This window comes from Siculibacillus lacustris (assembly GCF_004328075.1).
In the GTDB taxonomy this organism is placed as follows: domain Bacteria; phylum Pseudomonadota; class Alphaproteobacteria; order Rhizobiales; family Ancalomicrobiaceae; genus Siculibacillus; species Siculibacillus lacustris.
In genome coordinates this window covers 115344-172115 of record NZ_SJFN01000005.1, presented here as the reverse complement: position 1 = coordinate 172115, position 56772 = coordinate 115344, and the positions used below count along the sequence as shown (strand labels likewise).

General features: G+C 69.2%; 50 protein-coding genes, 1 tRNA gene and 1 pseudogene (2 of these 52 running past the window's edge). 19 read left to right on the top strand and 33 right to left on the bottom strand.

What is annotated here, in order from left to right; translation table 11 throughout:
- Positions 1-187 carry the 5' portion of an AprI/Inh family metalloprotease inhibitor gene (locus EYW49_RS05335; RefSeq protein WP_165498136.1) on the bottom strand. It extends 422 nt beyond the left edge of the window, so 187 of the gene's 609 nt are visible here — the first part of the coding sequence; its start codon is at positions 185-187; its stop codon lies off the left edge, out of view.
- 271 nt (positions 188-458) lie between these two features.
- On the opposite strand from EYW49_RS05335, the gene EYW49_RS05330 reads away from it, so the two are divergent.
- A complete protein-coding gene (locus EYW49_RS05330) occupies positions 459-1046 on the top strand; it encodes a GNAT family N-acetyltransferase (protein ID WP_165498135.1) in 588 nt (195 codons plus the stop codon).
- 105 nt (positions 1047-1151) lie between these two features.
- Here EYW49_RS05330 and EYW49_RS05325 read toward each other — a convergent pair whose 3' ends face one another.
- The 12 genes from EYW49_RS05325 to EYW49_RS05270 all read right to left on the bottom strand — a co-directional run bounded on the left by EYW49_RS05325 (position 1152) and on the right by EYW49_RS05270 (position 12072).
- Positions 1152-1931: a succinate dehydrogenase iron-sulfur subunit gene (locus EYW49_RS05325; RefSeq protein ID WP_131306953.1), complete on the bottom strand. Its 780-nt coding sequence runs from the start codon at positions 1929-1931 to the stop codon at positions 1152-1154.
- Positions 1932-2014: 83 nt separating this feature from the next.
- The gene (gene sdhA, locus EYW49_RS05320; protein ID WP_131306951.1) at positions 2015-3844 is read right to left on the bottom strand and encodes a succinate dehydrogenase flavoprotein subunit; all 1830 of its coding nucleotides are present in this window, start codon (positions 3842-3844) and stop codon (positions 2015-2017) included.
- A 5-nt stretch (positions 3845-3849) separates the two neighbouring features.
- Positions 3850-4230, bottom strand: a complete 381-nt coding sequence (gene sdhD, locus EYW49_RS05315) for a succinate dehydrogenase, hydrophobic membrane anchor protein (RefSeq protein WP_131306949.1) — start codon at positions 4228-4230, stop codon at positions 3850-3852.
- Positions 4231-4239: 9 nt separating this feature from the next.
- A complete protein-coding gene (gene sdhC / locus EYW49_RS05310; RefSeq protein ID WP_131306947.1) occupies positions 4240-4647 on the bottom strand; it encodes a succinate dehydrogenase, cytochrome b556 subunit in 408 nt (135 codons plus the stop codon).
- A gap of 214 nt (positions 4648-4861) precedes the next feature.
- Positions 4862-5914, bottom strand: a complete 1053-nt coding sequence (locus EYW49_RS05305) for a MaoC family dehydratase (RefSeq protein ID WP_131306945.1) — start codon at positions 5912-5914, stop codon at positions 4862-4864.
- Positions 5915-6008: 94 nt separating this feature from the next.
- Positions 6009-6779 carry a DUF429 domain-containing protein gene (locus tag EYW49_RS05300; protein ID WP_131306943.1) on the bottom strand — a complete coding sequence of 257 codons (771 nt, stop codon included), beginning with the start codon at positions 6777-6779 and terminating at the stop codon, positions 6009-6011.
- A 14-nt stretch (positions 6780-6793) separates the two neighbouring features.
- Positions 6794-7690 (bottom strand): pyridoxal kinase, encoded by an 897-nt coding sequence (pdxY, locus tag EYW49_RS05295; RefSeq protein ID WP_131306941.1) that lies wholly within the window; start codon positions 7688-7690, stop codon positions 6794-6796.
- Positions 7691-7725: 35 nt separating this feature from the next.
- Entirely contained in the window at positions 7726-8913 is a 1188-nt protein-coding gene (locus EYW49_RS05290; RefSeq protein WP_131306939.1) for an NAD(P)/FAD-dependent oxidoreductase, read from the bottom strand.
- A gap of 25 nt (positions 8914-8938) precedes the next feature.
- Positions 8939-9406, bottom strand: coding sequence for a hypothetical protein (locus EYW49_RS05285; protein ID WP_131306937.1), 468 nt, complete (start codon positions 9404-9406; stop codon positions 8939-8941).
- Positions 9403-9966: a hypothetical protein gene (locus EYW49_RS05280; protein WP_131306935.1), complete on the bottom strand. Its 564-nt coding sequence runs from the start codon at positions 9964-9966 to the stop codon at positions 9403-9405. Before EYW49_RS05280 ends, EYW49_RS05285 begins: the two co-directional genes overlap by 4 nt.
- A gap of 93 nt (positions 9967-10059) precedes the next feature.
- Entirely contained in the window at positions 10060-11310 is a 1251-nt protein-coding gene (gene rlmN, locus EYW49_RS05275; protein WP_131306933.1) for a 23S rRNA (adenine(2503)-C(2))-methyltransferase RlmN, read from the bottom strand.
- Between the two features lie 171 nt (positions 11311-11481).
- Positions 11482-12072: an invasion associated locus B family protein gene (locus tag EYW49_RS05270; RefSeq protein WP_131306931.1), complete on the bottom strand. Its 591-nt coding sequence runs from the start codon at positions 12070-12072 to the stop codon at positions 11482-11484.
- A gap of 283 nt (positions 12073-12355) precedes the next feature.
- Here EYW49_RS05270 and EYW49_RS05265 point away from each other — a divergent pair, with 283 nt between their 5' ends.
- Together EYW49_RS05265 and EYW49_RS05260 are read left to right on the top strand one after the other, a co-directional pair.
- Positions 12356-12934 (top strand): sigma-70 family RNA polymerase sigma factor, encoded by a 579-nt coding sequence (locus EYW49_RS05265; protein ID WP_131306929.1) that lies wholly within the window; start codon positions 12356-12358, stop codon positions 12932-12934.
- A gap of 83 nt (positions 12935-13017) precedes the next feature.
- Positions 13018-13971 (top strand): annotated as a pseudogene (locus EYW49_RS05260) (NADPH:quinone oxidoreductase family protein); the annotation flags it as partial.
- A gap of 36 nt (positions 13972-14007) precedes the next feature.
- Here EYW49_RS05260 and EYW49_RS05255 read toward each other — a convergent pair.
- Both EYW49_RS05255 and EYW49_RS05250 read right to left on the bottom strand, forming a co-directional pair.
- A complete protein-coding gene (locus EYW49_RS05255; RefSeq protein ID WP_131306927.1) occupies positions 14008-14697 on the bottom strand; it encodes an alternative oxidase in 690 nt (229 codons plus the stop codon).
- Positions 14698-15138: 441 nt separating this feature from the next.
- Positions 15139-15522: a YkvA family protein gene (locus EYW49_RS05250; protein WP_131306925.1), complete on the bottom strand. Its 384-nt coding sequence runs from the start codon at positions 15520-15522 to the stop codon at positions 15139-15141.
- A gap of 166 nt (positions 15523-15688) precedes the next feature.
- Here EYW49_RS05250 and EYW49_RS05245 point away from each other — a divergent pair, with 166 nt between their 5' ends.
- The 4 genes from EYW49_RS05245 (at position 15689) to EYW49_RS05230 (ending at position 23377) form a co-directional block, all read left to right on the top strand.
- Positions 15689-16201 carry a GNAT family N-acetyltransferase gene (locus EYW49_RS05245; protein ID WP_131306923.1) on the top strand — a complete coding sequence of 171 codons (513 nt, stop codon included), beginning with the start codon at positions 15689-15691 and terminating at the stop codon, positions 16199-16201.
- A 205-nt stretch (positions 16202-16406) separates the two neighbouring features.
- On the top strand, positions 16407-16946 hold the full coding sequence (gene ppa / locus EYW49_RS05240; RefSeq protein ID WP_131306921.1) for an inorganic diphosphatase: 540 nt from the start codon (positions 16407-16409) through the stop codon (positions 16944-16946).
- Positions 16947-17168: 222 nt separating this feature from the next.
- Complete coding sequence (locus EYW49_RS05235) at positions 17169-21944, top strand: NAD-glutamate dehydrogenase (RefSeq protein ID WP_131306919.1); 4776 nt, start codon at positions 17169-17171, stop codon at positions 21942-21944.
- Positions 21945-21967: 23 nt separating this feature from the next.
- The gene (locus tag EYW49_RS05230; RefSeq protein WP_131306917.1) at positions 21968-23377 is read left to right on the top strand and encodes an MFS transporter; all 1410 of its coding nucleotides are present in this window, start codon (positions 21968-21970) and stop codon (positions 23375-23377) included.
- Here the strand turns inward: EYW49_RS05230 and purH are convergent.
- The 3 genes from purH to EYW49_RS05215 form a co-directional block, all read right to left on the bottom strand.
- Positions 23349-24965, bottom strand: coding sequence for a bifunctional phosphoribosylaminoimidazolecarboxamide formyltransferase/IMP cyclohydrolase (purH, locus tag EYW49_RS05225; RefSeq protein ID WP_131306915.1), 1617 nt, complete (start codon positions 24963-24965; stop codon positions 23349-23351). The two genes, EYW49_RS05230 and purH, sit on opposite strands and share 29 nt — an antisense overlap.
- A 137-nt stretch (positions 24966-25102) precedes the next feature.
- A complete protein-coding gene (locus tag EYW49_RS05220) occupies positions 25103-26806 on the bottom strand; it encodes a heparinase II/III family protein (RefSeq protein WP_131306913.1) in 1704 nt (567 codons plus the stop codon).
- 130 nt (positions 26807-26936) lie between these two features.
- The gene (locus tag EYW49_RS05215; RefSeq protein ID WP_131306911.1) at positions 26937-28316 is read right to left on the bottom strand and encodes an RsmB/NOP family class I SAM-dependent RNA methyltransferase; all 1380 of its coding nucleotides are present in this window, start codon (positions 28314-28316) and stop codon (positions 26937-26939) included.
- 101 nt (positions 28317-28417) lie between these two features.
- Here EYW49_RS05215 and EYW49_RS05210 point away from each other — a divergent pair, with 101 nt between their 5' ends.
- The gene (locus EYW49_RS05210; RefSeq protein ID WP_131306909.1) at positions 28418-28642 is read left to right on the top strand and encodes a DUF1674 domain-containing protein; all 225 of its coding nucleotides are present in this window, start codon (positions 28418-28420) and stop codon (positions 28640-28642) included.
- 17 nt (positions 28643-28659) lie between these two features.
- Here EYW49_RS05210 and folD read toward each other — a convergent pair whose 3' ends face one another.
- The 3 genes from folD to EYW49_RS05195 form a co-directional block, all read right to left on the bottom strand.
- Positions 28660-29583, bottom strand: a complete 924-nt coding sequence (folD, locus tag EYW49_RS05205; RefSeq protein ID WP_131306907.1) for a bifunctional methylenetetrahydrofolate dehydrogenase/methenyltetrahydrofolate cyclohydrolase FolD — start codon at positions 29581-29583, stop codon at positions 28660-28662.
- Between the two features lie 80 nt (positions 29584-29663).
- Positions 29664-29945 (bottom strand): DUF167 family protein, encoded by a 282-nt coding sequence (locus tag EYW49_RS05200; protein ID WP_206365389.1) that lies wholly within the window; start codon positions 29943-29945, stop codon positions 29664-29666.
- A gap of 44 nt (positions 29946-29989) precedes the next feature.
- Positions 29990-30280, bottom strand: coding sequence for a YggT family protein (locus EYW49_RS05195; protein ID WP_131306904.1), 291 nt, complete (start codon positions 30278-30280; stop codon positions 29990-29992).
- Between the two features lie 503 nt (positions 30281-30783).
- Between EYW49_RS05195 and EYW49_RS05190 the strand changes: the two genes are divergently transcribed.
- Together EYW49_RS05190 and EYW49_RS05185 are read left to right on the top strand one after the other, a co-directional pair.
- Positions 30784-30859 (top strand) — tRNA-Ala (locus EYW49_RS05190).
- Positions 30860-31393: 534 nt separating this feature from the next.
- Positions 31394-31639, top strand: a complete 246-nt coding sequence (locus EYW49_RS05185) for a rubredoxin (RefSeq protein WP_131306902.1) — start codon at positions 31394-31396, stop codon at positions 31637-31639.
- A gap of 66 nt (positions 31640-31705) precedes the next feature.
- Here EYW49_RS05185 and EYW49_RS05180 read toward each other — a convergent pair whose 3' ends face one another.
- The 5 genes from EYW49_RS05180 to EYW49_RS05155 all read right to left on the bottom strand — a co-directional run bounded on the left by EYW49_RS05180 (position 31706) and on the right by EYW49_RS05155 (position 38057).
- Positions 31706-33244, bottom strand: coding sequence for an acid phosphatase (locus EYW49_RS05180; RefSeq protein WP_131306900.1), 1539 nt, complete (start codon positions 33242-33244; stop codon positions 31706-31708).
- Positions 33245-33499: 255 nt separating this feature from the next.
- On the bottom strand, positions 33500-33952 hold the full coding sequence (locus tag EYW49_RS23715) for a family 1 glycosylhydrolase (RefSeq protein WP_407695460.1): 453 nt from the start codon (positions 33950-33952) through the stop codon (positions 33500-33502).
- A gap of 256 nt (positions 33953-34208) precedes the next feature.
- On the bottom strand, positions 34209-34952 hold the full coding sequence (locus tag EYW49_RS05165; protein ID WP_228259498.1) for a GntR family transcriptional regulator: 744 nt from the start codon (positions 34950-34952) through the stop codon (positions 34209-34211).
- A 161-nt stretch (positions 34953-35113) separates the two neighbouring features.
- On the bottom strand, positions 35114-36970 hold the full coding sequence (locus EYW49_RS05160; RefSeq protein WP_131306896.1) for a TRAP transporter large permease: 1857 nt from the start codon (positions 36968-36970) through the stop codon (positions 35114-35116).
- 79 nt (positions 36971-37049) lie between these two features.
- Entirely contained in the window at positions 37050-38057 is a 1008-nt protein-coding gene (locus EYW49_RS05155; RefSeq protein ID WP_131306894.1) for a TRAP transporter substrate-binding protein, read from the bottom strand.
- Between the two features lie 505 nt (positions 38058-38562).
- Between EYW49_RS05155 and manD the strand changes: the two genes are divergently transcribed.
- From manD to EYW49_RS05140, 3 genes are all read left to right on the top strand, one after another.
- Entirely contained in the window at positions 38563-39771 is a 1209-nt protein-coding gene (manD, locus tag EYW49_RS05150) for a D-mannonate dehydratase ManD (protein WP_131306892.1), read from the top strand.
- Between the two features lie 14 nt (positions 39772-39785).
- Positions 39786-40808 (top strand): Zn-dependent oxidoreductase, encoded by a 1023-nt coding sequence (locus EYW49_RS05145; protein WP_131306890.1) that lies wholly within the window; start codon positions 39786-39788, stop codon positions 40806-40808.
- 133 nt (positions 40809-40941) lie between these two features.
- Positions 40942-42438 carry a mannitol dehydrogenase family protein gene (locus tag EYW49_RS05140; protein ID WP_131306888.1) on the top strand — a complete coding sequence of 499 codons (1497 nt, stop codon included), beginning with the start codon at positions 40942-40944 and terminating at the stop codon, positions 42436-42438.
- 562 nt (positions 42439-43000) lie between these two features.
- On the opposite strand, the gene EYW49_RS05135 is transcribed toward EYW49_RS05140, so the two are convergent.
- From EYW49_RS05135 to EYW49_RS05120, 4 genes are all read right to left on the bottom strand, one after another.
- Positions 43001-44335: a GntT/GntP/DsdX family permease gene (locus tag EYW49_RS05135; protein WP_131306886.1), complete on the bottom strand. Its 1335-nt coding sequence runs from the start codon at positions 44333-44335 to the stop codon at positions 43001-43003.
- A 48-nt stretch (positions 44336-44383) separates the two neighbouring features.
- Positions 44384-45985, bottom strand: coding sequence for an FGGY-family carbohydrate kinase (locus EYW49_RS05130; RefSeq protein WP_206365387.1), 1602 nt, complete (start codon positions 45983-45985; stop codon positions 44384-44386).
- Between the two features lie 90 nt (positions 45986-46075).
- Positions 46076-46912: a class II fructose-bisphosphate aldolase gene (locus tag EYW49_RS05125; protein WP_131306884.1), complete on the bottom strand. Its 837-nt coding sequence runs from the start codon at positions 46910-46912 to the stop codon at positions 46076-46078.
- Complete coding sequence (locus tag EYW49_RS05120; RefSeq protein ID WP_131306882.1) at positions 46909-48006, bottom strand: 2-hydroxyacid dehydrogenase; 1098 nt, start codon at positions 48004-48006, stop codon at positions 46909-46911. The genes EYW49_RS05125 and EYW49_RS05120 overlap by 4 nt, the downstream gene beginning before the upstream one ends.
- Before the next feature lie 129 nt (positions 48007-48135).
- On the opposite strand from EYW49_RS05120, the gene EYW49_RS05115 reads away from it, so the two are divergent.
- The gene (locus tag EYW49_RS05115) at positions 48136-48855 is read left to right on the top strand and encodes an AraC family transcriptional regulator (RefSeq protein ID WP_206365386.1); all 720 of its coding nucleotides are present in this window, start codon (positions 48136-48138) and stop codon (positions 48853-48855) included.
- Between the two features lie 507 nt (positions 48856-49362).
- Positions 49363-50364, top strand: coding sequence for a LacI family DNA-binding transcriptional regulator (locus tag EYW49_RS05110; RefSeq protein WP_131306878.1), 1002 nt, complete (start codon positions 49363-49365; stop codon positions 50362-50364).
- Positions 50365-50484: 120 nt separating this feature from the next.
- Here EYW49_RS05110 and EYW49_RS05105 read toward each other — a convergent pair whose 3' ends face one another.
- The 3 genes from EYW49_RS05105 to EYW49_RS05095 are packed head-to-tail and all read right to left on the bottom strand — an operon-like array spanning position 50485 to position 52463.
- Entirely contained in the window at positions 50485-51189 is a 705-nt protein-coding gene (locus tag EYW49_RS05105) for a tyrosine-type recombinase/integrase (RefSeq protein WP_407695462.1), read from the bottom strand.
- A gap of 57 nt (positions 51190-51246) precedes the next feature.
- On the bottom strand, positions 51247-51678 hold the full coding sequence (locus EYW49_RS23710; RefSeq protein WP_131306874.1) for an SDR family NAD(P)-dependent oxidoreductase: 432 nt from the start codon (positions 51676-51678) through the stop codon (positions 51247-51249).
- Between the two features lie 47 nt (positions 51679-51725).
- Positions 51726-52463, bottom strand: a complete 738-nt coding sequence (locus tag EYW49_RS05095; protein WP_131306872.1) for an SDR family oxidoreductase — start codon at positions 52461-52463, stop codon at positions 51726-51728.
- Between the two features lie 119 nt (positions 52464-52582).
- Here EYW49_RS05095 and EYW49_RS05090 point away from each other — a divergent pair, with 119 nt between their 5' ends.
- From EYW49_RS05090 to EYW49_RS05075, 4 genes are all read left to right on the top strand, one after another.
- On the top strand, positions 52583-53482 hold the full coding sequence (locus tag EYW49_RS05090) for a LysR family transcriptional regulator (RefSeq protein WP_131306871.1): 900 nt from the start codon (positions 52583-52585) through the stop codon (positions 53480-53482).
- A gap of 393 nt (positions 53483-53875) precedes the next feature.
- Complete coding sequence (locus EYW49_RS05085) at positions 53876-55381, top strand: pyridoxal-phosphate dependent enzyme (protein ID WP_131306868.1); 1506 nt, start codon at positions 53876-53878, stop codon at positions 55379-55381.
- 7 nt (positions 55382-55388) lie between these two features.
- Positions 55389-56669: a PLP-dependent lyase/thiolase gene (locus tag EYW49_RS05080; protein ID WP_165498133.1), complete on the top strand. Its 1281-nt coding sequence runs from the start codon at positions 55389-55391 to the stop codon at positions 56667-56669.
- A 70-nt stretch (positions 56670-56739) separates the two neighbouring features.
- Positions 56740-56772, top strand: partial view of a CDP-diacylglycerol diphosphatase gene (locus tag EYW49_RS05075; protein WP_131306864.1) — the start only. The gene runs 774 nt beyond the window's last position; only the first 33 of its 807 coding nucleotides appear in the window; its start codon is at positions 56740-56742; its stop codon lies off the right edge, out of view.

Below are 56772 nucleotides of genomic sequence, written 5' to 3'. Positions count from 1 at the left end.
CGGCGGGCGGCAGCGGCTGCAGGGTGTCCTGGGTGACGGTGGCGGTCGGAGCGGCCGGCAGCGGCTCGAAGGTCTGCTGGACCGGCTGGACGCGACGGGAACCGCTGTCGGACAGGCCGAGGCGGCCGCAGCCGGCGAGCGCCGCGGCGGTGACCACCGCGAGAACCAGGACTTTTCCGCGAATCATCTGTGTCGGCTCCTCGATCGCACAACGGCGCGGTTCTACCGCGAACCGGCATCGGAGGCGATCCCTTCCGATCTCGATGCGCGACCTTGGACCGGCTTCACGGTGATTTTCGGGCGTGTCCCGCGGCGTGCGATGATGCAACGCACCAGACCGCGCTTCGCTGCATTCGCCTTTAGGCTTAAGTAATTTTGCTCTCTGCCCCATTCTCGCCACATCGCACCGCAAAATAAAATATCAGTTGATGCTGCGGTGCGGTCGAAAGGACGAGATCATGAGCGACCCCTCCCTGTCCGGGACGATTCGCAAGCTGTGGGTCGGTGACACGGCGGCGTTCCGCGAGCATCTGATGCGCCTCGACCCCGCCACCCGGCGCAACCGCTTCGGCATGGCGGCGAGCGACGCCTTCGTGGCGCGCTATGCCGAGACCAGTTTCTCGACCGACACCGCGATCCACGGCCTGTTCGTCGGCGAGGCGATCGTCGGCTGCGGCGAACTGCGCCTCGGCGGATCGGATTCGGCGGCGGCCGAGGCGGCCTTCAGCGTCGAGAGCGACTGGCAGGGCCGCGGCTTCGGCACCCGCCTGATGGCCCGGGTGCTGCTCACCGCGCGCAACCGCCGCATCCGCCGCCTCTACATGAACTGCCTCGCCTCGAACCGTCAGATGCAGCATCTCGCCCGGCGCAACGGCGCCGAACTCGAATGGGACGGCGGCGACGTGGTCGGCTTGCTTGTCCCGGAGACGCCGTCGCCGGCCTCGGTCCTGGCCGAGGCGATGCGCGATTCCTTCGGTTGGGCGACCGCGGTGGTCGAGATGCAGAAGCGCGTCCTGCCGCGCCGGCCGTTCGGGCCCACCGCCTGACGGCGCGGGTCACGGGCCGCCCCAGACGGTCTTCTCGAGACATGAAAACGCCCCGGCGGAGGATCCGACCGGGGCGTTTCGTCGTTTCGGGAAGAGGCGGACGCGTCAGAGACGGCGCTCGATCAGCATCTTCTTGATCTCTGCGATCGCCTTGGCCGGATTGAGATTCTTCGGGCAGGTGTTGGCGCAGTTCATGATCGTGTGGCAGCGATAGAGCCGGAACGGATCCTCGAGTTCGTCGAGGCGGTCGCCGGTGGCTTCGTCGCGGCTGTCGATCAGCCAGCGATAGGCCTGGAGCAGCACGGCGGGGCCGAGATAGCGGTCGCCGTTCCACCAGTAGCTCGGGCACGAGGTCGAGCACGAGGCGCACAGGATGCACTCGTAGAGACCGTCGAGCTTGGCGCGGTCGTCGTGGCTCTGCAGCCATTCGGTCTGCGGGGTCGGCGACACGGTCTTCAGCCAGGGCTCGATCGCCCGATGCTGGGCATAGAAGCCGGTCAGGTCGGGGATCAGGTCCTTGACCACCGGCATGTGCGGCAGCGGATAGACCTTCACCTTGCCCTTGATCTCGTCGAGACCCTTGGTGCAGGCGAGGGTGTTGAGCCCGTCGATGTTCATCGCGCAGGAGCCGCAGATGCCTTCACGGCAGGAGCGGCGGAAGGTCAGCGTCGGGTCGATCTTGTTCTTGAGGTAGATCAGGCCGTCGAGGACCATCGGCCCGCAGTCGTCGAGATCGACGAAGTAGGTGTCGATCTGCGGCAGCTTGCCGTCGTCGGGATTCCACCGGTAGATCCGGAATTCCTTGAGCCGTGTGCCGCCATCGGGCTTGGGCCAGGTCTTGCCGGTCTGGATCCGGGAATTTTTAGGCAACAGGAGCTGAACCATTGTCGGTCTGCCCTTCTCTTGATCCGTCTGTCGAACCGGGCGTCGGTCGCTTCACGCGACCGACGGGACGATCTCGGGTGAAGTCAGTACACGCGGGCCTTGGGCTGGATGTACGCGATGTCGTTGGACATCGTGTAGGTGTGCACCGGGCGCGAATCGAGCGTCACCTTGTTGGTGGCGCCGTCGGCCCAGGCGAGCGTGTGCTTCATCCAGTTGGCGTCGTCGCGATCGGGGAAGTCCTCGCGCGCGTGGGCGCCCCGGCTCTCCTGACGGTTGGCGGCCCCGTTCATGGTGACCACCGCCTGGGTGATGAGGTTGTCGAACTCCAGGGTCTCGACCAGATCGCTGTTCCAAACCAGCGAACGGTCGGTGACCTTGACGGTCGGCAGGCCTTCCCAGACCTCTTGGATCAGCTTCTGGCCTTCGGCGAGGATCTCGCCGGTGCGGAACACCGCGCAGTTGTTCTGCATGGTCTTCTGCATGGCGAGGCGCAGTTCGGCGGTCGGGGTCGAGCCGCGGGCGTTGCGGAAGCCGTCGAGACGCGACACCGCGATCTCGCCGGCACCGGCCGGCAGATCCTGGTGGCGATCGCCCGCCTTGACCGTCTCGCGGCAGCGCAGGCCGGCGGCGCGGCCGAACACCACGAGGTCGGTCAGCGAGTTCGAGCCCAGGCGGTTGGCGCCGTGGACCGACACGCAGGCCGCTTCGCCGATCGCCATCAGGCCGGGAACGACGCTGTCCGGATTGCCGTCCTTCTTGGTCAGCACCTCACCGTGGAAGTTGGTGGGGATGCCGCCCATGTTGTAGTGGACGGTCGGCAGGATCGGGATCGGCTCCTTGGTCAGGTCGACGCCGGCGAAGATCTTGGCGCTCTCGGTGATGCCCGGGAGACGTTCCGCCAGAATCGCAGGGTCGAGATGGCTGAGGTTCAGGTGGATGTGGTCCTTGTTCTTGCCCACACCCCGGCCTTCGCGGATCTCGATGGTGATCGAGCGCGAGACCACGTCACGCGACGCCAGGTCCTTGGCCGACGGCGCATAACGCTCCATGAAGCGTTCGCCGGCGGAATTGGTGAGATAGCCGCCTTCGCCGCGGGCGCCTTCGGTGATCAACACGCCGGCGCCGTAGACGCCGGTCGGGTGGAACTGCACGAACTCCATGTCCTGCAGCGGCAGGCCGGCGCGCAGCACCATGCCGCCGCCGTCGCCGGTGCAGGTATGGGCCGAGGTGCAGGAGAAGAAGGCGCGGCCGTAGCCGCCGGTGGCCAGGATCGTCTTGTGGGCGCGGTAGCGATGCAGGGTGCCGGTCTCGAGGTCGAGAGCGACGACACCACGGCAGGCGCCTTCGGCGTCCATGATCAGGTCGATGGCGAAGTATTCGATGAAGAACTGCGCGCCGAAGCGCAGCGACTGGCCATAGAGCGTGTGCAGCATGGCATGGCCGGTGCGGTCGGCGGCGGCGCAGGTGCGCTGGGCGATGCCGGCGCCGTAGTCGGTGGTCATGCCGCCGAACGGACGCTGGTAGATCTTGCCCTCTTCGGTGCGCGAGAAGGGAACGCCCCAGTGCTCGAGCTCGTAGACGGCGTCCGGCGCATTGCGCACCAGATATTCGATGGCGTCCTGGTCGCCGAGCCAGTCGGAGCCCTTGACCGTGTCGTACATGTGGAAGCGCCAGTCGTCGCGTCCCATGTTGCCGAGCGAAGCGGCGACACCGCCCTGCGCCGCAACGGTGTGCGAGCGGGTGGGGAACACCTTGGTGATACAGGCGGTCTTGAGACCGGCCTCGGAGGCGCCGACGACGGCGCGCAGGCCCGCGCCGCCGGCCCCGACGACGACCACGTCGAAGGTGTGGTCGACGAAGCGATAGGCGGCGTTCGTGATGCCCGGAGCGTTGGTGGAAGAATTGACGGCCATGTTCCTCACATCCCGAACGAGAGTTTCGCGACCGCCCAGAGGATCGCCAGAGCGACCAGCGCCGAGAAGAAGTTGTTCAAGAGAACGAAAGCGATCTTGCCGAGGTCCGAGGGGGTGTAGTCCTCGATGATGACCTGGATGCCGATCCGCATGTGGACGACGGCGGCGATCACCGTGGCGCCCATCGGAATGGCGACCCACGGCGAGCCGAGGACCGCGTGGGCCTTCTCGTAGGGGGCGCCGACGAGGCAGATCAGGACCAGGACGAAGAAGATCGACAGCGGCACCAGGGCGACGGCGGAGACCCGCTGGATCCAATAATCCTCGGTGCCGAACTTCGACGACCCGCGGCCGGTGATGCGAGACAAGGGCGTGCGCATGCTCATCGCGTCACCTCACTTGACGATGTAGCCGACGATGAAGACGAGAACCGTCAACACGCCGGACAGGACATAGGTGCCGATCGCCAGCCAGCGCCGTTCCTTCTCTCCGAACCCGTAGACCAGGTCCCAGATGAGGAAGCGGATGCCGCCGAGCAGGTGACAGAGCAGCGACCAGGTGAAGCCGAGGAGCACCAGCTGACCGAGCCAGGAATTGAACATCCACTGGACGGTGTCGTAGCTGGATTTGCCGGCGCCGACGGCGATCAGCCAGGCGGCGAGAAGCAGCGTGCCGAAATAGAGCGCGGCGCCCGTGCCACGGTGGACGACGGACATGACCATCGTCCAGCTGGGCGCATAGATGAAGAGATGGGGCGAGAGGGGGCGCTCGACCCCACTGCCGGGTTTGCTCTGTGTCGACATCGGCCTGCCTTGGATCCCTCGGGGTTGGACCGGCGCAGCGATGGCACCCGAAGGTCAAGAGCCATCGACGGCGAGTGGCGCTTAGGTTGAAGCCTTCTAACCCTTTTTGCGCGGATGCGTCAAAACGTCCAAAAGCATGAGGCGCTTCGCAACCGCGCGAGGATCTGTACACCCTCGCGTGAAGCGGCGCCATTCAGTGACATTTCGGAGGGGGTCAACGCGGCATCAACACCCAGTAGTCGAGATCGAGGATCACGCCGGGATCCCAATCGCCGCCGTCGATCTTCAGCGGGAAGTCGGCGGTCGGCCGGTCCTTGGTCGCCACGGTGCGCAGACGCAGGGCGCCGACGTCGTCGCGGCCGGGCAATTCGGCGGTGTCGAGCACTTCCGACCAGGCGAAGACGGTCGAGCCGGCGAACAGCGGGGCGACGTGACGGCCGCCGTTGATCGCCGCGACGTGGAAGGCGTTGGCCAGCCCGTTGAACGACAGGGCGCGGGCGAGGCTGATGACGTGGCCGCCGTAGATCAGGCGGCGCCCGAAGCGGCCCTGGCCTTCGGTCCACTGGTTGAAGTGGACCTTGGCGGTGTTCTGATAGAGCCGGGTGGCGAGCATGTGCTCGGCCTCCTCGACGGTGACGCCGTCGACGTGGTCGATGCGCTCGCCGACCCTGTAGTCGGCGAAGCGGTGGCGGCTGCCGGACAGCTCGTCGTCCCAGGCGCTCCGATCGAGGAAGGGCACCGCCGAGCCGAGCTGGTCGGGGGCGAGCGCCGCCGGCAGTTCGGGAATCAGCTGATCGGCGACCACCGCCGCCTCGTCGCGCTTGCGGACCATCACCCAGCGCACGTAGTCGAGCACTTCGCGGCCGTCCTGATCGTAGCCGGTCGAGCGGACGTAGACGACGCCGGTCTTGCCGTTGGAATTCTCCTTGAGCCCGATCACTTCCGAAACCGTCGATAGGGTGTCGCCGGGATAGACCGGGGCGAGGAAGCGGCAGCCGGCATAGCCGAGATTGGCCACCGCATTGAGCGACACGTCGGGCACGGTCTTGCCGAAGACGACATGGAACACCAGGAGGTCGTCGACCGGCGCGCGCGGCCAGCCGACGGCCTTGGCGAAGGCGTCGGACGACTGGACCGCGCAGCGACCGCCGTAGAGGGCGCCATAGAGCGCGACCTCGCCGACCGTGACGGTGCGCGGCGTGGCATGGCGAATCACCTGGCCGATGCGGAAGTCTTCGAAGAAATTGCCGGCATTGGTCTTGGTCATGCTGTGCCTCCCTCGGCGCCGGTCCCGTAGTGCCGGAAGCGATCCGGGCGGGCAATGCCGCCTTGGTCGTAGGTAGGGCGAGGAGCGCGGGCGATCAGGCGCAGATGCGCATCGGCAGGCCGCGGGCGTCGTGCTCGGGTTCGGCGGGATGGGACACCCCGCGGCCTGCGACCCAGCGGCGGGCGACCAGCGCCAGGACGCAGGCGTCGAGGAGATCGTCGGCGGCGGCGCCGCGCGGCGGGCGGGCCTCGAGCAGGGCGCGCTCGAAGCCGTGGGCGACCAGCAGATCGCGGCGCTCGTCGAGGCCGGGCGGGTTCGGCCGGCCCTCGACCTTCTTCGGCAGGGTCATCGGGGCTCCGCCGTTCAGGTGCGCGAAGGCCAGTTCCGGGTGGCTCTCGATCACCCGTGCCGCCCGCTCGGGGGTCATCCAGCGATCGAGTTCGCGGATCTTGGGGAAGAGATGAAAGCCCTGTTTCGACACTTTGCGTGGCGGCGTCGAGGTGGCGAGCGCCGTGGCGCAGGCGCGGGCATAGGCTTCGCGCTCGTCGAGGCCTTCGCCGGCGAAGACCGCGGCGCGCGCGGGAATCGAAAACACCGACGACTGTCGGGCGCCGAGCCGGGCACGCACCAGCCGCTCCGGGCCGCGGCCACCCGGGCCGACGGCGTCGGAGAGGCCGATCGGCATGTCGATGGCGGTGAGCGCCGGCGCGTCGGGGCCGTCGAGGAGATCGGCGATCCGGGGAAAGATGCGGATCTCCGGCATCAGCGGCCCGGTCGCGGCGACCCGGCAGGCCAGCCAGCCGGCCGGGCAGCCGTCGACGCCGGCGAGGACCGGCGGCGCTTCACGGGCGTCGGGTGCGGTCACCGCGATCTCCTGCGTCAGCCGATCGGCACCGGGTGGGGCCGCAGCGGGCGCGGTCGGGCCTCGCCGATGCGGCGCACCGTCACCTGGGCCAGCGAATGGACCAGACTGTCCTGTTCGGCGGCCAGCCGCAATTCGTCCGAGCCGGCGCGCACCGAGCGGGCGACCAGATCGAACACGCTGGCCACCGCCCGGGTCACCGCCGCCTCGGCGCCGGCACCCTGGGTCAGGCGCGCGGCGACGAGCGCGGCGAGGAGATCGCCGGTGCCGTGGGGGGCGCCGTCGATCGCCGGATGTTCGATCTGCACCGCCGCATCGGCGGTCACCAGCAAGGTGGCGATCGACCGGGTCATCATCGCCGGGGCGGAGGTGACGACGACGCTCGGCAGGCCGAGCGAACGGGCGGCGGCGAGGGTCTCGGCGGTCGAGCCGACCGGCAGACCCGAAAGCCATCCGGCCTCGAACAGATTGGGGGKGGCGATGTCGGCGAGCGGCAGCAGCCGGTCGCGCACCGCCGCGGCGACCGGTTCCGGCACGTAGAGGGCGTGGCCGTCGCCGATCACCGGATCGACCACCAGCCGCAGGCCGGGGGTCACGAGGCGCAGCCGCTCGACCAGCGCGGCGGCCGCCTCGACCTGGGCAGCTTCCGCGAAATAGCCGGTCAGGACGGTGGCGACCTCGCCGGCCGCCTCGCATTCGGCGAGCTCGGCGAGGCCGGCGGCGAAGGCCTGGCTCTCGGGGACGATGCGGCCGGCGCGGCCGTGGCCGGGGTGCCAGGGCAGCCACACGGTCGGCACCAGCCAGACGGTCAGACCGAGCCGCTCGAGCGCGAACACTGCGCCGCGGGCCCCGACCGCGCCGCGCGCGACCTGGGAGGAGATCACCAGCACCGCCGGCGTCGCGGGCGCGTCCATCGCTTCCCCTCGCTGACGACGGGCCCCGCCGTCGCTCAGATGATGTTCAGTTCCTCGACCTTGCGGCCGGCGGCGAGGCGATCGTAGCCGAAGACCGTCAGGTCGATCGAGCGGAAAGCGCCGTGCACCAGGAGCTCGGCGACGGCGCGGCCGGCGGCCGGGCCCTGCTGGATGCCATGGCCGGAAAAGCCGTTGCAGAACACGAAGTTGGTGACCTGCGGATGACGGCCGATCACCGCGTTGTGGTCGAAAGTGTGGAAATCGTAGTGGCCGGCCCAGGCGCGCACCAGCTTCAGGCTCTCGAAGGCCGGGATGCGGGTGGCGAGCGCCGGCCAGATCACGTCCTCGTAGAGCCGATAGTCGACCTCGAAGTCGTCGTCGTCGGCGCGCGCGTCGTCGGCCTCGTCGGGCGAGACGCCGCAGATGTGGAAGCGGCCTTCGGGCCGGACATAGACGCCGGAGGCGACCGCGGTGCCGTCGATCAGCATCGGCAGGCCGGGCACCTCCTCGCGGCAATGGACCACGAAGACGCAGCGCTTGCGCGGTTCGACCGGCAGGTCGAGCCCGGCGAGGCGGGCGACGTCGCCGGCCGCGGGGCCTGCGGCATCGACGAAGGCGTCGCAGGCGATCCGCCGGCCGTCGGAGAGCGTGACCCCGGTGATCCGGTCACCGACGCGGTCGATCCCGGTGACCGCGGCCTGGGCATAGACCGCGCCGCCGGCCCGCGCCGCGCGCCGCACGAGATCGAGCAGCATATGGGCGTCGAACCAGCCCTCGCCGGAGCGGCCGTAGGCGGCGCGGGCGATGCCGTCGAGCGACATCCACGGCCAGCGCCGGGCGATCGCGTCGGGCTCGAGGAGCTCGATGTCGGCGCCCCCGGCCTGTTGGACGCGGTGGTTGGCCTCGAGGATCGGCACGCCGGCCGGGCTCGCCAGGGTCAGATAGCCGCGTTCGACGAAGCCGATGTCGGCCTCCGGCCCGAACAGGGTCTTCAGATCGCGAATCACCTCGATGCCGTACCGCGACAGGCGGATGTTCTCGGGCGTCGAGAACTGCTGACGGATCGAGGCGGCCGACAGTGTCGTCGCCGAGCGGGCGTAGGTCGGGTCCTTCTCGACCACCAGGACGCGGCCGGTCCAGGCGGGATCGCGGGTCAGTGCCCAGGCGACCGACGAGCCCATGATCGCCCCGCCGCAGATCACCACGTCGAAATGCTCGGCCATGGGGCGTCTCCTCTCGCGATAGGGGTCAGGGGCCGCGCGGGCCGTCCGGCGGCGGCGCGCGGCGCGTGAGGCCGGCGCTGCGACCGGCGATCGCCCAATGGACGAAACCGGCGACGAATCCCGCGGCGGCGGCGAGTTGCAGGCCGCCGGCGGCGATCCCCGGCAAGGTCGCGGCGACACCGGCGACCGCCAGGGCGGCCCCGGCGACGAGATGGACGATCAGGCCGCGCACGCCGAGAGCTTCGCCGATGAGGCCGGCGGCGAGCCAGGCCGGCCACACCGCCACCGCCAGGGCCGGAACGATCGCCGCGCCGCGCAGCAGGCGGAGGACCAGACCGACGAAGCGCGGCAGGTCGGGATCGACGGCGAGGCGTTCGCCGGCCGACACCACGTCGAGACCGGCACCGATCACCAGCAGCGAGGCGACGACGGCGGCGAGAAAGGCCAGGGCGACGATCAGCAGGCGGCCGAGCAGGTGGGGGAGATCGATCACGGGCGATTCCAGTCCGGCGGTTCGGCGGCCACGAGTTCGGGCTCCGGCGACGGTTCGCCGGTCGGTTCGTCGCGGCGCGGCGGGACCAGCGGGGCAGGCGGGGAGGCGCGTACCGCCACCAGCCAATGGACCCAGCCGCCGGCCAACCCCGCGATCGCCGCGAGCCCGGACAGCCCGGCCGAAGGCGCGGCGGTCGAGCCGTCGACGATCGCCACCAGGACCTGGGTGGCCGGGCCGACGATCGCGCCGGCGGCGAGATAGGCCGCGGCGGCGCGCCAGCGACGGCTCTCGGCGACCACCAGGGCGGCGGTGGCGAAGGGCGCGGCGGCGACGAAGATCACCACGGTCGAGGCGATCGGCACCAGGATCAGCGCGCCGACGCCGTTGGCGGCGATCACCGTGGCGAGGCCGCGCTCGAAACTCTCTTCGGCGACGAGACCGAGGGTGCGCACCACCGCCGCGGCGAGGCAGGCCAGCGCATAGCCGCCGGCGATCCGCCCGAGGCGGCCGTCGGCGACCGCGGGACGGCCCGTGGTGGGGAGAGTGTCGTGCGACGCCATGGCGGATCCGGGACGCGAGGAGGACGATTCGGGCGATTCATCTTCGCGCCGGCGGCGGGCGGCTGTCGAGACCGACGGCCGTCGAGGGCGGCGTCAGTCGTCGTCGCCGTTGGAGCCGATCATCGCCTCGAGGGCCAGACGTTCGCCGATCTTCAGCCGTTCGGAGGCCGACTTCAGCTGGCCGCAGGCGGCGAGGATGTCGCGACCGCGCGGGGTGCGGATCGGGCTGGCGTAACCGGCGCGATTGACGATCTCGGCGAAGGCCTCGATGCGATCCCAGCTCGAACATTCGTAGATCGACCCGGGCCAGGGATTGAACGGGATCAGATTGATCTTGGCGGGGATGCCGCGCAGCAGCCGCACCAGCTCGCGGGCGTCCTGGGCGGAATCGTTGACCCCCTTCAGCATCACGTATTCGAAGGTGATGCGGCGGGCGTTGGACAGGCCCGGATAGGCGCGGCAGGCCTCGAGCAACTGGGCGATCGGATATTTGCGGTTGATCGGGACCAGCACGTCGCGCAGATCGTCGCGCACCGCGTGCAGCGAGATCGCCAGCATCACCCCGGTGTCGCCACCGATCTTCGGGATCAGCGGCACCACGCCGGAGGTCGACAGGGTGATGCGGCGGCGCGACAGCGACAGGCCGTCGCCGTCGGCGAAGATCTGCATGGCGTCGCGCACCGCGTCGTAGTTCATCAACGGCTCGCCCATGCCCATCATCACCACGTTGGTGACCAGACGCCCCTCGGCGGGCAGGCGACCTTCGGCCTTCTCGCCCTGGGGGAAGTCGCCGAGGCGCTCGCGGGCCACCACCACCTGGGCGACGATCTCCTCCGCGGTGAGGTTGCGGACCATGGTCTGGGTGCCGGTGTGGCAGAACGAGCAGGTCAGCGAGCAGCCGACCTGCGAGGAGACGCAGAGCGTGCCGCGGCCTTCTTCGGGAATATAGACGGTCTCGACCTCGACCGGCCGGCCGGCGCCGCGCGAGGGGAAGCGGAACAGCCACTTGCGGGTGCCGTCGACGGAGATCTGCTCGGTCACCAGTTCGGGCCGGCCGACCACGAAGCGGCCGGCGAGATCGGCGCGCAGATCCTTGGAGATGTTGCTCATCGACGCGAAGTCGGCGGCGCCGCGATGGTAGAGCCAGTGCCACAGCTGGCCGACCCGCATGCGCAGATGGCGCTCCTCGATGCCGGCCTCGCGCAGGGTGTCGGCGAGGCGGTCGCGGGTCAGGCCGAGCAACGAGGGCACGGCGTCGCGGCCGGCCACCGCGAGGGGCGCCTTGACGATGCCGGCGAGCACGTCGGAGGTCGCGGCATTCGCCGCCGGGGCGGGCACGGTCATGGGACGATCCTCGGGTTCGGTCGGCGGCTGGCCGGCGTCCGGAGGGCCCGCGTCGGGCTCGCTCCGCAACGCGAAACGGCGGACGGGTCACCCCGTCCGCCTCGCATGGAGGGCAGAATAGCGCGGATCGGGCGGCGAGGGAAGAATGCCCCGCTCAGCCGCGGCCCGAGCTCACTTGCATTCCTTGGCGACCGCGTCGAGGGCGCCGGAGAGGCCGGCGATCGAGAAGGCGTAGTTGGTCGGATTGCCGCGACCGGAGGTGCCGGTGGCGGTGAGCTTCTTGCCCTTCTTCAGGGCATCGATCAGGCCGGCCGGCTCGACGTTGTTGTCGAGCCAGGCGCTGTCGCCGCGGGTGAACATCTGGAACTTGCGGCCGTCGACGTCGAGCACCACCTTGCTCCCCTCCTTGAGGGTATAGCCGACCTGGAGCATCGGCTCGTTGCGGACGCTCTCGGCCGGACGGGTGGTGAGGAAGAAATAGACCTTGCCGTGATTGAGGGTCGGCGGCTCCATCTTCTGCGGCTCGGTCAGGGCGAAGCAGATCTTGCCCTTCTGACCGGCGGCGGTGATCGCCTTCCAGTCCTTCGATTCGAGCAGCAGCATCGGCGAGCCGGCGGCGGGAGCGGCGGCCGCGGGCTTGGCGGGGGCGGCGGCGGCCGGCTTGGTCGGCTGGGTGGCGGGCTTGGGTTGCTGGGCCCAGGCGGTCGTGGCGAACGCGGCGGAGGCCGCGAACAGCAGGACGTGGAGAGGAGCGGTCCTCATCGTACGATCACCCCGTTTCATTGACGTCGTCTCGACGGGCGCCAGCGCCGATCGATCTCGAATGCGGTCGAACCTCAGTCCAGAAAACATGCGGATGGTTACCAAGTGGTTGCCGCCCGCCGGCGAACCGTCGTGTCGGCTGCGGCGAATGTGCACGGGGCGCGACGGCGGGAGCGCCGAGGCCATCGAAGGGCTGGACGCTGACCCGCCAACGAGGCGAAAGTCGGGCGGCGACGCACCGGACCCCCGGCGCCCCCGTCGCGCCGCCGTCGGAACCCCAACCATGCCGCAGGATTCGCCCGTCCCCCTCGCCGACCGCCATGCCGCCCTCGCGGCCCGGGTCGCCGCGTCGGCCGACCGGCAGGCCTTCGCCGAATTGTTCGATCATTTCGCGCCGCGCCTGAAGGCCCACCTGATGCGCAACGGTTGCGACGCGGCGACCGCGGAGGAACTGGCGCAGGAGGTGTTGGCGGTGTTGTGGACCAAGGCCGGGCTGTTCGACCCGGCGAAGTCGTCGCTCGCCACCTGGCTCCACCGCATCGCCCGCAACCGGCGCATCGACGCGGTGCGCCACGCCAAGGTCCGCGACTTCGACGACGAGGAGCCGATGCTGCAGCCGCAGGCGCCGGAGAGCGCCGAGGTCGGCCTCGATCGGCGGCGGCTCGAGGTGCGGGTCGGGGCGGCGCTCGACGGATTGCCCGAGGAACAGCGCCGGTTGGTGCGCCTCGCCTTCTTCGACGAATTGTCCCATTCGGAGATCGCCGGCGTCACCGGTCTGCCGCTCGGTACCGTCAAGTCGCGGCTGCGGCTGGCCTTCGGGCGGCTGCGGCAGGCGCTCGAGGCGCTCGGCGGGGCGGTCTGACGCGGGCCCAAGGTCGGGGTGGACCGGCGCGACCGACCCGTCGATTCTCCCGGTTTCGAGGGTCGGGACGAGGAGGGGCAGGGATGAAGGCGGTGGTATGCCGGGCGTTCGGGACGCCGGCGGATCTGACGATCGAGGATCTCCCAGATCCGGTCGCCGGCCCCGGCGAGGTGGTGGTGGCGATGCGGGCCTGCGGGCTCAATTTCTTCGACACGCTGATCGTCGCCGGCCGCTACCAGTTCCGCCCGGACTTCCCCTTCTCCCCCGGCGGCGAGATCGCCGGGGTGGTGGAGCGCCTGGGGGCGGGGGTCGGCGGCGTTTCGGTCGGCGACCGGGTGGTCGCGCATCTGCGCTGGGGCGGGGCGCGGGAGAAGGTGGTGGTGCCGGCGACGGCGCTCACTGCCATGCCCGACGGCCTCGATTTCACGCCGGCCGCGACCTTGTCGGTAACCTATGGCACGGCGATCCACGGGCTCGCCGATCGCGGCGGGGTCGCGCCGGGCGAGACGGTGGCGATTCTCGGGGCGTCGGGCGGGGCCGGTCAGGCGGCGATCGAGATCGCCAAATTGCTCGGAGCGCGGGTGATCGCCTGCGCGGCCGGCGCCGACAAGCTCGCCTTCTGCCGCGCGGCCGGCGCCGACGAAGCCGTCGACTACGAGGCCGAGGACCTCAAGACCCGGCTCAAGGAGCTCACCGACGGCCGTGGCGTCGATGTCGTCTACGATCTGGTCGGCGACCGCTTCACCGAGCCGGCGCTGCGGGCCTTGGCCTGGCGGGGGCGCCATCTGGTGGTGGGATTTGCCGCCGGAGAGATCCCCAAGCCGCCGCTCAACCTCTTGCTGCTCAAGGGCACCGCGTCGATCGGGGTGTTCTGGGGCGACCACGTGGCGCGCGAGCCGGAGGCCTTCGGGATCGAGATGCGGCAGATTCTGGCCTGGGCGGCGGAGGGGAAGCTGCGTCCGCACGTCCAGGCGACCTACCCGCTCGCCGCGGCGGCCGACGCGATCGCCGAGATCGCGGCGCGGCGGGTCAAGGGCAAGGTGGTGCTGGTGGCGGGGKGAAATTGCCCGCCCTCACCCCGAATGGGTCAACTCTTCGGCGTGCGCGGGATAGGGCGCGATCGTCGCGGAATCGACGGGCTTGCCGCCGAGTTCGCCGGCGAAGCCGTGGTTGACGTCGCGGTGGTGGGCTTCGTCGGCACGCACCACCAGGACCACGTCGCGCAGCGTCGCCTCCGGGGGGAGCTTCCAGTAATGGCGGGCGATGGCCGGGGCCGGACCGTTGGGCGACCGTCCCTCGTCGATCTCGGCGAGATAATGGGTATAGCTGATCACCGCCTCTTCTTCGAAATAGCCGACCAGCCGGTGGGCGGTGCGGGCGGAGACGAGATAGAGGCCGAAGAAGCCGAGATAGAAGATCCATTGCGCGCCGAGGATCACCATCCGTTCGAACAGCGTCGGCTTGGCGACCTCGATGAAGGTCATCAGATGCATCCGCTCGTTCTCCGCCTCCTCCATCAGGGTGCGGATCCAGCCGTCGTCGCCGCGCATCAGACGCAGGCAGCGCAAGTGGGTGAGCATCGCACCGACCATGCCGGGCACCGCCGCGACGGTCTCGAGGACCACCGCCCGGTGGCCGTAACGCTGGGCGAAGAAGGTGTCGGCGATGAACCGCAGGACCTTGGTCGCGCCGAGGGCGACGCGGTCCGACAGGTCGGTCGGGCGGTGGTGGACGCCGAGATCGACGTCGGGAATGAAGGTCATGGGGCGTGTCCTTTCGCCGGTCCGGGGCAAGGCCGGACGCCGGAAGCGTCGGATGCGGCCCGCCGGCGTTGCGCCGCGGGGGCCGACCACCCGACGGACGAGACATGGGGTGCTACGGGGGGATCGACCAGTGTGGCAATGCGTCGCATTCGCAAGAGTGGTCGACGGTCCGCCGCGACGGGGGCGGCGCGGGAGGGCGGGGAGCCGCACGCCGCGGTCGACCGACATGCCGATCACCGGCAGGACGTCGGGCAAGGCATCGACCGGCGCCACGAAACAGGCGAGTACGGCGACCCGCGTCGGACGCACTTCATCGGGGGCGCCGGATCGAGGGTGCAGTACCGGGCGGCGACAACTTCTCTACGAAGGGGGCGGCGCGGGCGGCGAACGATCTCGCTCGGGCGCGAACCGCCGACTGCGCGGCCGCGAACCGCCCGCCCCTCAGCCGCGCGCCGCGTCTTCGGCGAGGGCCCGTCGTGCCGCTTCGCGGTGGTCGTCGTGGATGTGCGAGCGGACCATCGCCAGCGCGGCGAGCAACACGCCGATGTCGTCGGAGAAGCCGATCATCGGCAGGAAGTCGGGCAGAGCGTCGATCGGCGCGACGAAATAGGCGAGCGCCGCGAACAGGGTCAGGCGCACCTTGTTCGGGGTCGCCGGATCGAGGGCGCAGTACCAGGCGGCGACCACCTCGTCGATGAAGGGGATGGCGCGCGCGGCGCGGCGCACCGTCGCCCACAGGCCGGCGCGGATGCGCGCCTCGCGCGTCTCCTCCGGACCGATGTAACCGGGATCGAAGGATCCGTCGCCGTCGTGGGTGGTGGCCATGTCGCTCTCCCGTGGTTTCCCGCGCCGCGCCGGGACGAGGGAAGAGATCGGGCCGAACGGCGAGATTTCAAGGGTGGCGGGGCCGCGCCCGAGCGCGCGTCGGCCATCCGGTAAATTCCGCAGGAGCCCTCTTCACGCCTCCGCCGAGCCGGGTTACGCTCTCCTCATGAGACTGGGACAGATCGGTGTCAGACGCGCGGGAAACGAGGATGCCGGCCGGATCGCCGGGGTTCACGACGCCGCATGGCGCCTCGCCTACCGCGGCATCATCCCCGGCCGCGACCTCGAGCGGATGATCGCCCGGCGCGGTCCGCTGTGGTGGAAGCGGGCGATCGAACGCCACACTTCGATCCTGGTGCTCGACGTCGGCGGCGAGGTCGTGGGCTACGCGACGATCGGGCCGAACCGCATGCGCATGCTGCCCTTCGCCGGCGAGATCTACGAGATCTATCTCCTGCCGGAGCATCAGGGACTGGGCTTCGGACGGCTGCTGTTCGAGGCGGCGCGGCGCGAATTGCGGCGCTACGGGCTCGCCTCGTTCTCGGTGCGGGTGCTCGCCGACAATCTCGGCGCCCGCGGGTTCTACGAGCACATGGGCGGTGCGGTGGCGGCGGAGACCGGCGAACGCATCGGCGAGACCACCTTGCCCCTGGTGGTGTTCGGCTTCCCGGCCACCTGACGCCCCCACTCTTCAATCAATTCGAGGTCGTCCTAACGGACACGTTCCGCGCGGTCGCCGGATCGGCTATGAGACCATTCCGAGCGCGGATCGACGTCGAACCGCCGCTGTCTCGTGGCGACGGGGATCCCGACGGGCGTCCCGGTCGTCTCACTCGCGTCCCTCGCCGTCCGGCCGCGGGGCCCGCCACCCGAGGAGTGATCAGATGCGTATCGACGCCATTGCGATCGGCAAGAATCCCCCGGAAGACATCAACGTCATCATCGAAGTTCCGATCGGCGGCGATCCGATCAAGTATGAACTCGACAAGGCTTCCGGCACCCTGGTCGTCGACCGGTTCCTCTACACCTCGATGCGCTACCCCGGCAATTACGGCTTCGTGCCGCACACCCTGTCCGACGACGGCGATCCGATCGACGTGGTGGTGATGAACACCCGCGCCATCGTCCCCGGCGCGATCATCAACTGCCGGCCGATCGGCGTCCTGTTCATGGAAGACGAGAGCGGCCACGACGAGAAGATCCTGGCGGTGCCGTCCAACAAGCTGACGCCGCGCTACAAGGATGTGAAGTCCTACAAGGATCTCCCCCAGATCGGTATCGATCAGGTCAAGCACTTCTTCGAGCACTACAAGGATCTCGAGCCCGGCAAGTGGGTCAAGATCATCAACTGGGGTGACGACGACGATGCGCGCCGGCTGATCCTCGAAGCGATCGCCCGCTACGACGCCGACAAGGTGAAGTGATCCCGGGAACCGCCGCGACCTGATCGCCGGCGACACCATCGAACTCGCGCGAGCGCGGCCCCCGGGTCGCGCTCTCGGCGTTTCCGGCCCCCGGCGTCGGCGCCGCGACGATCCCGACAGCGTCATTGCGTTCGGCCCCACCGGGTTCCATGTTGGACGCCGCTCGAACGGGAGTCGCGCCGCGACGGGTCGCGGCGGCTCGCGGTCGCGAGGGTGGATGCCATGGTCGGAACGGACGGAACGCCTGCGTCTTCCCACGAATCGGCGATCGGTGACAAGGCGGCGGCCGATCCGGTCTTCGCCCGTTTCGCCGGCCTGCTGTTCGAACGGGCTCCGGCCGAAGACCTCGCCGGGGCGTCGGCCGACGATCTCGAGGCCTGGGCGCGCGACGCCTGGGCCGTGTTCGGGCGGCGGCAGGGCGAGGGCCACACCATCCGCGTGTCGGATCTCGCGGGGCCGGGCGGGTGCACCGCGACGGTGGTCGACATCCTCAACGACGACATGCCGTTCCTGTTCGATTCGGTGACCGGCGCGGTGGTCGAGGCCGGTCACGAGATCCGTCTGGTGCTGCATCCGATCTTCACCGTGCAGCGCGACCGCGACGGCGGCCTGCTCACCTTCGAGGCGAGCGAGGCCTCGGGGCGCGGCGCTGGCCGCGAGAGCCTGATCCGCATCCATCTCGCCCCGATCGCCGATCCCGCGGCGCGGGGCGCGCTGATCGACGATCTCGACCGGACGCTCGCCGACGTGCGCGCCGCGGTCGACGACTGGACGGCGATGCTGGCCCGGGTCGAGGCGCAGATCGCCGGCACCTCGACGGCCTCGGCGCCGCTCGCGGCGGTGGCGCGCGGCGAGGCGGTGGCCTTCCTGAACTGGCTGCGCGACGGCCATTTCACCTTCCTCGGCACCCGCGACTACCGCTTCGGCGACGGCGCCGGCGGGGCCTATGTCGAGCCGCTGGCGGCGACCGGGCTCGGCATCCTGCGCGATCCCGACGTGCGGGTGCTCAAGCGCGGGGTCGAGAGCCTCAACGCCGCGGCGGCGATCGGCGCCTTCGTGCGGGCGCCCGAACCGATTCTGGTGACCAAGTCCAACGTCCGCTCGCGCGTCCATCGCCGCGTGGCGATGGACTACGTCGGGGTCAAGAGCTGGGGGCCGGACGGCACGCTCATCGGCGAATTGCGCATCCTCGGGCTGTTCACCGCCAGCGCCTATACGAGCTCCGCCGAGACCGTGCCCTTCGTCCAGGCCAAGGTGGCGCGGGTGGTGGCGCGGGCCGGCTTCCCCGCCGACGGCCATTCAGGCAAGGCGCTGCGCCACGTGCTCGAGAGTTTCCCTCGCGACGAGCTGTTCCAGATCGACGAGGCGACGCTCGACACCTTCGCACTGGCGGTGCTGGCGCTCGGCGAGCGGCCGCGCATCCGGGTGCTGGCGCGACGCGATCCCTTCGACCGCTTCGTCTCGGTGCTCGCCTTCGTGCCGCGCGACCGTTACGACACGACGCTGCGGCTGCGCATCGGCGCGCTCCTGGAACAGCGCTTCGACGGTCGGGTCGAATCGGCGACGCCGACCTTCCCGGAAGGGGCGCTGACCCGCATCCACTACATCGTCGGCCGCACCTCCGGCCAGACACCGGAGATCGCCGCCGAGGTGCTGGAGCGCGACGTCGCCGCCCTGGTGCGGACCTGGCGCGACGCCTTCGTCGAGCAGCTGGCGGCGAGCCTCGTGCCGGACGCGGCGCGCTGGGTCGACGCCTTCGGCGCGGCCTATCGCGAGGCGATCGATCCGGCGGCGGCGGCGATCGACGTGGCGACGATGCGCGGGCTCGGCGAGGACCGCCGCACCGCCGTCGACTTCTATCGGCGCCCGGGCGAGGCGGCCGATCGGCTGGCGCTGAAACTGTTCGACGCGGTGGCGCCGATTCCGCTGTCCGATCGGGTGCCGATCCTCGAGGCGATGGGCCTCCGGGTGATCGACGAGAGCACCTATCGGGTGACCCCGTCCGAGGGCGGGGCGATCTTCGTGCACGACATGGCGCTGGCCCATGCCGGCGGTGCGGCGATCGAGCTCTCCGGCGATCTCGAGCGACGGCTCGAGGATCTGTTCACGGCGGTGTGGGCCGGCCGCGCCGAAAACGACGGCTTCAATGCGCTGGTGCTCGACGCCGGGCTCGACCGGCGCGAAGCGGCGCTGCTGCGGGCGATCGGCCGCCATCTGCGGCAGATCGGCCTGCCGCACACGCCGGAAGCCCTGGCCGGGGCGCTGCGGCGCTCGCCGGACGCGGCGCGCGCCCTGGTCGCGGCGTTCCGGGCGCGCTTCGATCCGGCGCTCGGCGCGGGGCGGGTGGCGGCCACGGCGGCGGCGCGGACGGCGGTCGAGCGGGCGCTCGAGGCGATCGTCGGGCTCGACGACGACACCATCGTCCGCCGCTTCGCCGGCCACGTCGAGGCGATGGTGCGCACCGACTTCTTCCGTCCCGATCGCGACGGGCTGCCGCGCGACACGCTGGCCTTCAAACTCGATCCCGCCGGCCTCGCCGAGATGCCGGCGCCGCGGCCGTTCCGCGAGATCTGGGTGTGCGGGCCGACGGTCGAAGGCCTGCATCTGCGCTTCGGCGCGGTGGCGCGCGGGGGCTTGCGCTGGTCGGATCGCGCCCAGGACTTCCGCACCGAGGTGCTCGGCCTCGCCAAGGCGCAGCAGGTCAAGAATGCGGTGATCGTGCCGGTCGGCGCCAAGGGCGGCTTCGTGCCCAAGGGCTCGACAGTCGGGCTGTCGCGCGAGGTGGTGCAGGCGCAGGGCGTGGCGGCCTATCGGCTGTTCGTCGGGCGGCTGCTCGATCTCACCGACGACATCGTCGACGGGGTGGTGGTGCCGCCGCCGGCGGTGCTGCGCCACGACGGCGACGATCCCTATCTGGTGGTGGCCGCCGACAAGGGCACCGCCACCTTCTCCGACCTCGCCAATGGGCTGGCCCGTGAGCGCGGTTTCTGGCTCGACGACGCCTTCGCCTCGGGCGGCTCGGTCGGCTACGACCACAAGAAGATGGGCATCACCGCGCGCGGCGCGCTGGAGGCGGTGAAGCGGCATTTCCGCGAGATCGACGTCGACGTCACCACCACGCCGATCCGGGTGATCGGCATCGGCGATCTGTCGGGCGACGTGTTCGGCAACGGTCTGACGGCACTGCCGACCCTGCGGCTGGTCGCCGCCTTCGACCATCGCGACATCTTCCTCGATCCCGATCCGGACACCGAGGCGAGTTTCGCCGAGCGGCGGCGGCTGTTCGCGCTGCCGCGGTCGAGTTGGGCCGACTACGACCCGCGCCTGATCTCGGCGGGCGGCGGGGTGTTCTCGCGCGCCGCCAAGTCGATTCCGCTGTCGCCGCCGATCCGCGCCCTGACCGGGATCGAGGCGGATCACGCCCCGCCGGCGGTGGTGATCCGGGCGCTCCTGAAGGCGTCGGTCGACCTCCTGTGGTTCGGCGGCATCGGCACCTATGTGCGGGCCTCGGCCGAGACCGACGCCCAGGTCGGCGACAAGGCCAACGACGGGGTCCGGGTGACCGGGCTCGAGCTCGGGGCGCGGGTGGTCGCCGAGGGCGGCAATCTCGGCATGACCCAGCGGGCGCGCATCGAATACGGGGCGGCCGGCGGGCGCTGCAACTGCGACGCCATCGACAATTCGGCCGGGGTCAACTGCTCCGACGTCGAGGTCAACATCAAGATCGCGCTGGCGTCCGCAGTGGTTGCCGGCCGGCTCGACCGGGCCGGGCGCGACGCGCTGCTGGCCTCGATGACCGACGCGGTGGCCGAGCTGGTGCTGGTCAACAACCGCCGCCAGACCCTGGCGATCTCGCTGACCGAGCGCCAGGGGGTGGGCGACCTGCTCCACCAGCGCCGTCTGGTCGGCGAGCTCGAGCGGCGCGGACGGCTCGACCGCAAGGTCGAGACGCTGCCCGACGACGCCGGCTTCGCCCAGCGCGAGAAGGCGCGGCGCGGCCTCGGACGGGCCGAGATCGCGGTGATCGCCGCCCATGCCAAGCTGTCGCTGAAGGCCGATCTGCTGGCGGCGCGGGTCACCGAGGATCCGTTCTTCGCCCCGGAGCTGGCGGCGAGCTTCCCGCCGGCGATGCGCGAGAGCTTCGCCGGCGACATCGCCGGCCATCGGCTGGCGCGCGAGATCGTCGCGACGCGGCTGGCCAATGCGCTGGTCGATCTCGGCGGTCCGACCTTCGTGGTGCGGGTCGCCGATCGCACCGCCGCCGATCCGGCGACGGTGGCGCGGGCCTTCGCGGCGGCGCGGGCGATCTTCCGCGCCGAGGCGCTGATCGCCACCATCGACGGGCTCGGCGGCCTCGCCGGGACGACCCTGCTCGAGCTCGCCGGATCGTTGCGCGATCATCTGATCGAAGCGACGGTGCGGCTGGTGCGGCCCTTCGCCTCCGGCGAGGGCATCGCCCAGGTGGTCGAACGTTTCGGCGGGGTGGTCGCCCTGGTCGAGGGCGAGATCGAGGCGCTGTTGCCGCTGCCCGCGGTCGAGGCGCTGGAGCGGCAGCGCGGCCGGCTGGCCGCCGAGGGGGTGCCGGAAGAGGCGGCGCTGCGGCTGTCGCGGCTCGGGCTGCTGGTCGAGGTGCTCGACGTGGCGCCGGTCGCCGAGCGCACCGGACGGGCGCCGGCGGAAGTGGCGGCGGTGCATTTCGCGGTCGGCGAGCGGCTGGCGATCGGTCGGCTGGTGGCGGCCGCCAAGGCGGTGCCGGTGGCCGATCCGTTCGACGGGCTGGCGCTCGATCGGGCGGTGCGCACCATCGGCGACGCGCAGCGGCGGATCGTCGCCGACGTGCTGGCGGCGGGCGGGCTCGACGCCTGGGTCGGACGGCGCGGCGGCGACGTGGCGCGGGTACTGGCGGCGATCGCCGAGATCGTCGAGGAGGCCGGCGCCGGGGTGTCGCGCTTCACCGTGGCGGCGGCGCTGCTCGCCGATCTCGCCGAGGACACCTGAGTGACGGGGCGGAGGGGAGCGGCATGACGGCGAGCGGGACGGAGCGCAACTGCACGACATCGGCCGGACTGGCCGGCTGGGTGCTGTTCGACTGGGCGATGCAGCCCTATTTCACGCTGGTCACCACCTTCGTGTTCGCGCCCTATTTCGCCACCCGGCTGGCCGGCGAGCCGGTCGCCGGTCAGGCCTGGTGGGGCTATGCCACCGCCGCGGCGGGGCTGGTGATCGCCGTGCTGTCGCCGGTGCTGGGGGCATTGGCCGATGCGTCGGGGCGGCACAAGCCGTGGATCGCCGGCTTCGGGGCGATGATGATGGTCGGCGCCTGCCTGTTGTGGTTCGCCCGGCCGGGCCATCCCGGCGCGGTGCCGCTGGCGCTCGGGGCCTTCGCGGTCGGCACGATCGGCGCGGAATTCGCCACGGTGTTCAACAATGCGATGATGCCGCGGCTGGTGTCGGCCGATCGGCTGGGGCGGCTGTCGGGCACCGGTTGGGCGGTCGGCTACGTCGGCGGTCTGGTGTCGCTGATCCTGGTGCTGGGCTTCGTGGTGACCGATGCGGCCACCGGGTCGACGCTGGCGGGCCTCACCCCGCCGTTCGGCTGGGCGCTCCACGCCGACGCGGGCGCGCGGGCGACCGGGCCGATCGCCGCGGCGTGGTTCGCGCTGTTCGTGCTGCCGATGTTCCTGTTCACCCCCGACAGCCACCAGCATCCGCGCACGTCCGAGGCGATCGGTGCGGGGCTCGCTGGTTTCGCCGAGACCGTCCGCGATCTCCGGGCGATCCCCGGCCTCGGGCGCTTCCTGATCGCCAACATGGTCTATACCGACGGGCTGGTGGCACTGTTCGCCTTCGGCGGCATCTACGGCGCCGGGATGTTCGGCTGGAGCGCCATCGAGCTCGGCCTGTTCGGGGTGCTGGCGACCGTCACCGGCACGATCGGCGCCTTCGCCGGCGGCCGTCTCGACGACCGCTTCGGCTCGCGCGCGGTGATCGTCGCGGCGCTCGCCGGCCTGATCCTGACGCTCGGGGTGATTCTGTCGACCGACCCGCACCACGTCGCCTTCGTGGTGCCGATCGCCGGCCGCGCGGCGGGCGACGTTTCGCTCTATGCCGGCCTCGGCGACAAGATCTTCCTGATCGCCGGGACGATCGTCGGCCTGCTCGCCGGGCCGCTGCAGGCCTCGTCGCGGACCCAGCTGGCGCGGCTGGTGCCGGCGGCGAGCTCGGGCCGGTTCTTCGGCCTGTTCGCGCTGTCGGGCAAGCTGACCAGCTTCCTCGGGCCGCTGGCGGTGGGGATCGTCACCCATTGGTGCGGTGATCAGCGCGCCGGCGCGGCGGTGCTGCTCGGCTTCCTCGGCGTCGGGATGGCCCTGGCGGCGACGGTGGCGTCGCCGCCGGTGCCGGTCAGTGACGGAAGTGCCGCATCCCGGTGACCACCATGGCGATGCCGGCGGCGTCGGCGGCGGCGATCACCTCGGGGTCGCGCACCGAGCCGCCGGGCTGGACCACCGCGGTGGCGCCCGCCTCGATCAGGGCCTCGAGGCCGTCGGCGAAGGGGAAGAAGGCGTCCGAGGCGGCGACCGATCCCTTGGTCAAGGGCTCCGAGAGACCGGCGGCTTCGGCCGCGTCGGCGGCCTTGCGTGCGGCGATGCGGGCGGAATCGACGCGGCTCATCTGCCCGGCGCCGATGCCGACGGTGGCGAGATCCTTGACGAAGACGATGGCGTTGGACTTGACGTGCTTGACGATCCGGAAGGCGAAGGCGAGATCGGCACTTTCGGCCTCGGTCGGCGCGCGACGGGTCACCGCCTTCAGCTCGATCGCCTCGACGGTGCCGTTGTCGCGGCTCTGGACCAAGAGACCGCCGGACACCGTCTTGGCGGTGAGGCCGACCGCCTCGGGCCGCGGCAGGCCGCCGGTGACCAGCAGGCGCAGGTTCTTCTTGCCGGCGACGATCGCCTTGGCCTCGTCGGTGGCCTCGGGCGCGATGATCACCTCGGTGAAGATCTTGACCACTTCGGCCGCGGTCTCGGCGTCGAGCGTGCGGTTGAAGGCGACGATGCCGCCGAAGGCCGAGACCGGGTCGCAGCGCAGCGCCTTGGCATAGGCCTCGGGAAGCGTCGCGGCTTCGGCCACGCCGCAGGGATTGGCGTGTTTGATGATCGCGCAGGCCGCGGTGCGGGCCGGATCGAACTCGGCGACCAGCTCGAACGCGGCGTCGGTGTCGTTGATGTTGTTGTAGGAGAGCTGTTTGCCCTGGAGCTGGGTGGCGGTGGCGACACCCGGGCGACGCTCGGCGGTCTTGTAGAAGGCGGCGGCCTGATGCGGGTTCTCGCCGTAGCGCATCGGCTCGACGAGCGTGCCGCCGAAGGCGCGGAAGCGCGGGTTGGCCTCGCCCAGCGTCGCGGCCAGCCAGTTGGAGATGGCGGCGTCGTAGGTCGCAGTGCGGCCGAAGGCCTCGAGCGCCAGCGCCTTGCGCAGGGCGAGCGGCGTCGCGCCGGCATGGGCATCGAGGGCGGCGAGGATCTCGGGGTAACGGGCGGGGTGGACCACCACGGCGACGTGGCCGTGGTTCTTGGCGGCGGCGCGGATCATCGCCGGGCCGCCGATGTCGATGTTCTCGATGGCGGTCGCCCAATCGGCGCCGGCGGCGACCGTCGCCTCGAAGGGATAGAGGTCGACCACCAGCAGATCGATGCCGACGATGCCGTGGGCGACCATCGCCGCGGCGTGTTCGGGATCGTCGCGCACCGCCAGGAGGCCGCCGTGGATCAGCGGGTGCAGCGTCTTGACGCGGCCGTCCATGATCTCGGGAAAGCCGGTGACCGCGGAGACGTCGACGACCGGCAGTCCGGCCTCGGCGATCGCCCGGGCGGTGCCGCCGGTCGAGATCAGCTCGACGCCGTGGCCGACCAGGGCGCGGGCGAAGTCGACCAGGCCGGTCTTGTCGGAGACCGACAGCAGCGCGCGCTTGATCGCGACGAGATCGGGCGCGGGACGGTTCTTCACCTGGACGGACATCGGCGGGGCCTTTCGTGCGGGCGGGATCCGGCGGCGGCGGCGACGGCGCGGCGGTCGGGATCCCGGAGAGCGAGTGTCGTCGGGCCGATACCACGAATCCCGCGGCGGGCAAACCCGACTCGGGCGCCTTCGCCGGCTCAGCGCCGGCCGGTCGGGGCGCGGGCGGTGTGGAGGAAGCGCCAGGAGAGTTCGCGCGGGCCGTCGGCGGCGACCGTCACGACGATCTGCGAGGTGCGGCGGATGCCGTGGGGATCGGCGAGATGGACCGAATCCTCGACCGTCGGCTCGACCTCGTCGCAATGGAACTCCCAGGCTTCGCCGCCGTGACCGACCAGCACCACCGCGCCGCCGGCGAGGCGGGCGACCTTGACCGCCGGGTGGAGGTGGAAGCGCAGGACGAAGGCGACCGCGCCGTCGCGTGCCGCGACCGGGTGGACGGCGTCGCGGCCGTCGAGGCGGCTGCCGTCGGTGGCCAGCGTCAGGATGCGTTCGTGGATCACCCCGAAGTCGCGGACATAGCCGTCGTGATCGGCGACCACCGAGACGCGGTCGGCGGTCTCGTCACGGGCGACGCCGACGCGGGTCGGCCCGCGCACCAGCACCGTGCCGAGGGCGGCGGCACCGCGGATCTCGCGGATCAGCGACGAGGCGTGATCCTCGACGATCAGGGTCGAATGGGCGGCGGTCGAGCGGGCGACCCGCGCCCAGTCGCCGGTCGGGCGCAGCGGCGCGCCGCAATTGACCACGAAACGGTCGGGACCGGAGGACAGCTCGAAGGCCAGCGTTCCGGCATGGGCGGAGCGGGCGAGTTCGGGCGGCGGCGGCGGGCCGCAGTCGACGATCACCACCACCCGGCCCGCCTCCAGGCGCTGGTAGCCGGCGTGGGGGGCGTTGCCGTGGGGCCGGCCCTGGCCGTCGTCATAGGCGAGCACGGTGGCGACCAGATCGGTCGGGGTGGAGCTGGCGCCGTTGAACAGCGCGACGGTGCCGTCGGTGTGGCGGAAGAAGCGGACCATCGGCATCATCCGATCGATCGCCCCCATCATCACCGCCGAGACGGGGAAGCCGCGGGCGGCGAGCGCCTGACGGATCGGCAGCAGGTCGATCAGGATTTCCAGCACGGCCAGCGGATTGCGGCCGACGTGGCCGCCGTCGGGCAGGATCTGGCGCTTCAGTTCTTCGTCGAGGCGGCGCAGCGACGGGCGCACCCAGCGGCGGAAGCCGTCGACGGCGAGCGCCGCGGTGAGCACGGCGATCACCACCCGCAGGCGCGGCAGGCCGGCGGGCTCTTCGCCCATGCGGATGCGCAGCCAGCGGAACTGGCGGGTCAGACCGGTGAGGAAGCGGTGATAGAAACCCTGGTCGGCGTCGGCGAGGATCATCGGCGACTGGGCGAGCCAGGCCATGGTGCGGCGGGCGACGACCTCCGGCTCCCAGGCGATCGGCGCATGTTCGGCGATGCGCAGCCAGTCGTCGACGAGGATGCGGGCGTTGGAGCGGGCGAGCGCGGTGTCGGCCGCGCGCAGGTGGCGCAGCCAGCCGAAACCGTGTAGGACGCGCGCCCATTCGCGGTTGGGCGCGACGCTCTCGAAGGGCGAACGGCCGCGACAATCGACGATCCGGCCGGAGAACACGAAGACCCCGGCATAGATGTCGGCGGCGACGGTGGCGTCGGCGGTGCGCAGGTCCTGCGGGGCGATGGCCAGACGGTCGGCGGCCGGCTCGAACAGGGCGCGGGTGGCCCGCACGCCCCGAACCACCGGCACGACCAGGCGACGGGCGATCCGGCGACCGACCAGTTTCCATTCGGCGCGCGTCGTCGCTGGCCTCTTGTTCGCCATGAGCTCCCGTCGTCGCGTCCGCGGCGTCCGACGACGCCGGCCGGCACTCGGCCGCGACCCTACCCCAACCTTAAGGCACTCCATCAGGGTTAAAAGCCGGTTAAGCGTCCCTCGTCCATTCGATGAATGGTCAGGGGCGCCGGCGCAGCCGCACCGCATAGAAGCCGTCGAGACCGCCGAGGCGGGGATCGACGTCGGGCATCTGGTCGGGCCGGGTGCGCAGGGCGCCGTCGGCGGTGATCGCATCGGCGAGGCCGCCGACCTCGTCGGCGGTGATCGGCACCCGGTCGAAGGGCGCGCCGCCGGCGAGGAAGGCCGCGATCTGGTCCTCGCCCTCGGCCTTCTGCAGCGAGCAGGTGCAATAGACGAAGAGGCCGCCGGGCTTGACCCAATCGACGGCGCGCGACAGCAGATAGGACTGCACGTGGCCGAGATCTTCGACGTCGGTGGCCTTCTTCAGCCGGCCGACGTCGGGGTTGCGGCGCAAGGTGCCGGTCGCCGAACAGGGCGCGTCGAGCAGCACCGCATCGAAGGCTTCGTCCGGGGTCCATACGCCGAGATCGGCGGTGACCGCCTCGACGCCGTCGAGGTGCAGGCGGGCGAGGTTCTGCTTCAGCCGGTCGAGGCGGCCGGCGGAGATGTCGACGGCGGTGACCTTCGCGCCGGCGGCCGCCAACTGCGCGGTCTTGCCGCCGGGGGCGGCGCAGAGATCGGCGACCCGCAGGCCGGCGACGTCGCCGAGCAGGCGGGCGGGCAGGGCCGCGGCGGCGTCCTGGATCCACCATTCGCCCTCCTCGAAGCCGTCGAGGCGTTCGATTCGTCCGTGGGCGATGACCCGCACCGAACCGGTCGGCAGGACGATGCCGCCCAGTCGCTCGGCCCAGCCGGCGGCGTCGGACTTGACGGTCAGATCGAGCGCCGGCTCGACCATGTGGACGCGGGCGAAGGCGCGCGCGGCGTCCTCGCCCCAGGTCTCGGACCATTCGCGCCACAGCCACAGCGGCGTCACGAGACGTTCGGCATCCTGATCGGCGAGGACCTCGTCGCGGCGGCGGACCAGCGAGCGCAGCACGCCGTTGACCAGCGCCTTCCACGGACGGGCGTCGCGGTCGCGGTCGGCGAGCTCGGTGGCCAGCGACACGGCGGCGTGGTCGGGCACCTCCATGAACAGCACCTGGGTCGCGCCGATCCGGAGAATCTGCTTGGCGCGCAGGGCCTTGGCGGGCAGCTGCTTCTCCATCATGCGGCGGATCGCGTCGTCGACCAGGCCGAGGCGGCGCAGGCAGGTCGCGACCAGGGCGCGCACCAGGGCGCGGTCGGCCGGCGACAGCGCGCGATAGGCGGGCATGGTGGCGCGATGGTCGAGCACCCGGTCGAGGGGGCGGTGACCCTCCAACACTTCGGCGAGGATGTCGACCGCGAAGCGGCGGGCGGCGAGGCCGGGATCGCCGGAGGTGCGATCGGGGCGGACGGCATCGGGGGACTTCGGAGCGCGTTCGCGCTGGGCCATGGGGATCGTGACTTTCTCGACGAGAGGGTGGGTGCATTCGACGGCACCGGTCGCGCCATGCTATCACCGGCCTCAACGAAACGAAGCACACGAGGACGAAGATGGCGAACGAGGGCGGGCGGAAGACGGACGGAGGCGGTTCGGCGACGAAGTTCGAGGAACTGCCGCCGGCGGCGCAGCGGGCGTTGCGCGAGGCCGAGGCCCGCCGCCGGGCCCGCGACGCGGTGCCGGCCCCGCCGCCGCCGAAGGAACTCGCCGGTCGTGCCGGCCCCGATCCGGTGCGCTTCGGCGACTGGGAGAACAAGGGCGTGATCAGCGACTTCTGATCGCGCCTGCGCGATCGTCAGCCGAACAGGCGGCGATCGAGTTCGGCGAAGACCGGCGGCGCGGCGAGACCGCGCCGTCGATGGGCGGCGATCAGCGTGTTGGCGAGCAGGGTCGCCACGGTCATCAGACCGACGCCGCCGGGCACCGGCGTGATCGCCCCGGCGACCGCGACCGCCGTATCGAAGTCGACGTCGCCGACCAGACGGGTCTTGCCCTCGCCCTTCTCCGGCGCCGGAACCCGGTTGATCCCGACGTCGATCACCGTGGCGCCCGGCTTGATCCAATCGCCGGCGATCATCTTGGGCCGACCGACCGCCGCCACCAGAATGTCGGCGCGGCGGCACACCGCGGCGAGATCGCGGGTGCGCGAATGGGCGATGGTGACGGTGCAGTCGGCGCGCAGCAGGAGCTGCGCCATCGGCCGGCCGACCAGGGTCGAACGTCCGACCACCACCGCATCGAGGCCGGCGAGCCGGTCGAGCACCGAATCGAGCATGATCATCGCGCCATAGGGTGTGCAGGGCACGAGCCCCGGCTGGCCGGAGGCGAGGCGTCCGGCGTTCTCGACGTGGAGCCCGTCGACGTCCTTCCGCGGATCGATCGCCGCGACGACCCGGCCGGTGTCGAGATGGCGCGGCAGCGGCAGCTGCACCAGGATGCCGTCGACCGCGTCGTCGGCGTTGAGCCGGGCGATCAGCGCCAGGAGATCGCTCTCGGCGGTGTCGGCGGGCAGGCGGTGTTCGTAGGAGCGCATGCCGGCGGCGACCGTCTGGCGGCCCTTGGAGGCGACGTAGACGGCGCTGGCGGGATCGTCGCCGACCAGCACCACGGCGAGGCCGGGGGCGGCGCCGGTGGCGCCGACGAAGGCCACGACCGACTCGGCGACGGTGGCGCGCAGTTTTTCGGAGAGGATCTTGCCGTCGATGATGCGTGCGGTCATGGGGGCCTCCGGCCGAGACGGTCCGCCGCAGCGGGCGGGGAGGGGCCGATCCGGCGGACGCCGACCGGCGGGAAGGGACGTCAGGACCCGGCGGCGCGGGTCAGCGCGGCGGCGATCGCCGCGGCGTCGCCCTCGATGCGGACGGTCTTGACCCGGGCGCCGTGGCCGGAGACCACGGCGACCTTCGACTTGGCGACGCCGGCGGCGGCCGCGACCACCGCGATCAGGGCGGCATTGGCGGCGCCCTCCGAAGGCAGCGCCCGGACCTGGGCGAGCATCACCGGCGTGCCGTCGGCGAGGTGCTCGATCGTCCCGAGGCCGTCGCGCGCGGCGCGCGGGGTCAGGCGGACGCGAAGCCGCACGGCGCCGGCCTCGACGAGGACGGCCGGGGCGACGGGCCGCTCGGTCACAGCCGCAGCAGCAGGTGCAGGTACTGGCGGATCAGGAAGATCGCCAGGAAGACCACCAGCGGCGACAGATCGAGGCCGCCGAGATTGGGCAGGAAGCGGCGGATCGGCCGCAGCACCGGCTCGGTCAGGCGGAACAGCATGTCGCCGATCGCCGAGACCGCCGGGTTGCGCGGATTGACCACGCCGAAGCTGTAGAGCCAGGAGAACACGATGGTGGCGATCAACACCCAGCCATAGAGCTCGAGGACGAGATCGACGACGGTCACGATCGGATAGAGCAGGGCCATGGGGTCTCCCGTGCGATGATGTCGCCCTCATGTAACGATCGCGCGGCGGATTGCCAAGGGACGACCGTCGGCCGCCGGTTTCGTGTGGCGTCGGGAGGGGGCGGGGCGACTGGGCCGGGGACGAGGGACCGACCGGTGTGGCCGTCGGGCCGGGCCGGGGGGCGAGGGATCCGCCGGTGCGCCGTGGGGCTCGGTCTGCGGGCGAGCGTGGACCGGGGGCGCGCGAAGGGCGAGCGTCGATCTGGTGGGCGGTGGGTGGTGGGCCGCCGCGGCCGAAGGGCTCGGCCGGACCGGTGGGGAGCGGCGGCGCCGCGCGCTTGCGTTTCGCCGGTGCGTGCGGCGGGTGCCGGTGTTCGGGGTGGTTCGCCGAGTGGATCGGGGTGCGGCGGCATGGTCGGGAAAAGCGGCGGCGATCGGCGGGCACGTCCCTTGACAGATCCGAGAGCGGTCCCGTAAATGGCGCCCAACCGACGCGGGTCCCCCATGACCTGCCCAGTCGTGTCGGGGCTGTAGCTCAGATGGGAGAGCGCTGCAATCGCACTGCAGAGGTCAGGGGTTCGATTCCCCTCAGCTCCACCAATTGCCTCCCGAAAAGCCGCGGAAATCTGCGTTTTTTGCTTTTCTGGGACTGATTTCTCCCACCAATTTGTTCTGGATAGCGGTGCATCGCGGTGATCCGCCATGGACGCAGGGTCGGCCGCTGGGCATGCCGTGGCGGTGTGCTGGGTGCGGCCCGAGATCGAGCCGACGGAGAGGAGCCGACGGCGCGGGCGCTACTCGGGCAGTGGCCCTATCGGCCGGGGCCGATACACCGGAAAGATGCCTCTTCTCCGAAGCATCGCCCAGCCGAACGACGCGTTCCCGCCATAGGCGATGCCGGAAAGAGATCGGCCATTTTCCAAATTTCGTTTTCGCAGGCGGCGCTGGCAACCGAGTGCGGCGGAATCCCGAGGCGATCCGACGCCTCGCCGATCATGGTCAGATCCGGCTGCGCCATCCGAACGCCGCGACCGCGGGTCCCGACATGAACGGCGGCTCGACTCGCGCTGCTGGACCGGGCAACGCGATCGGAACTAAAATGGGCCGTCGATACGAATTTCTGGGAGACTGCAGATGTCGATCAGCCGGCGCCGATTGTCTGCCGTGGTGCTGGCCCTGTCGGCGCTCGTGCTCGGGTGTCGATCGGCCTGGGCCGAAAAGGTCTGGCGGTGCCAGACCAACGAATGCGGCTGGATCTACAATCCCGCCGTGGGCGACCCGGACCACGGCATTCCACCCGGCACCGCCTTCGAAGACCTTCCCGCGACGTGGACCTGCCCCAACTGCGGTGCCGAGAAAGCGTCCTACGTTCTGCGTTGAAACGACGTCCGACCCGGAGTCGTCTCCGGGCCGGACGTCGGGTGACGGGAGAGCCGACGGTCGCGCCTATTCGGCGGGCAACGCGAGCGCATTGGTCAGATCGCCGAGCGCCGGGCTCCCGGCCTTCGCCAAGGCCTCGTCACGCACTTTCAAGCCCGGCAGCGGCTCGAGCGCGAAGCGGTGAGTGATGAAGCGCAGGATCGATGTCGTGTCATAGAACGTGTGGTCGACGTAGCCCTTCTTGGCGAAGGGCGAGACGATGATCGCCGGAATGCGAGTGCCCGGACCCCAGCGATCGGCCTTGGGTGGCGCGGCGTGATCCCACAGGCCGCCGTTCTCGTCGTAGGTGACGACCACCACCATGTGGTCCCACTGCTTGCTCCGCTGCAGATGTGCGATGACGTCGGCTATGTGTGTGTCGCCCGACAAGATCTCGGCGTAGCCCGCATGTTCGTTCAGATTGCCTTGCGGCTTGTAGAAGGTGACCTGCGGCAGCGTGCCGGCATCGATGTCCTGGAGGAAGGCGATGCCGTCGAGGCCGCCGTCACGCAGGTGCTCCTCGCGTGCCTTGGTCCCCGGAGCGTAGTTGGCGAAATAGTTGAACGGCTGATGGTGGAACTGGAAGTTCGGCGCCTTCGTGTTGTTCTTGCCGTCGAGCGTCGCCTGCCAGGCACCGCTGTACCAGGCCCAAGAGATGTTCTTGGCGGACAGGAGATCGCCGATGTTGGCGAGCGTCTGCGGCGGCAGCGTATTCGGCTTTCCGGGATCGGCGAGGCGCGGGTCGGCGCCTGCGGCCGGCTTGTTGCCGCTCGGCTGATAAGGCGGCTGCATGGTGTTGACGGCGAAGAAGTCGGGCGTCAGCGCGCCGTCCTTGAGGAACATCGGAATGCCGTCGAGCGCGGAAACCGGCGAATTCGGGGCCAGCGTCAGCGTCACGCCGTCCGCCTCGACCGCGCTGATCAAGCCCTTTGCCGGGCTCTGGTCGGCGTTCGGGTAATAGGGTGCGCACGAGCAGGCCAGCCAGATGTGGTTGAGGAACGAGCCGCCGAAGGCCCCCATGAAGAAATTGTCGGCCAGAGTGTACTGTTGCGCGATCTTCCACAGCGGCAGCTGGCTGCCGTCGTAATGGCCCATGACCAGCGCGCCCGAATCCGCCCAAGCGACGAACTTGTCGTTGCGCCCGCCGTCGATCTGCATCTGGTTCTGGTAGAAGCGGTGCCACAGATCGTTGGTGACCACCGACAGCGGCGTATTGAAGCCCTTGGGGTCGTCGATCGCGAAGGGCTTGTTCGGCAGATGCGCGGTCTGCGCCTCGGAGACGACGGGCGTTGCGCCCTGGGCGGTGAGCCCGCCCCAAACCGGCGGCAGTTCGGAAAGCGGCTTGCCGTCGCGATCGAGCTGCTTCATCTGCCCGTCCGTCGCCGCGTCGAGACCGTCGGCTCCCGGAAAATGTCCATACAGATTGTCGAAACTACGGTTTTCGGCGTAGATCACGACGACGGTGTCGATCGCAGCGAGCCCGGTCGACGCAGCCATCGCGGCGCTGTACGGCCACACGGCGGCTCCGGCCAACAGCACGGGCAGCATCGCATTCAACGGTCTCATGGAACCCCCCTGGTCAAATCGGTTGCCGCGTCACGCGGGCATCTTCTCGTTCGTGGGACGCCTTCGACGCCGTCATGGCTCACACGCCGATGGCGAAACGACCGATGCGGCGTGGTTCTCGTTCGATCCGAGACATGATGCGCTTCTTCCCGATATTTTGATTTCTCATGTTTCTTCGCGGGGCAGCGGACCGCGCGCGGTGCTCCCCGAGGGTGGCATGAAGCGCCCATGACGTTTTTGTGACAATGATTTCGGTCAACCTGCGTCAAATGGCGGGCGGCAGCGCGATCCATCCTGCATGTTGGTTCCCCTCACCCGGGCCGACGCGGTGAGGTCGAACGGTGAGGTCGCGCTCCCGAAAGACGAGGCCGGGTCGAGCGGACGGCGAGTCGGCCGTTCAGCGTGTCGAAAGCCGCCTCGGCGAGCCCCGATTTGCCCAAGTCTCGCGCAACCTCCAGATCGTGGCGTGATCCGGCACGGTCCGGTCGAGGTGGAAGTCGCAGAAGCAACGTGACGAAAGGCGGTCGTCGTCAGAGCGACGTCCTCGCGGAAGCGATGATGGTGATCGACGGCGACGTCGCTTCCCTGGAGGGTGCGCCCCGCCTCCTTGGTGAAATCGTCCCGGATGGCCGGTTCTCTCCATCCGCCTGCCACGCCACCCGCCTGCCACGCCCCTCGACCTGGTCGGCCGCGGAGGCTGCCCCTCACGAGAAATCGTCACGAAAGTGGCTCGTCTCACGGTGGTGCATCGGTGCGGCCTCCCGAGCAACCTGCGAGGGAGTTTCTGGCCGGCCCATACCGAAATTTGAGCCGGAAACCGCACCAGACGAACATTCCCGCAGACCGCGCTGCCGAGCCGTTGGTCCATCCGACCCGCCAGACGCACCGATGCTCCGATGGCCGGCGTCTCTTCGGGCGGCAGGTGGTCGCCGACCTCACCATGCCGCGAGCGGCCGCCGATTCTTCAGACGGGATATTCGGTTCGCTTCTCTCTCGTCTTGTTACCGCGCCGCACCTTCCCGAGTTCGCTTTCCGCATCGGATACGTGTCGCTCGAAGATGCCCTCGGCACGGCGGAAGATCTCTCTGAGATGACGCCGCATGGCGGCGACCGCCTGGATCTCGTTGCATTCGGCGAGGCCGTTGTAGACCTCCCGGTGTTGCTCGATCAGGAGCGGGATGTGACCGACGTCCTCCTGCAGCGTGAGATGCCGGACGCGGTCGAAATGGACCTTGGTGGCGCGGATCTGCAGCCAGACCTCCTCGCGCCGCGCGATTCGAGCGATCGTCCGATGGAAGATTTCGTCGGGCGCGTAGAAATCGGTCCCGACGCCCGAGCGCGCGACTTCCTCCTGGCGATCCAGGATGTCGGCGAGGTCGCGCAGCGACGTCGAATCGATATAGCGTACCGCTTCGGCCACCAGCGCGCATTCGAGGTGCTCGCGGATGAACTGCGAATTGCGGAAGGCCGAGGGCGAAATCGGCGCGACGAAGGTGCCACGCTGCGGGCGGATGCGGACGAGGCTGACTTCGGCGAGCCGGATCAAGGCCTCGCGGACCGGCGTACGACTGACCTTCAGGCGATCGCAGAGGTCGAGTTCCGAGACCGGAGTTCCCGGCGGGAGGGCTCCGACCACGATGTCTTGCAGCAGGCGGTCGAAGACCTGATCGGCGAGCCGCGCATGCGGATTGTCCGTCACTTCTTCCACGATCCGTCGCCCCTTCCGATACCAGCGTGCGTGCCGGCGGCAAAGTCACGGAACTCCGGGCCATTGCGGGCGGCGCAAGACAGAAGCACGGAAACGGCCTGCCGTCTTCGGCTTTTTCGTCCGGGGAGGCGGAGCGCCGCGACCGCCTCCCGAGCGGGCTTTCACAGGAATCCGGTCGAAATCCACGGGAAGAAGACGATCAGCAGGAGCGCCACGACCATCGCGGCCAGATGGGGCCAGACGTTGTGGATCACGTCGTCGGGCGACGCCCGGCCGATGGCGCAGGACAGATAGAAGCCGACGCCGAAGGGCGGGGTGAAGAGGCCGAGCCCCATCGAGAAGACGGCGATGATCGCATAGTGGACTTCGTTGACGCCCATGAGGCGCGCGATCGGGAACAGCAGCGGCCCGAACAGCACGATCGCGGGTACGCCTTCCAGGACCGAGCCCAGCACCACGAAGGCGAAGGCCGACACCAGGAGGAACCCGACCTTGCCACCGGGCACGGCGGTCATCAGCGTGACGAGCTGTTGCGAGAAGCCCGACTGGGTCAAGGCCCAGGCCATCGCCGTCGCCGCACCGACCACCAGCAGGATCGCGCCGGACAGCGAAGCGGTGTCCACCAGAATACCGTAGACCTTGCGCCAGTCGAAGCAGCGGTAGAACAACATGCCGACGAGGATCGTGTAGACCACACCGATGGTGGCGACCTCGGTGGCGGTCGCAACCCCCTCCACGACGGCCGTGCGGATGACGATCGGCAATCCGAGGCCGGGAATCGCATAGGCGAAGAGCTTCAGACGAGCCCCGAACCCGTGACGTTCGGCCTTGCTCATGTCCTCGTTGCGCGTCTGGAACCAGACCACGAAGGCGAGGCAGGCCATGCCGACCACCGCGGGCAGCAGGCCGCCGGTGAAGAGGGCCGCGATCGACACGCCGGTGACCGAACCGACGGTGATCAACACGATCGACGGCGGAATGGTCTCCGACATGACGGCCGACGCGTTGAGCAGGGAGACGAGATCGCCGTCGCGGGCCCCACGCTTCTTCATTTCCGGGAACAGAGCCGGCGCGATCGCCGCCATGTCCGCCGCCTTGGCGCCCGAGATGCCGGAGACCAGATACATGGCGCCGAGCAGGACGTATTGCAGGCCGCCGCGCAGATGGCCGATCAGCGAGATCAGAAAGGAGATCATCGCGCGGGCCAGACCGGCGATCTCGATCAGGGCGCCGAGCAGGACGAACATCGGCACCGCGAGCAGCACCATGTGCGACATGCCCTCGCTGATGCGGCCGGGCACGATCGAGACCGGGATGGTGGTGGAGAACTGGAGATAGGCCGCCGTCGCCAGAATGAAGGAGAGGGCGATCGGCATGCCGATCACCATGCAGAAGGCGACGAGGACCAGAAAGAAGAGGATGAGGTTGTAGTTGCCGATCCCGTCGAGGAACGGCGCGGCCGAATGCAGCGCGAAGGCCGCGGCGGCGGTCGCGGCGAGCGCACCGACGATCTGCGCCACCGTGCAGTTCTGGATCAGTTTGTCGATCGCGGTCATCAGCATCAGCGCGATGCCGACGATCAGCGCACCCTCACGCCAGGCTTCGGAGATCTCGAGCACCGGGGTCGGCGAGATGATCCGGCTCTCGACGTGCTCCCAGGTCGGCATGATCATCGCGGAGAGCACGGCGCAGACCAGCATCAGGCCGAGTGCGTCGACGCGCGCGCGCCACACCGGCGACAGCCCACGGATGAAGGCGGTGAGCCGCATGTGTCCGTCGCGCCGCAGCGCCACGACGGAGCCGAGCATCGACAGCCAGACGAACAGGACCGTCGCCAGTTCGTCCGACCAGGTCAGCGGCGCGCCGAAGGCATAACGAGCCGTCGTCGCCCAGCCCAGCAGGATCGCCTCGGCGACCACCATGACCGCCGCCACCGCCTCGACGCAGCGGCCGAGACGGCGATCGAACTTCGCGAAGGCTCCGGTGTGGACGAGGGTCGGCGTTTCGGCGATGTCCATGGATCCCGTCTCTCTCTGATTCCGGGTGAAGCGCACCGGCACCCCTGCGGGCGCCGGTGATCTGGTCGTGCCGGGCGCCTCACAGCGTTCCGACGTACTTCTCCATCAGGGCCCAGGCCTCCGCACCGAACTTGGCCTTCCACTCGCCGTAGAATCCGCCGGCGTGCAGCGCATCGCGGAACGGCTTGGTGTCGACCTGATTGAAGGCGACGCCGGTGGCCTTGATCTCGGTGATCGCCTCCTCGTTGAAGCGCAGGATGTCGGCGCGCTCCTTTTCGGCCGCCGCGGTGAGCGCGGCGGTGACGACGGTGCGAACCTCCTCGGGAAGGCCCGTCCACTTCGGCATGTTGGCGAAGATGTGATGGCCGTCCCAGATGTGGCCCGACAGGGAGATGAACTTCTGAACCTCGTAGAGCTTGGCGCTGCGGATCAGCGCCATCGGGTTTTCCTCACCGTCGACGATGTGGGTCTGGAGTGCGGCATAGAGTTCACCGAAGTTGATCGGCGTGGGGGCTGCGCCCAGCGTCTTGAACAGCGTCACCCAGAGCGGGTTGCCGGGAACGCGGATCTTGAAGCCCTTCAAGTCCTCGGGGGAGACGATCGGCTTCACCGAGGAGGTGATGTTGCGATAGCCGTTGTCGAGGCACTTCGGGAAGACGTGGAGGCCGACCTTGGCGAAGCTCTGGCGCACGTGGTCGCCGAGTTGGCCGTCCATCGCCGCCCAGACCTGAGCGTAGCTCTCGAAGGCGAAGGCGACGGCGTTGATGCCGCCGACCGGCACCAGGGTCTGGTTGACGCCGGAGGTCGACATGAAGTCCAGCGCGCCGGAACGGGTCTGGGCGAACATGTCGGCTTCCGAGCCGAGTTGGCTGTTCGGGTAGACCTGCAGATCGACGAGACCGTTGGTCCCGGCCTTGATCGCCTCGGAGGCTTCGATGATCCGAACGACGCCGGGATGATTGTTGGGGAAGGCCGTGCCGTAGCGCAGCCGGTACTTGGCGGCCTGAGCGCGTGCGGCGACCGGGACGGTCGCGGCGACACCTGCGGCCAGAATCGTGCGGCCGAACGTCCGACGGGTGAGATACATGCGAAGCCCCTCGCTCTGGGCGTGACACCACTGTCGGCGCACGCGGGATCCCCTGACGACATCGGGACCCGACGGCAGAGCGACGACAGGGGGGCCGCAAATCGCGCGAACGAGATCTGCGCCGAAGCCCGATCGAGCTTCGGTGGCGGCGTTCCTCTCGTCGGACTCCACTCTCGGACGGATTGGTCTTCCCGACGAGGAAGCCCTACCAACTTGGATACCAAATCGCAATAAGCGTTTGTTCGTATCATGCCTGTTTGCGACGGGGGCGACGGGCATGCTGCGCCCCGCACCATCGCCAAAAGCCGCGCGTGCGATGGAAATTTCCCAATGAATTGAGCCCCTGAATTGGCATCTCGGCAGAATTCCAGCCGAGGGCATCACCTCCTCGACCCGTCGCAACCGATTTCAAAATATCTAAGTTACCCCCTGATCGTGCTATCTTGTATCCCACATGATGTGATGCTAAGACCGACGCGAACTGTTCGACGAAAGGTATCGCCCCATGAAAATCGTCCGCGCAGACGTGATCGTCACCTGCCCCGGCCGCAACTTCGTCACCCTCAAGATCGTCACCGACGACGGTGTCCATGGTCTCGGCGACGCCACCCTCAACGGGCGCGAGCTCGCCGTCGCCGCCTATCTGAAGGACCATGTCTGTCCGCTTCTGATCGGCCGCGACCCGCACCGGATCGAGGACATCTGGCAGTATCTGTACAAGGGCGCCTATTGGCGTCGCGGGCCGGTGACCATGTCGGCGATCGCCGCGGTCGACACCGCCCTGTGGGACATCAAGGCCAAGGTCGCCGGACTGCCGCTCTATCAGCTGCTCGGCGGCGCTTCCCGCGAGACCGTGATGGTCTATTCGCACGCGACCGGGCGTGACCTCGCCGAAGCGCTCGACGTCTACGGGCAGCATGTCGACCTGGGATACAAAGCCGTCCGCATCCAGTGCGGCGTTCCGGGCATGCGTTCGACCTACGGCGTCTCCAAGGACGGCGAAGCCTACGAGCCGGCCAAGGCGGGCCTGCCCGAAGAGCAGTACTGGTCGACCGAGAAATACCTCGACTTCGTACCGCGCCTCTTCGAGGGGGTCCGCGCCCGTTACGGCTTCGACACCCACCTTCTGCACGACTGCCATCATCGGTTGACGCCGATCGAGGCGGCCCGCCTCGGCAAGGCGATCGAGCCCTACCGGCTCTATTGGATGGAAGATCCGACCCCGGCCGAGAATCAACAATCCTTCGAGCTGATCCGCCGCCACACGGTGACGCCGCTCGCCGTCGGCGAGGTGTTCAATTCGATCTTCGACTGCAAGCAGCTGATCGAGGCGCAGCTGATCGACTACATCCGGGCGACGGTCGTCCATGCCGGCGGCATCACCCACCTGCGGCGGATCTTCGATTTCGCCGCGCTCCACAACGTGCGCTCGGGCAGCCACGGCGCGTCCGATCTGTCGCCGGTGTGCATGGGGGCCGCACTGCACCTCGATCTCGCCATCCCGAACTTCGGTGTTCAGGAATTCATGGGTTATCCGGCCGAGGCGCTGGAGGTCTTCCCGCACGCCTGGCGCTTCGATCGCGGCACGATGCACCCCGGCGAGGCCCCCGGCCACGGCGTCGACATCGATGAGAAGCTCGCCGCGCGCTTCCCTTATCGCCCCGCCTATCTGCCCGTCGCCCGTCTCGACGACGGCACCCTGTGCAACTGGTGAGAGGAGATCGCGCCATGAAGAGCCTCGTAGTCGAAGGGCCCGGCCGCATGGCCGTCATCGAGCGTCCGATCCCCGTTCCGGCCCCGGGCGAAGTTCGCGTGAAGATCGAGCGCGCCGGGATCTGCGGTTCCGACGTGCATATTTTCCACGGGACCAATCCCTTCGTTCAGTATCCGCGGACCATCGGCCACGAGTTCTTCGGTCACATCGAGGCCCTGGGCGCCGGCGCTACGGCCAAGATCGGTACCCGCGTGGTGATCGACCCCGTCGTCGCCTGCGGGCACTGCTACCCCTGTTCGATCGGACGACCGAACGTCTGCGACCATCTGCAGGTGATCGGCGTCCATCGTGACGGTGGCTTCGCGGAGTTCGCCTGCGTTCCCGAAGGCAATGCCCATGCCGTTCCCTACGCGATGCCGGACGAGCGGGCGACACTGGTGGAACCCTTCACCATCGCCGCCAACATCACCGACCGGACGGGCGCGTCCGAGCGCGACGTCGCCCTCGTCTATGGCGCCGGTCCCATCGGCCTGACGGTGATTCAGGTTCTGAAACACGTCTATGGGGTCCGGCAGCTGATCGTTTCCGACCAGATCGACGCGCGACTCGACCTCGCCCTGGCCAGTGGTGCCGATCAGGTGATCAACGGCGGCAAGGTTTCTCTCCTCGAGACGCTGAAGGCGGCCGGGATTCGACCGACCCTGATCATCGACGCCGCCTGCCATCCGTCGATTCTCGCCGAGGCCGTCGAGATCGCTTCGCCCGCGGCGCGGATCGGCATCATGGGCTTCTCCAGCGAGCCTTCGGCCCTGGTGCAGCAGAAGGTGACCGCCAAGGAACTGGCGATCCACTCCTCGCGCCTCAACGGGGGCAAGTTCGACAAGGTGATCGGCTGGTTCGCGCGCGGCCTGTTGGCGCCCGAGAAACTGCTCACCCACCGTTTTGCGCTCTCCGACTGGCAGGCCGCCTTCGACGCCTTCGAGAACGATCCGGTCGGCTGCTGCAAGGTCCAGTTCGATCTGACCACCGCGTCCTGATCGACGGCCTCCGCCGGCGCCGTCCACCGGCACGAGCCGCCGCGGGGCGCGCCGGATTCTCTGCCCTCCCATCCTTTCCGACAGGCCGGCGGGGACCGATCCGTGGTCCCTCTCCGACGAGAAGGCGCACCCCATGTCGAACCTCACCGATCTCCCCCGCCTGTCCGCAGCGACGATCGCGGCTCTGCCGATCTCCGTCCGCCGCCCGACATACGACCGCGAGGCCGTGACCCCGGGCATCGTCCATCTCGGCATCGGCGCCTTCTGTCGCGCCCACCTCGGCGTCTATACCGACGAGGTCTTGGCGACCGGCGTGAAGGACTGGGGGATCGTCGGCGTCGATCTCCTCGCGCTCGACATGCGGGCGGCGCTGAAGCCTCAGGATTGCCTCTACACGAAGCTCGAGCGCATCGCGGGCGAAGATCGCCTGCAGGTGATCGGTTCCTTTCTCGACATCCTGACGACGATCGATCAGGAGACCGAAGTGCTGGCCCTGATGTGCCGCCCGGACATCCGGATCATCACGATCACCGTCACCGAGAAGGGCTATTGTCAGGACGCCGCCACCGGCACTCTCGACGAGACCCACCCCGCCATCCGCGCCGATCTGGAGAACCCGCGCACGCCGAAGACCGTGCCCGGCCTCCTCACCGAGGCGATCCGCCGCCGCCGCGAGCAGGGCGTGCCGGCCTTCACCGTGCTCTCCTGCGACAACCTCGCCCAGAACGGCGTCACCGCGCGCCGCATCGTCACCCGTTTCGCCGAGCTCGTCGACCCCGACCTGGGCGGCTTCGTCGCTGCGACCATCGCCTTCCCCTGCACCATGGTCGATCGCATCACCCCGGCGACCAGGGACGCGGAGCGAGATGCGGTGAAGGCTGGGCTCGGTCTCGTCGACGCCTGGCCGGTGGTCACCGAGCCGTTCCGTCAATGGGTGATCGAAGACAACTTCCCCACCGGCCGCCCAGCCTGGGAGAAAGCCGGTGCGATCCTGACCGACGACGTCCATCCCTTCGAGACGATGAAGCTGCGCTGCCTCAATGGTGCCCATTCGCTCCTCGCCTATCTCTCCGTCCTGCTCGGCATCGAGACGGTGGCGGAAGCCATGGCCGACCCGCATCTGCCGCGGGTCATCCGGCGGCTGTGGGACGAGGACCTGATCGCCACGGTTCCGCCCGTCCCCGGCACCGACGTCACCGCCTACACGCACGACCTCGAGGGACGCTTCGTCAATCCCGAGATCCGCCACCTGACGATCCAGATCTCCTCCGATGGTTCGCAGAAGCTGGGCCCGCGCTGGCTCGAGGCGGCGGGCGAGATCCTCGCCGAGGGGGGATGCCCGAAGGTGATCCCCCTCGGCGTCGCCGCCTGGGCGCTGTTCCTGCTGCGATCCGACGGCAACGGGCGGACGTGGGGGGTCGCCGACCCGATAGCCGAACGGTTGACGGCGATCGCGGCCGCCAATGCGCACAGTGCCGCCGCGCTGGTCGACGGGCTCTTGGCGGTTCGCGAGATCTTCCCCGAGGGCGTGGCGGCGAATCCCGCTTTCCACGCCGCAGTCGTGGCTCGCGTCGAAGCGATCCGCCGCTTCGGAGCACGCGGTGCGATCGAGGCCTTTCTTGCCGAGTGAGGCGGATGGCGGACGAACCCGCTGTTCCCGACCCACCCGGGTGCCGTGCCATCGCATCGGATCGTCTGCGCGTACGGCCGACGGCATGTCCATGAAGGCGTGCGGATTTCCGCCGCACCCCTCCAGAAGATCCAAACCTCTTGCGGGGACAGGCGATGCCGATGACAGGAGCGCAACATCAACGCGTCGGTCGATCCGCGTCGGGCGAATTACGGTGGATCTGATCGACGCACGAACCGCCTCTGTTCCGGTGCAACCGGGTTCGATTTCCATCGCCATGCTGTAATCGTTGCGCGAATATGGGTCGCCCCTGCACCGTCTGCCGGTCTGCGTCATCGCGGCCGGTGAGCTCGCGGTGCACCCGCGCCATCGCGCCCGGCAGCACCGATTTCTCGAACGGAGCACCGTTGCGCAGAGCTCCGGGCCGGCGGGCGAGCACCGCCAGGCGAGCCCGAGGATCGTAGGCCGCCTCGTCGCGCGAAATGTCCGCCGTCGACGCCCGCGAGAAAGGAACTCGCGACCATCGACGGCGGACTCTTGCTTGAGGCTCGGCTGTTTCGTTTCAGACGATCTGCGCCAAGACCAGCACGCCGGCGAGGCCGATGACGGCGGCGATCGTCGTCGACGCCGTCCACGTCGCGTACATCGCCTTCATCGGGATCCCCAGGCTCTCCTTGACGAACCAGAAGCCGGAGTCGGTGACGTGCGACGCGCCGATCGCGCCGGCGCCCACGGCCACGGCGACCAGCGCGGGGTCGAGGGTCGGATAGTTGGCGAGCACCGGCATGATGAAGCCGACGCCGGTCATCATCGCCACCGTCGCGCTGCCGATGGCGAAGCGCATCAGGATCGCGATCATCCAGGCCATGATCAACGGGCTGATGTGGACCGCGGTGAGGACCTGCTTGAGGGCATCCCCCATCCCGCAATCCATGATCACGCGATTGAAGGAACCGGCGGCGCCGATCACCAGGATGATCGAGGCCATCGGACCCATGCAGGCTTCGGTCTGGCGACCGAGGGTCTCGAGCGAGAAGCCGCGGCCGATGCCGAGAACCACATAGGTCAAGGTCGCCGAGATGAAGAGCGCCACGATCGGATTGCCGAGGAAATTGACGACCGGCATGAAGGCGGCGTCTTTGGCGGCGAACAGTTCGAACACGGTCTTGTTGATCATCAGCAGCAGCGGGAACAGCATCGCGAACAGCGTGATGCCGAAGGGCGGCAATTCGGCGTCGGTCTTGGTGGTGCCGGTGGCGGCGGCCAGGGGGGCTTCGACGTCGTAGAACCGCGAGATGTACTTGCCGAAGACCGGGCCGGCCAGGGCCGCAGCGGGCAGTCCGACGAGCAATCCGAAGAAGATCACCTTGCCGACGTCCGCCTTGAGGGACAGGGCGATCGCCATGGCGGCCGGATGCGGCGGCACGATGCAATGAACCGTGATCAGACCCGCGACCATCGCCAGCCCGACCTGCAGGATGGGCAGTTTGGCTTCCTTGGCGACGCTGAACAACAACGGCATCAAGAGCACGACACCGACCTGAAAGAAGACCGGAATACCGCAGACGTAGCCCACCACCAACATCGCCCAGTGGGCCCGGGATTTGCCCATCGCGCCGATGAGCGTTCGAGCGAGACGTTCGGCGCCACCGGAAATCTCCATGAGCTTACCGATGATCGCGCCGAGCGCGAGGATCGGGGCGAGGAATCCGAGCGTGCCGCCCATGCCCGACTCGATCGAGCCACCGATCTTGCCGAGCGGCATCCCGGTGGTCAGCCCGACCAGCAGACAGGCCGTCATCAGCGACAGGAAGGCGTTGATCTTGAATTGGATGCACATCACGATGATGAGCACGATCGAAAGACCGAGAATCGACAGTGCGAAGCCGTTGCTCATTGCTTCCCCCATTTGCTTCTGTTGTGTTCTTTTTGACTGCTCTGCGCTTCACTCCAGAGTTTCTGCGAACATGTCGTAGACCTTCGCTTCGTTGAGCGCCGAATAGAGGGTGTCTTTCCGTTCGATCATTCGACGATATTTGCGATGATGACCCTCGATCGGCAGGTACTGCTGTGGATCGCGATCGAGAATCGTTCGAAACGCCGTGTGGTAGTCCGGGTACAGACCGAGCGTGACGGCTGCACTCATCAGCGCACCGAGCGACGAGGCTTCGTTGTTGTCGTAGCGCTGGACGATCTTGCCGAACGAGTCGGCCTGGATCTGGTTGAACGAATCCAGGCAGGTCAGGCCGCCGGCGACGCGCACCGCGTTGATCGGAACGCCGAGCCCTTCCAGCAGCGCCAGATCACTGGCGATCTCGAAGGCGATGCCTTCGACCACCGCCCGCGCCATGTCCGCTCGGGTCGAGGCCATCGAAAGGTTGAAGAAGATGCCGCGGGCGAGGGGGTTCCAGTAGGGCGCGGCACTGCCTTCGAAGTGCGGAACCAGCAGGATTCCCTTGGCCCCGACCGGCGCGGCCGCGGCTTCTGCGTTCATCAACTCGTAGTTCTTGTTTCCGTCCGAATAGAACTGCTCCATGAACCATCGGTGCACGAGGCCGGTCGTGAAGATCCCGGCTTCGACGATCCAAGTACCGGGAATGGCGCCGGCACTGCACAGCGTCCGGCATTCGTCGTGGAAACGAGGCTGATCCGAGTAGGCGATGACGAACGAACCGGTCCCGGTGTTGGCTTCGGCATCGCCGTCGGCGAGGACGTTGAGCGCGAGCGCCGCGCACTGCTGATCGCCGCCGCCCAAGATCACCGGCGTCCCGGCCCGGAGGCCGGTCAGCGCGGCGAAGTCCTCGGTCAGGCCACCGATCTCGGAACCCGGCGGAACCAGATCCGGCAACAGTGCCCGATCGATTCCGGAGGCGGCGAGCAACTCCTCGTCCCACTCGAACGTGGCGATGTTCATCAACATCGTCCGGCAGGCTTGGCTGTGGTCGGTGACGAACCGGCCGGTCATCAGATAGACGACGTAGTCCTGCACTCCGATGAGCTTGTGCGACTTCTCGTAGATCTGCGGGCGGAACTCTTTCAGCCACATCATCTTCGGAGCGGAGAAATACGGGTTGGCCCGCAAACCCGTCCGGCGATAGAGGGCCTCGAGGGAGAACTGGGCGAGCAGCGCCTCGCATTGGGCGATGCTGCGCTTGTCCTGCCACATCAGCGCCTTGTGCAGCGGCTGTCCGTCGATGTCGATCGGAATGACCGAGGCCCTTTGCGAGGTGATCGCCACCGCCTCGATGGTCAGTCCCTTGACGGTGACGTGCGCGCCGATGTCGTGCAGGCTCTCGAGCAGAGCCGACTTCCAAGTTTCCGGGTCCTGCTCGACGTAGCTGGGTTTGCGTCCGAATTCGGAATCGTAGGGCCTCGATGCGGAAAAGAGGAGATGGCCTGCTCGTGTGTAGAGAATGGCCTTGAGGCTCGAAGTTCCGACGTCGATGACGAGAATGTTCTCCATTTCGCCTCCTGGGCGATCGACGATACGTGGGCTGCCGAGCAATTTTTGGCATGCGACTTCGCTTTCCCTGCTCCACGAGTTCACGTGGAGCAGGGTTGGCGAGGCGGTTCGCAGGCGGAATGCTCGGATCCGAACGGGAGGATCGGGACGACCGGGTGGCCGCTCCCCATTCGCTCAGGCGTTACGGAACAGACCCATGTACTTGCCGACCACGTCCTTGACTGCGCCGACCGTCAGACGGCCGACTTGTGAAAGATGCGTTTCCCCACCGGATCCCAAATGTGCCCTGATCAAGTCGAGGGCATGCATCGAGATCTCTGTATTGACGTTGATTTTGGCGATTCCATCGGTGATGCATTCCAGGATTATCTGCTCCGGTGTGCCGGATCCGCCGTGCAGGACGAGCGGAATCGGGCAGACGGCGGCGATCTTCTTCAAGACGCCGACATCGACTTTCGGTGTTCCCTTGTACATTCCGTGCACGGTGCCGATCGACACGGCGAGGGCGTCGACTTTCGTCTCCGCGACGAAGCGTTCGGCTTCGGCAGGCGAGGTGTAGATCTCCTCGCCCTCCTCTTCGTTGGAGTGGGCACCCTTGGCCAAGGCGCCGAGTTCGGCCTCGACGCCGACGCCGGCGGCATGAGCGACCCGCACCACACGCGCCGTCTCGGCCAGGTTCTCTTCGAACGGCAGGGCGGAGCCGTCGAACATCACCGAGGTGAAGCCGGCCTTGATCGCTCGAACGATCGTCTCGAAGGATTTGCAGTGATCGAGATGGAGGACGATCGGGGTGGCGACCTGCGCCGACATGGTCGTGACGAGACCGGCGACCTCGTCCAGTTCCATGTTGGGCAGATAACCGGCACCGAAGGCGACGATCGCCGGCTGTCCGAGATCCCGGCTGGTCTCGATGACGCCGCGGATCGTCTCGTAGCCGTAGACGTTGAAGGACCCGACCGCGTAGTGCTCGCGGCGCGCCGTCGCGAGCATCTCGGCGAAGGACGCTTTCATTGCCGCACTCCTTTCAGCCAAGCCTCGAAGCCCGCGTCCTGCAGCACTTCGGGGTTGGCGATGCCGACCGGCCGATCGCCGGCGAAGAGCTTGGCGATGTCGTCGAACAACAGGTCCGGCGACCGCGTCAGGGCTTCGCGGGTGGTCCCGGCGATGTGCGTGGTGAGCGTCACATTGTCGAGCTCGAGGATTTCGCTCGCCGGATCGATCGGCTCGGTGGGATGGACATCGAGCCCGGCGCCGGCGATGCGACCGGACTTCAGAGCCTCGACCAGCGCCTTCTGATCGACCAGACCCGCCCGTGCGGTGTTGACGATGTAGGCCGTCGGCTTCATCAGGGCGAAATCGCTCGCCCCGATCAGAGGCACACCCCCCGGCAGCAGACGGGCATGCAGCGAGATGAAGTCGGCCTCGCGCAGCAGCGTCTCCTTGTCGACGGCCTTGCCACCGATCGCTTCGATCTCGGCCGGATCGACGTAGGTGTCGTGGACCAGCAGGTTGACGTCGAAGCCGGACAGCTTGCGAGCCACTCGCCGGCCGATGAACCCGAAGCCGAACAGACCGACGGTCTTGCCCTTCAGTTCCGGCACGCAGGCCGAATTCGAGAACTTCTTGCGCCAGACACCGTTCTTGATCGCCATGTGGGCCCGGGCGATGTTGCGGCTCTCCGCCAGGATCAGGCCGACGGCGAAGTCGGACACCGCTTCGGCGTTGCGTCCCATCACGTTGAAGACGAGGATGCCGCGGGCCGTGGCTTCCTTGACGTTGACGTTCTCGACGCCGGCGCGGGCGACGCCGGCGATCCGCAGCTTGGGCATCGCGTCCATGACCTTGGACGAGATCGCCAGGAAGAGACCGGACAGCAACTCCGCATCGCCACCCTGCTCGAGGATGAGCGGCTCGACGATTTCGACTTCGGGACCTTGCTTTTCGACCACTAGCCGGCGAGTCTGAAGTCTATCCCAGTCGGTTTCCCAATCTCCGACCCGGAGATCGTCGACATAGGGGCCGAGGCGCGCCTTCAAGGAAGCTTCGAATGCGTCGCCCTGGATCATGGCATCACCGATGGCCAGGGCCTTGAACTTTCGTGGCATGGGGTTTCTCCTTTCCCGACCCGATGATATCAGGAGCCCTACGGACGTCTTTCGGCGACGCGCCAATCGATGTTCGCGATCCGACAAGGTGAGCCGATGGACCAGTTGCCGCGCCCGGTGTTTGCGCGCGTGAAGACGCTCCCCGGGGGGAACCGCAACCCCTGGCACAAACATTCCTGGGCCCAGCTGACCTATGCGATCAAAGGCGTGTTGTTGGTCCACAGCGACCTCGGAACCTTTCTCGCGCCGCCGCACTGGGCGGTGTGGATTCCGCCGGAGGTGACGCACGAAGTGATCGCGTCGGTTCGCACCGAACGGCGCAACTTCTTCATCGATCCGAGCGAGACGGATTGGATCGCCGACCGCTGTCGGGTTCTCGAGGTCACGCCGCTGATGCGCGAACTGATCCGGGCGGTCGCGGCGCTGCCGGTCGCATACGATCTGGCGGGGCCGGACGGACGTCTCGTCCGCGTGTTCCTCGATCAACTCGTCGGTCTGAACGAGTCGCAGTTCCATCTGCCGATGCCGAAGACCCCGGCCTTGCTCGAGAGCTGCACCAATCTGCTGCGTTCGCCCGACACCGAGCTGACGGTGCTCGACATCGCCAAGACCGCGGCGCTGTCGGAACGCACGCTCGAGCGGACGTTCCTGCGCGAGACCGGTCTGTCGTTTCGGGAATGGCGGGTCAAGTTCAAGCTGATGATGGCGATCGGCTCGCTGGAGGCGACCCGCAACGTCAGCACCACTGCCTATGCGACCGGCTACGAGACCACCTCGTCGTTCATCGCTGCGTTCAAACGGCAGTTCGGCAAGACACCCGGCACCTTTCTCAAGACGCTCGACGATTGAATCATCGCCGGCCGTGGCGCCCGATTGCCCCGCCGGCCGCGGGCCGTCCCGGTCGGCCGCCGGGATCGGGCGACCGATTGGTCCCCCCTCGGCCGCGGGGCTCGGAATCCGTGGCTGCAGGTCCGTCCGGTTTCGTCGATCGATCGGTGCCGGTGCCCGACGTCGGTCGGCATCGTCGACGTGAGCGGCGCCATCGCCGGCCTGTGATCGCGTCCCACCCATGGAGTGTCCGCCTTCGATCGACGGTTTCTTCATTTTCGCGATGTGGCAGCGCTGCCAATTTCAGGTGCAAGCCTGCCTTCTTGGAATTTCCAAGGGTAAGCCAAATTGGCAGCGCTGCCAATCGTGATGGGGCCCGACTTTCGACGGAGTGCGGGGGCACTCCGACGCCGATCGATCGGCGGCCGCTCGCCTTGCGCCGACGCGGCCGGCTTCACATAGTGCCGGCTTCGATCGTCGCGTCGTCGCGCCTGCCGGTCTGCGCCGAACATCCCCGGAGAGCCAGCCATGCCCGATCCCGGTTCACACGCGGCGGTGACGATCTCGGACGTCGCACGCGAAGCCGGTCTCGGCGAGAGCACGGTCTCGCGGGTCCTGCGCGGGCGCGGGGCGGTCTCCGAGACGGCGCGCGCCAAGGTGACGGCCGCGGTCGCCAAGCTCGGCTATGTCCCCAACCGCATCGCCGGCACGCTGGCGTCGCCGGGTTCGCGGCTGATCGCCTTCGTCATCCCGTCGGTCACCAACATCGTCTTCGCCGACGTCTTGTCGGGCGCCGAGGCAGTTCTGACCGAACGCGACCGCCAAGCGGTCTTCGCGGTGTCCGGCTACGACCCGACCCGGGAAGAGCGGCTGATCGAATCGATGCTGGCCTGGCGCCCTTCCGGACTGGTGGTCGCCGGCATCGAACACACTCAGCGAGCTCGGACGATGATGCTCGGCGCCGGTCTGCGCGTCGTCGAAATCTTCGACACCGACGGGACCGGCCTGGATCTGGTCGTCGGCTTTTCCAATCGCGCCGCCGGCGCGGCGAGCGCCCGCCACCTCGTCGACCGCGGACGCCGCCGGATCGGCTACGTCGGCCACGACATCGAGCGGGACCGGCGCGCCGGCAAGCGGTTCGAGGGATTCGTCACCGGTCTCGGTGAAGCCGGGGTGAGTCTGGTCGACCGCGAGATCATCTCCGGCCATTCCTCCGTCGAGGGTGGGCGCATCGCTCTGGCCGCGCTCGTGTCGCGCGCCCCCGCCCTCGACGCGGTCTACTTCTCCAACGACGACATGGCACTCGGGGGCTATTTCGAGTGTCTGGCGAGCGGTATCGCGGTCCCCGGACGTCTGGCGCTGATGGGTTACAACGGCCTCGACGTCGCTCAGCAGGCGCCGCTCGCCCTCACGACCATCCGAACCCCTCGCCGCCGCGTTGGCGAGATGGCGGCGCGGTTGCTGTGCACCGACGCCGATCCCGGCACCTACGACCTCGGCTTCGAACTGCTGCCCGGAGCGACCGTCTGAACCGACCGTCCCGCCGACCTCGGGAGTTCTTCGGGAGATCGACATCGAGCCGGAACGAGCTGTTCCGCGGGGGCCTCGATTTTCATCGCCGTGCCGCCTCGTCGCGGCCAAATGGTCTGCTCAGGCTTCCATCATCGCCCGACGTTTTTCGAGTGCATCCCCGCGGCGGTCGGCCTGCTCGACCGAGTTGCCGACGACGTGGGCGAGTGCCGCCTCGGCGACCTCTCGAGGGAACGGCGTGCACGCGCCGCACCCGTCGCGGAAGGACGATCGGAAGCCGTGAGGTCCGAAGCCGGTCTCGCCCACCCGCACCAGCGACTGCTCGAACGCCATGCTCGACAGCGGTTGTCCTCGCCGGCTGCTCGGGAACAGGTGGGCGTCCGGTTCCGCGCTCTCGCGTCGTTTCGTCGCCTCGTTCAGGACCTCGATCGCTCGGATCGACAACGGCACGCGGTGCTCACGGCCCGCCTTCATTCGACCTGCGGGAACCGTCCAGACTTTCGAGGCGAGGTCGATCTCGGCCCAGGTGGCGCCGGTCACCTCGCCGGTGCGAGCGGCGGTCAGCATCCGGAATTCGAGCGCTCGCGCGGCAAGGGCCGCACAGGCGGCCGATGAAGGCGGGGACGTCACGTAGGGCATCGCCGGCCGATGGCCGCGCTGGAGCTTCTGGCGACGCGGCAACAGGTGGTCGAGGTGCCCGCGCCACTGGGCGGGATTCTCACCGGTCCGCCACCCCGTCACCTCGGCGGCGGCCGGGACCTTCTCGACGCGCCCGCGGAGGCGGGAAGCCTTCTCCTGCTTGGTTGCCCGGAGCGGCTTGAGGATGTCGACGATGTCCTAGGTGGTGACGGTGTCGATGACCTTCTTGCGGATCGAGGCGCACTAGGCATCGCCCAGGGTCTGCTTCCACTGGTCGATGGGCTTCTCGTCGCGGAAGCCGGATTCGATCGTGCCGATCGATACGTCGGCGAAGGCCCCGAAGCTCGGCGTCTCGGCTTCTCCGGCCTCCGCGACCTTCTTGCGCTCGATCGGGTCGACCCCGGCCTTCACCGTCTTCCGGACGTCGGCGACGAGTTCACGAGCCTCCATCGGGCCGGCGTCGACCGAGGGCTGCGACTGCACGTCGATCTCGACCGTCCGGAGGTCGAGGCCGGTGTCGGCGGCGTGTTTCGCGATCGCCGCGGCGTTGGCGGCGTTGCGGTCGGCGATGTCGCGCATCGAGGCCCAGACGGTGTGTCCGGCGCGGGCCAGCGCTTCGGCGGTGAGCCGGCCGAAGCCGCTCGACGCGCCGGTGACGAGAATGATCCGATTCATGGCAAGGATCCTCGGTTCGCTTCGGAGGTGAGTGGGGCGGGACGGCGTCAGATCATGCCGCCGTTGGCGCGCAGCACCTGACCGTTGATCCAGCCGCCGTCGGGGCCGACCAGGAAGGCGACCGCCGCGGCGATGTCGTCGGGCGTGCCGAGCCGTTCGAGCGGGTTCATCGCCGCCATACGGGCGATCAGTTCCGGCGACTTGCCGTCGAGGAACAGGTCGGTGGCGGTCGGGCCGGGGGCGACCGCGTTGACCGAGATCGAGCGGCCGCGCAGTTCCTTGGCGAGGATCCCGGTTAGGGCCTCGATCGCCGCCTTGGTCGCCGCATAGATGCCGTAGCTCTCGAGCTTCAGGCCGACGACGCTGGTCGACAGATTGACGATGCGGCCGCCGTCGGCGAGCCGTCGGGCGGCTTCGCGCATCGTGTGGACGGCGCCCTTCAGGTTGACGGCGATCTGGTCGTCGATCGCGGCATCGTCGACCTCGGCGAGTTTCGCCAGCTTCATGATGCCGGCGTTGTTGATCAGCACGTCGACCCGCCCGAAGGCGGCCTCCGCCGCGTCGAACAGGCCGGTGACCGCGGCGGGGTCGGCGACGTCGGCGCGGTGGGTGACGGCGCGGCCGCCGGCCGCCTCGATCGCGGCGACGACCGCTTCGGCGGCGGCGGCGTTGCCGGCGTAGTCGACGATCACGGTGAAGCCGTCGCGGCCGAGGCGGCGGGCGATTGCCGCGCCGATGCCGCGCGACGCGCCGGTGACGATGGCGACGCGATGGGTCTCGGACATTTGGTCTCTCCTGGTCGGGTTCGGCGCGCCCTCGGCACGTCCGGTGGAGAGACCATGCCACTTGCCCGTCGACGGATAATCGCCGATGATTCGCCATCACAATCCGGAAATCACGAACAATGGATCGTTTCGACGCCATGCGGATCTTTGCGAGAGTGGCCGAGCGGCGCAGCTTCACGCTCGCGGCGGACGATCTCGGCCTGCCGCGTTCGACCGTCACCGATGCGGTCAAACAGCTCGAGCGGCGGCTCGGGGTGAGCCTGTTGCAGCGGACGACCCGTCACGTCGCTCCGACCCTCGACGGCGAGGCCTATCTGCGGCGTTGTCTGGCGATTCTCGCCGATGTCGAGGAGGCCGAGGGCGCCTTCGCCGGGGCCAAGCCCAAGGGGCTGCTCCGGGTCGACGTGCACGGCACACTCGCCCGGCATTTCGTGCTGCCGCACCTGCCGGCCTTCCTGGCGACCTATCCGGACCTCACCGTGCAGATGAGCGAGGGCGATCGGCTCGCCGATCTGGTCCGCGAGGGGATCGACTGCGTGTTGCGGGTCGGGGTGCCGCAGGACAGCGACATGATCGTTCGGCGCGTCGCGATGCTCGCGGAAGTGACGCTCGCCTCGCCCGGCTATGTCGCGCGCCACGGGATGCCGGCGAGCCTCGAGGCGCTCGGCGACGGCCATCGGATGATCGGTTTCCATTCGACCGCGATCGGCGGCGTCCTGCCGCTCGAATTCACGGTGGGCGGCGCGGTGCGCGAGATCGTGCTGCCCGCGGCGGTGATCGTCGGGGCGGCCGAGAGTTACGTCGCTGCGGCGCAACTGGGGCTCGGGCTGATCCAGGTGCCGCGCTATCACGTCGCGGCGGCCCTGCGCGCCGGCGACCTCGTCGAGATCCTGCCGGACCATCCGCCGACGCCGACGCCGGCCTCGCTGCTCTATCCGCGAAGCCGCCAGCTCTCCCCTCGGGTCCGCGTCTTCATCGACTGGGTGATCGCCGAATTCGCCGCCGCCGACCGGCGATGATCCGGAGATCGGCTTCCGTTCGCGCCGGCGAGCCGCGCCGGTTGCATCACCGGTGCCGGCCGAACCACTGCCGCGCGTTGTCGACCGCGTCGGAGATCGCGGCCGCCCGCGCATGCCGCTGCCACGCCCGCGGGACCGACGCCACGCGGCGCAGATCCGCGTTTCGCGGGGCGCGTCGGCCGTTGCGTCGATCGCGGTTCCGGCCTATGCGAGTGCGCCGCTCGGTCTTCGGGAGTTTTCGTGCGCGCGTGTCGCTCTCGCCCTCGGATCTCGGGCCCGGCGGCGCCTGCAGCCTCTCGGTGCGCCGCTGCGGTCCGGCGTGATCTCGACCCCCGGGGGGAAGCCGCGGCAGCGCGAGGGCGCTGCGAGGGACAATCGAAAGGATCAGGGAACATGGCGCGGTTGGGTTTGGAGAGCAACGTCGTCGATCAACAGGTCCTCGACCGGACCATCGCGCGTCTCGGACAGGACGACGTACTGCTGCCGACCCTGGCGCAACTCGCGAATCCCGCGACGATCCCCGAAGCCGTGCGCCGGCGTCTGGTCGACATCGACGCCGACGTCGCCGATCCACTCAATCTGTTCCGCGTCCACTGGTTCAACGACGCGGCCCGCCGCGGCTTCGCCGACGCGCCGGTCCATGTCGAGCTTCCGAGCGAACTGACCGGCGTCAAGGCGCGCATCGTGCTGGCGCTCGGCAATCGCTTCCCGATGATCGCCGCCCACAAGGTGCTCGCCGCCTACGGCTGCCTCGTCCCGCGGCTGGTCACCGGCCAGTTCGACACCGGCCACCACAAGGCGGTGTGGCCGTCGACCGGCAACTACTGCCGCGGCGGCGTCGCCATCTCGCGCATCCTCGGCTGCCGCGGCGTCGCCGTGCTGCCCGAGAACATGAGCCGCGAGCGCTTCGACTGGCTCGACAAGTGGGTGGTGTCGCCCGGCGACATCGTCCGCACGCCCGGCTCGGAGAGCAACGTCAAGGAGATCTACGACGAGTGCGCCCGCCTCGACGCCGACCCCGACAACATCATCTTCAATCAGTTCTGCGAGTTCGGAAACTATCTGGTCCACCGCACCTGCACCGGCGCGGCGCTCGACACGCTGTTCGAAAAGGTCACCGCCGGGCGCCCCGGCTCGCGGCTCGCGGCCTTCGTGTCGGCTTCCGGGTCGAGCGGCACGCTGGCGGCCGGTGATCATCTGAAGGAACGGCGCGGCACCAAGATCGTCGCGGTCGAGGCCTCGGAATGCCCGACGCTGCTCGAGAACGGCTTCGGCGAGCACAACATCCAGGGCATCGGCGACAAGCACGTTCCCTATATCCACAACGTCATGAACACCGATCTGGTGGTCGGCGTCAGCGATGCCGACACCGATCGCCTGATCGTGCTGTTCAACACCGAGGTCGGCCGCACTTATCTGGTCGAACGGCGGGGACTGGACCCGGCACTGGTCGCGCTGCTGTCGAACTTCGGCCTGTCGTCGATCTGCAACCTGCTGGCGGCGATCAAGACCGCCAAGTATTTCGACATGGGCCCCGACGACGTGGTGGTTTCGATCGCCACCGACGGTGCGGCGATGTACGGCAGCGAGATCGACAAGGTGATCCGCCGCGACTTCGGCAACCGCTTCGATGCGGTGGCGGCGGGCGAGACCTGGGGCCGCTCGCTGGCGGCGACGTCGACCAGCGATCTGATCGAACTGAGCCACGTCGATCGCAAGCGGATCTTCAATCTCGGTTATTTCACCTGGGTGGAACAGCAGGGCGTCGACCTCGCGGACTTCAAGGCGCGCATGCAGCAGTCCTATTGGGACGGCCTGCTCGATCTGGTGCCGGCCTGGGACGAGATGATCGCCGCGGTCAACGAAAAGAGCGGCGCCGCCGCCCGGCTCGGCCGCTAGTCCGATGGTGACCTTTCGCTGCCACGGCTGCGGCGCGCGGGTCGAAGCCGACGCGCGTCTGGCCTTCCGTTGCCCGAACGCCGGTGGGCCGGGCGACGACGTCGACCACGTGCTGGTGGTCGAGCGCGAGGCGGAGGCGCCGCCGATCGGCGCGGAAGACGATCCGTTCATGCGCTACCGCGCGTGGTTGTCGCCCTATCGACTGGCGCGCGCGGCGGGGCTCTCGGACGCCGCCTGGGTCGATCTGGTGGGCGAACTCGACCGGGCGCTGATCGGCGTCGACGGGCGCGGCTTCCGCGTCACGCCGATGGCCGAGCAACCGGCGCTGGCCCGAGCGCTCGGCCGGTCCGCGGCCTTGTGGGTCAAGGACGAGACCGGCAACGTGTCGGGCTCGCACAAGGCCCGCCATCTGATGGGCGTGATGCTCTACCTCCGCGTGCTCGAGGCCGCGCGCTTGCCGGCCGGCGAAGGGTTGCGGGCGCGGCGGCTGGCGATCGCCTCCTGCGGCAATGCCGCGCTGGCGGCGGCGGCGGTGGCGCGGGCGGCCGACTGGCCGCTCGAGGTGTTCATTCCGCCCGATGCCGAGGCCTCGGTGCCGGCGCGGCTGCGGGCGCTCGGCGCGGCGATCACCGTCTGCGAGCGGCGGCCGGGCGAGATCGGCGATCCCTGCTACCTGCGCTTCCGCGAGGCGGTCGCCGCCGGTGCGCTGCCCTTCGGCGTCCAGGGCACCGACAACGGGCTGGCGATCGAGGGTGGGCGGACGCTGGCCTTCGAGATGGCCGAAGGGTTCGCCCGCGCCGGCGCGGTGCCTGACGCGCTGTTCGTGCAGGTCGGCGGCGGGGCGCTGGCGAGCGCGCTGGCGCAAGGCCTCGCCCTCGCCCGCGCCAACGGGCTGCTGCCCGCCCTGCCGAAACTGATCGCCGTGCAGACCGCCGGCTGTGCGCCGCTGGCCCGGGCCTGGGAGCGCCTCGCCGGCGTCGAGCTCGACGTCGCAGCGAAGACACGATCGCGGTTCATGTGGGCGTGGGAGACGACGCCGACCAGTCTCGCGCACGGCATTCTCGACGACGAGACCTACGATTGGTGGGCGATCGCCGAGGGCCTTCGGGCCAGCCGCGGGTCGACCGTCGTCGTCGACGAGGCCCAGGTCGCGGCGGCCCATGATGCCGGCCGACGCGCCACCGCCATCGCCGCCTCGGCGACCGGCACCGCCGGCTTGGCCGGGGTGATCGCGAAGCCCGACGCCGGCGCGACGATCGCGGTGATCTTCTCCGGGGTCGAGCGTTAGGCGGGCGGCCGCGCCGCGCGCCGTTGCGAAACTCGGACGAGCCCCGACGGGGCCATCTCGGCGAGGGCCCATGGAAGCACCGAAGATCGCGCGCCTCTCGGCC

Excerpts from the sequence above, each read along its gene's own strand:
- EYW49_RS05265 (WP_131306929.1), top strand. The coding sequence starts at position 12,356 with ATGCCGCAGGATTCGCCCGTCCCCCTCGCCGACCGCCATGCCGCCCTC.
- EYW49_RS05270 (WP_131306931.1), bottom strand. The coding sequence starts at position 12,072 with ATGAGGACCGCTCCTCTCCACGTCCTGCTGTTCGCGGCCTCCGCCGCG.
- manD (WP_131306892.1), top strand. The coding sequence starts at position 38,563 with ATGAAAATCGTCCGCGCAGACGTGATCGTCACCTGCCCCGGCCGCAAC.
- EYW49_RS05235 (WP_131306919.1), top strand. The coding sequence starts at position 17,169 with ATGGTCGGAACGGACGGAACGCCTGCGTCTTCCCACGAATCGGCGATC.
- rlmN (WP_131306933.1), bottom strand. The coding sequence starts at position 11,310 with ATGACCGTGCCCGCCCCGGCGGCGAATGCCGCGACCTCCGACGTGCTC.
- EYW49_RS05155 (WP_131306894.1), bottom strand. The coding sequence starts at position 38,057 with ATGTATCTCACCCGTCGGACGTTCGGCCGCACGATTCTGGCCGCAGGT.
- EYW49_RS05255 (WP_131306927.1), bottom strand. The coding sequence starts at position 14,697 with ATGACCTTCATTCCCGACGTCGATCTCGGCGTCCACCACCGCCCGACC.
- EYW49_RS05180 (WP_131306900.1), bottom strand. The coding sequence starts at position 33,244 with ATGAGACCGTTGAATGCGATGCTGCCCGTGCTGTTGGCCGGAGCCGCC.
- EYW49_RS05125 (WP_131306884.1), bottom strand. The coding sequence starts at position 46,912 with ATGAAAGCGTCCTTCGCCGAGATGCTCGCGACGGCGCGCCGCGAGCAC.
- EYW49_RS05085 (WP_131306868.1), top strand. The coding sequence starts at position 53,876 with ATGGCGCGGTTGGGTTTGGAGAGCAACGTCGTCGATCAACAGGTCCTC.
- EYW49_RS05195 (WP_131306904.1), bottom strand. The coding sequence starts at position 30,280 with ATGGCCCTGCTCTATCCGATCGTGACCGTCGTCGATCTCGTCCTCGAG.
- EYW49_RS05325 (WP_131306953.1), bottom strand. The coding sequence starts at position 1,931 with ATGGTTCAGCTCCTGTTGCCTAAAAATTCCCGGATCCAGACCGGCAAG.
- EYW49_RS05305 (WP_131306945.1), bottom strand. The coding sequence starts at position 5,914 with ATGACCAAGACCAATGCCGGCAATTTCTTCGAAGACTTCCGCATCGGC.
- sdhC (WP_131306947.1), bottom strand. The coding sequence starts at position 4,647 with ATGTCGACACAGAGCAAACCCGGCAGTGGGGTCGAGCGCCCCCTCTCG.
- EYW49_RS05110 (WP_131306878.1), top strand. The coding sequence starts at position 49,363 with ATGCCCGATCCCGGTTCACACGCGGCGGTGACGATCTCGGACGTCGCA.
- EYW49_RS05120 (WP_131306882.1), bottom strand. The coding sequence starts at position 48,006 with ATGCCACGAAAGTTCAAGGCCCTGGCCATCGGTGATGCCATGATCCAG.
- EYW49_RS05160 (WP_131306896.1), bottom strand. The coding sequence starts at position 36,970 with ATGGACATCGCCGAAACGCCGACCCTCGTCCACACCGGAGCCTTCGCG.
- EYW49_RS23710 (WP_131306874.1), bottom strand. The coding sequence starts at position 51,678 with ATGAATCGGATCATTCTCGTCACCGGCGCGTCGAGCGGCTTCGGCCGG.
- EYW49_RS05090 (WP_131306871.1), top strand. The coding sequence starts at position 52,583 with ATGGATCGTTTCGACGCCATGCGGATCTTTGCGAGAGTGGCCGAGCGG.
- EYW49_RS05140 (WP_131306888.1), top strand. The coding sequence starts at position 40,942 with ATGTCGAACCTCACCGATCTCCCCCGCCTGTCCGCAGCGACGATCGCG.
- EYW49_RS05250 (WP_131306925.1), bottom strand. The coding sequence starts at position 15,522 with ATGGCCACCACCCACGACGGCGACGGATCCTTCGATCCCGGTTACATC.
- EYW49_RS05095 (WP_131306872.1), bottom strand. The coding sequence starts at position 52,463 with ATGTCCGAGACCCATCGCGTCGCCATCGTCACCGGCGCGTCGCGCGGC.
- sdhA (WP_131306951.1), bottom strand. The coding sequence starts at position 3,844 with ATGGCCGTCAATTCTTCCACCAACGCTCCGGGCATCACGAACGCCGCC.
- EYW49_RS05145 (WP_131306890.1), top strand. The coding sequence starts at position 39,786 with ATGAAGAGCCTCGTAGTCGAAGGGCCCGGCCGCATGGCCGTCATCGAG.
- sdhD (WP_131306949.1), bottom strand. The coding sequence starts at position 4,230 with ATGAGCATGCGCACGCCCTTGTCTCGCATCACCGGCCGCGGGTCGTCG.
- EYW49_RS05290 (WP_131306939.1), bottom strand. The coding sequence starts at position 8,913 with ATGGCCGAGCATTTCGACGTGGTGATCTGCGGCGGGGCGATCATGGGC.
- EYW49_RS05185 (WP_131306902.1), top strand. The coding sequence starts at position 31,394 with ATGTCGATCAGCCGGCGCCGATTGTCTGCCGTGGTGCTGGCCCTGTCG.
- ppa (WP_131306921.1), top strand. The coding sequence starts at position 16,407 with ATGCGTATCGACGCCATTGCGATCGGCAAGAATCCCCCGGAAGACATC.
- EYW49_RS05280 (WP_131306935.1), bottom strand. The coding sequence starts at position 9,966 with ATGGCGTCGCACGACACTCTCCCCACCACGGGCCGTCCCGCGGTCGCC.
- folD (WP_131306907.1), bottom strand. The coding sequence starts at position 29,583 with ATGACCGCACGCATCATCGACGGCAAGATCCTCTCCGAAAAACTGCGC.
- EYW49_RS05210 (WP_131306909.1), top strand. The coding sequence starts at position 28,418 with ATGGCGAACGAGGGCGGGCGGAAGACGGACGGAGGCGGTTCGGCGACG.
- purH (WP_131306915.1), bottom strand. The coding sequence starts at position 24,965 with ATGTCCGTCCAGGTGAAGAACCGTCCCGCGCCCGATCTCGTCGCGATC.
- EYW49_RS05245 (WP_131306923.1), top strand. The coding sequence starts at position 15,689 with ATGAGACTGGGACAGATCGGTGTCAGACGCGCGGGAAACGAGGATGCC.
- EYW49_RS05330 (WP_165498135.1), top strand. The coding sequence starts at position 459 with ATGAGCGACCCCTCCCTGTCCGGGACGATTCGCAAGCTGTGGGTCGGT.
- EYW49_RS05135 (WP_131306886.1), bottom strand. The coding sequence starts at position 44,335 with ATGAGCAACGGCTTCGCACTGTCGATTCTCGGTCTTTCGATCGTGCTC.
- EYW49_RS05215 (WP_131306911.1), bottom strand. The coding sequence starts at position 28,316 with ATGGCCCAGCGCGAACGCGCTCCGAAGTCCCCCGATGCCGTCCGCCCC.
- EYW49_RS05220 (WP_131306913.1), bottom strand. The coding sequence starts at position 26,806 with ATGGCGAACAAGAGGCCAGCGACGACGCGCGCCGAATGGAAACTGGTC.
- EYW49_RS05230 (WP_131306917.1), top strand. The coding sequence starts at position 21,968 with ATGACGGCGAGCGGGACGGAGCGCAACTGCACGACATCGGCCGGACTG.